This is a genomic window from Polyangium sp. 6x1, assembly GCF_029946515.1.
Taxonomy (GTDB): Bacteria; Myxococcota_A; Polyangia; order Polyangiales; family Polyangiaceae; genus Polyangium.
The window spans coordinates 1-55,884 of the sequence record NZ_JARZHH010000071.1 but is presented as its reverse complement, the minus strand read 5'-3'; the positions used below and the strand labels follow the sequence as shown (position 1 = coordinate 55,884).

The window sequence follows — 55,884 nt, the reverse complement described above, 5'->3', positions numbered from 1 at the left end:
GGACCCGACCAGGGGTTGTCCACCCCTGGACCCGGACCAGCGCAAGCGCTGGACTCGGGGTCGATGAACTGCGCGATGCGCAGTTCATCGAACGGGCCAGGTCAAGACCACGAGCGACCCTGCCAGCCAAGACAGCAGCGCTGCTGGTTCAGCCGGCACCGCGCTACCACCGGCCTGTGGGAAGAACTGCGCGTTGCGCAGTTCTTCCCCAAATGGTCCAGGGCTGGCCCTGGTTCGGGTCGAGGGGCGAATAGCCCCCGCGGGGCCCGGGGCAGCGCCCCGGCGCGGCGGCCCCAAAAAGAAACCCATGCTCAGGGCAGGAACATCCGCAGGATCTCGCAGAGCCCCGGGTCGAATGAGCGTCGCTCGATCACGCTCTCCAGCGACTCGGCGTTCGCGAGTTCCTCGGCGTACTGACCGAGCAACGGAAACCCCTGCGCGGCGAGCGGCGCGAGCAGCTCCTTCCGGGCAAGCACGCGTTCCATGAGCTCGATCTTGCCGCGCAGGACCCCGCCCCAGAGGTCGCGCGCGCGCGGCACCACGCCGAGACGTGTCGACTCGATGAACGTGAAGAAGCCGCGCTCGCTGCGGAACCACTCCTCGACGTGCTTGACGATGCGCGAGTCCTCGAGGAGCAATGCCTCACGCTCGGCGGCGATCGCCTCACGGGTCGGATCGTCGTCCGGCAGGACCGCGAGCCGCGCCTCGATCGCCCCGAGCTCGCCTGGAATCTGCACGAGGCGCCGCCGCCAGATCGGCATCTTCTCCACGAGCACGGGCGCTCCCACGTGCGTGAGCCAGAGGTGCGGCGGCAGCACGCACCCCATCACGTCGGCGAGCGTCAGCCGACGCTCGAACTCGGTCACGGCCTGGATGCGCGGACGGCCTGGACGCACGAAAAATGTCGTCGCGCGGATGCCCGCCATGCTCTCCAGCACGAGCGCCGTTGGCATCCCGAACTCGAGCCCGATCGGCGCGACGTACTTCTCCGCCGTGTCCTCGTGCGTGAGCGGCGCAGGCACGCCGTCCGGGCGCATGCGATCCGTGCCCCCGGAGTGGCCGTAGTCGTGCCCGAGCGCTGCGAGGAGATCCCGCGCGAGCAGCGACGCGGGCGTGCCGGCCTCGAGCATCCGCCCGAGCGCATCGCGAAGGACCGCTGCGATGGCGTCGACGTTCGGGTAGACGCGCATCGGCGCTTCCCGCACCTCGTCGGGCAGCGGCGCGGCCTCGGGCCACTCGAGCAGGAGGAGGCGCAGGAGCACCTCGTCGTTGTGCAGCGTCCGGTGGAAGGCGTTGTTGATCCCGAGCAGGCGCTCGACGCGGCACGAGCGGGCCTCGAACACGCGGATCAAGCGCTCCATGGCGTCGAGGTCCATGGTGAAGTGCCGGGCGGCTTCGAGGTCGATGCCCTCGTCGAGGATGCGGCGGCGGAGCGCGGGCGAGTGGATGGGCCACGCGTTCGGGCTGATCCGCGTCTCGATGAAGGAGCGGAGCGTGGCCTCGTCGCGGCACGCGCTCGCGCTCAGGGCTTCACCACGGCCTCCGCTCATGGGCGAGCACTGTACCTGGATTTGCGCTCCGTGGGCGAATCCTCGGCAGCGGGGTTCGGGGCGCAGGGCGCCGAAGGCGACCCGAAGCCCCGAGTGTTGAAAGGATTCGGGGCGCAGGGCGCCGAAGGCGACCCGAAGCCCCGAGTGTTGAAAGGATTCGGGGCGCAGGGCGCCGAAGGCGACCCGAAGCCCCGAGTGTTGAAAGGATTCGGGGCGCAGGGCGCCGAAGGCGACCCGAAGCCCCGAGTGTTGAAAGGATCCGGGGCGCAGGGCGCCGAAGGCGACCCCGGGGCGCGCTCATTCATCGACGGCGTCGCGGATGTTGGCGCCCATCAGCTTCGTGCCGCTCCGCGATGCGCCGCTCAGCGTGCAACGACGGAGATCCGCGTCACGCAGGTCTGCGCCGTCGAGCTTGGCCTTCGCGAGGTTCGACCCGGCGAAGAGCGCCGCGCGGAAATTCCCGTTCGTGAGGTCGGCCGACGTGAAGTGCGAGCGCGAGAGATCGGCGCGGCCGGCGATCACGTTCTGCAGGTTCGCGCCCTCGAACCGGGCCTCGTGCATGCGGGCCTGGCGCAGGTCCGCGCCGTCGAGGTTCGCGCCGTCGAGGTTCGCGCGGTCGGCCTGGACGCGGCCGAGGTTTGCGCCCTTCAGGTTCGCCCGCGAAAACGTCGCGCCCTCGCACGTCGCGCGCGTGAGGACGGCGTTGTCGAGGCGGGCGGACTCGAACGATGAGCCGGCGAGCCCGGCGTTCTCCCAGGTGGAGCCTTTGGCGTCGATCTCGTGGAAGTTCGTGTCCGTGAGGGCGGCGCCCTCGGCGTGGGCCTGGTCGAGGCGGGCGCCGCGGAAGCTCGCGCCTTTGCCGCGGGCGTCGACGAGCTTGACCTCGGGCAGCACGGCGCGTTCGAAGACGGCGGCTTCGAGCGAGGCGCCGGTGAAATCGGCGCCGAGCGCGTCGAGGGCGCGGAAGCTCGCGCCGTCCCAGGTGCCGCGGGCGAAGACGGGTGTGCGGCCGCGACATCCGTCGAAGCTCGCGCCGCTGCCGCGGGCGGAGGTGAAGATGGCTTGCTCGATGGAGGCGCCGTCGAAGCGAGCTTTTTCGAGGTGAGCGCGGGAGAGGTCGGCGGCCTTGAGGTCGGCGTCGCGCAGGACGGCGCCTTCGAGGTCGGCGTCGACGAGGCGCGTCCCGGAGAGGCGAGCGCCTTCGAGGTTCGCGCCGGAGAGCTTGGCGCCGCCGAGGTCGTGCCCGGAGAGGTTCGCGCCTTTGAGATCGAGGTTCGAGAGGTCGGCGCCGGCGACGGTGAGGCCGTGGAGCGGATTGCGCTCGCCGGCGCGGAGGCGCGCGAGCACGGTGGCGCGGACGCCCGTCTCCTCGGGAGCCGGGGGAGCAAGGGGCGCGGAGGCGCCTTCAGGCGGCGCAGACACGACTGCAGGCGGCGCAGACACGACCGCAGGCGGCGCAGACACGACCGCAGGCGGTGCAGACACGACCGCAGGCGGCGCAGACACGACCGCAGGCGGTGCAGATACGACCGCAGGCGGTGCCGGCACAACCGCGGGCGGCGCCGACAGGACCGCAAGCGGTGCAGACACGACCGCAGGCGGCGTCGGCACGACCGCAGGCGGCGCAGACACGACCGCAGGCGGTGCCGGCACGACCGCAGGCGGCGCCGACAGGACCGCAAGCGGTGCAGACACGACCGCAGGCGGTGCCGGCACAACCGCGGGCGGCGCCGACAGGACCGCAAGCGGTGCAGACACGACCGCAGGCGGTGCCGGCACAACCGCAGGCGGCGCTGGCACGACCGCAGGCGGCGCTGGCATACCTGCCGAAGGCGTCGGCACCCGCAACGGCGGCGCTTGCACCATCGGCGGTGGCCCCGGCACGGCCGGCGGAGGCTGCAGACGCACGCTCCCCGGCGCCCGGTCCCCAGCCCCACCCTTCTCGAACGGCGTCGCCGCCGCCCGCTTCGCTTCGAGCTCCGCCAGGTCGATCGCCCGCGTCGCGTCGTCGTCGTCATCCCGACGGAACGGCCTCGGCGGCGGCGCCGGCGCCGGCGGCACGCCCAGCGCGGCGCGGGCCTGCGCAGCGGCGCCCGGCGACGCGTTCATGAAAGGCATCGCCGGACGCGAAGGCGGCTCGTCCGGATCGATGGCGTGCGTGCGCATCAGCGGATCGTCGTCGCCGAGGTCGACGCGCGGGCGCGGCGGCAGCGGCGGCGTGTTCGCCGGGAGCACCGTCGGCGCGCCGGGAGGCCGCGGCTGGAACGGAAGCACCGCCTTCGACGTCGATTTCTCCTCCCGAACCGGGAGCGTCGTGAAGATGTCCGCCGAGGGAGCCTGCGCCGGCGCGGTGACCACGACCGGCGCGGGCGCAGGCGCGCGCATCACCTCGGCCGGGTCGGGCCAGCGAATGGGGTTGCCCGGCAGCTCCACGTCCGCAAAGGCGCGGAGCTGCGGCACCGTCTCCAGCCGGTCGAACGCGAAGTTGCCCCGGAAGACGATGGACGCGACGAGCCGGTCAGCGTCGATGACCAGGAGATCGGCAGCGAGGTCGATCACGCGCCCCTGCCCCGGCCCGCCCGGCCCCACGAGGAACGTACACGCCTTGGCGCGGACGAGCGGCAGCCGCGACTGCACGCGCGGCAGGCTCGGGTGCATGCCGTCGAGGACGATCCACTCCTCCCCGCGGAGGAACTCGATCTGCTGGTCCGGCGGCGCCGGGTTGAACCAGCGGAAGTCGAAGCCGTCGGGGATGTCGGCAACGACGCCGTCGAGCCGCTTCCGGTCGACATTCCCGAGCAAACGCCTTCGATGCGGCCAGTACCGCCCGTAGGGACCAAAGCCCGCGGCGCGCGTCGGGCCCCGGGGATCCACGAGGTTCGGCAGCGCAGGCGCGCTCGGCGGCACGCCGACGGGGTTGTCGTCGGTCAGCCCGGCGCGCTCGTAGATGAGCGGCATACGGTCGAAGGGCCGAGGCACCTGAGGCGCATTCGCGGCGCGGTCCCCGAAGACATGAATGGTCTTGTCGAGCAGGCCGCGCTCCCGGAAGATCGCAAGGCGCGCGGAAAGCGCAGGGACAGGCCGCCCACCAGGGGCGTAAGCATGACCGGAGAGGAGGACCCCCGCCGACGGCAGATACGGCGCGGTCTCGGCGGCCTCGACGACGCTCGCCGCCGGGCTCTTGTCGCGGTTCTTCTCCTCGCGGACGAGATCGAGGGCCGTGGTCGGCCAGGCCGTGCGCTCATGCGTGAGCGAGACGGTAAGCTTGAGGAAGATCGTGGCGCGCAGGACACCGCCGCTCCGCCAGAGCGTCGAGCCACAAGCGACAGGCTTGAGGGCAGAAACGGGGATCGGGAAGGGGGACGTGGTGGGCACTACCCGCGTTCCTGGTAAGGCGCTCGCTCACGTCGCGCGCAGGAACGACCGTAGCCCCGGCGGGGAGCGCAAGGCAAGAGCCTTGTCCCGTCATGGCATGCGCCTCGCTGGGGCTTTGCCCCAGGCCCCACCAGGAGCTGTCCGCTCCTGGACCTGGACCAGCGCAAGCGCTGGACTCGGGGTCGATGAACTGCGCTCCGCGCAGTTCATCGAACAGGCCAGGTCAAGACCAGAGGCGACCCTGCCAACCAAGACAGCAGCGCTGACGGTTCAGGCGGCGACACGGTACCACCGGCCTGTTGGAAGAACTGCGCGCAGCGCAGTTCTTCCACGAAAGGTCCAGGGCTGGCCCTGGTCCGGGTCGAGGGGCGGATAGCCCCCGCGGGGCCCGGGGCAGCGCCCCGGCGCGGCGCATCCCGATGAGACCTAAAGCCGCCCCTTCTTCCGAGCGTCTCGCCGGAACTCGAGGCATTGCCATGATCCTGCCTGGAACTCGCGGCATGTGCTCGCGCGGCCTTCGTAAATTGAGCAGATGCTCTGGCCTTCGGGGCGCGTGAGGTAGATGCAGGCGCCCTCGTGCGTCGTGGGGAATGCCATCATGCCGAAATGGCCCTCGTCTACGCGCTCGGCGAGGTCGTGCCGGCCTGCTCGACGCCAGAGGACGAGGTCGTCCTCTGTGAGGGGGATGTTCCCTGGCCCTGCTTCGCAGCAGGCTCCGCAGCGTGTGCAATCGAGTGGCTCGCCTGTCTCGGGATCGACGGGCGCCTCCCGCTCGGTGGCGAGATCTGGATCGAGCGGGAGGTGCGTCTTTTCGTTCATGCCTTCAGGAAGGGGAGAATCTCGCTCATCACGCCGAGCTCGGCGCTCGTGTACTTGTCGTAGCCGCCGTACCAGCCCTCGGTCGACAGCTGCACGAGGCCGTAGCCGCCGTACCCGTCCGTCTCGTAGTCGGCGGGCGCGAGGCCCATCGACTGTAGCACGTTCCCGAGCCACTGGTTGTAGACCAGGCCCACGTGCGAGTCGACGAGGTTCGTCCCGTCCGCCTTGGCTGCCGGTTTTTGCAGGTTGCGATAATCGCAATAGTTGCCTGTCGAGAGGAACCCGTCGGCGGCGCCGGCCGTGACCACGCACATCTCGATGGGATCGTGCGTGACGCAGCCCGACTCCTGCGTCCATTGCACGAGCGAATGGTCGAGCACCGAGCCGCCGCTCGCGTCTTGCAAGGCGTCGAGCTTCGAGACGAGATCGAGGTAGACGTCCTCGAAGAAACGCCGGTGCCCGTCGAAGTTATACTCGTGCCGCTCGGCGCTCACGTTTGCCTGGTGTGCCACGTCCTGGTGCCAGTCGCCGACGTAATTCGAGAAATGGTCGCCCACGTTCATCGTCACGAGGCGGCACGTGTCGCAGGCGAATGCGGCCACGATGACGTCGTTCATGAGCTGCCAGAATCGCTTCTGCGCCTCGGGGTCGACCGAGAACGAGGAGGAGGCCCACTCGTCGATCGACGAGCTCGGGGGCACCTGGATGTCGCCGCATGACGCGCTCACGTTGAGCTTGCGCTCGAGCTCGTTCACGCGATCCATGTGGTCGTCGAGCCTTTGTTTGTCCTTCGAGGACAGGCGGCGGCTGCCGTCCCGCAGGCGCTTGTAGTCTGCGAGCACGCGGTCCACGATCGGCGGGCGCGTCTGGCCGGGATCCTGCGGGGGCACGAAGATCTTGTTGAAAAGCGCGAGCGAGTCGTTCTCCGGCGTGATCGTCTGGATGTCGCCGGTCTGGTTGCCGGGGTTCGACCATCCGTGCGACATCCCGCCGCTGCCGATCACGATCGATCGCTCGCGGATCGAGCCGAGATCCGGGTAGAACTTGCTCGACCAGGCGAGGACCTGATCGATCGTCTGCCGCTTCTTCTCCTGGACTGTCTGTCCGTCGGCGCCGTTGCCGTCGTTGTCCGCGTAATTGCCGAGGTGGCCGCCGCGGTGGTGCGCCAGGTAAAACGTGACGTCGAGCCCGCGCAGCACGTTCATCTTTTGCACGAGCGCGCTCGTGAGCTTCGCGGAATCCCCCGAGAGGACCGGGGAGAGCGAGGCCACGCCATTGCCGGCTTCGAGCGCGAGTGCGCCGCGCCGGACGTCGTGCCCTGCGTACATCGTCGATTGCGTGAGCGTCGCGTCGTTCGGGTACATTCGCGGCTGCCAGACGCCGCCGTGTTGCGTCGCGAGCGCGACGAAGCGCTTCGGTCCGCCGGCGGCGAGCGCCTCGTCCTTGCCGAACAGGGAGGGGAGGAACGGGATCGCCAGCGTGAACCCCGCCGCGCCTCGGAGCCACATGCGTCGGTTGAGCTTCTTCATGTCATTCTCCAGTTACCGGGCCGTTGTTCCCGCACCATCAATCGACGAACGAGCGCATGCGGAACGCCTGGCTCCGCGCGATGGATCGGAGGACGTCCGCCATGGGCTTGCCCTCGTCGAGGGCGAGCTTCACGTCGGACAGCGCGCAGGCGTCGCGATCGAGGTCCTCCAGCCGGCCGAAGGTGAACCGGAAGTATTGCCGGGCGAAACATGCATAGGGCTTGGGGCTCGCGGCGATGAGGTTCGTGAGCTCCTCGGCGTTCTTCGCGACCGTCTCGTCGCCGCTCTCCACGCGCGGCACGACCTCCGTGTCCACGCTGGCCGTCCCCACGACTTCGCCCGTGGCGGGATCGAAGAGCGCCTGCGCGGCGCGGACGCGGCCGAGCGAATCGAAATTCTCGGTGGCGAAGCCGAGCGGATTGATGACGACCTTGTGGCAACCGGCGCACGCGCCTTGCCCCGTCAGCTCCTCGACGACCTGTCGCGTGGACAGGCTCTCGCTGAGCTGCGGCGGGTTCGCTGCGGCGTTCGGCGGCGGCGGCGGGATCTCGTCGCAGAGCAGCGCTTTGCGAAGGAATACGCCCTTCATGATGGGGCGCGTGTTCGCCGAGCCCGTCGCCAGGAAGGCCGCGCGGGTCAAGAGCCCGGCGCGCTCCGGCTCGGTGAACTCCGGCGGCTCGCCGCTGCCCGACCATACCGGCACGTGATACAGGCTTGCGAGGTCCTCGGTGCGGGCGAACGATTTGCGGCTCGTGAGCAGATCGCGGAACGTGCCCGGCTCCTCGAACGTGTAATGCAGCGCCGCGTCCGTGACCTCGGCGAGCATGTGCTCGCGGAGGTCGGGCCCCGGCGTATACCCGGCCGTGAACGCGTCGAAGAGCGGCGTGCCCACGCGGGCGTCGAGCTCCTCCAGCGTGGTGTTGTCGAGCCATTGCCCGAAGAGCTCGCCCATGGCCACGCGCGTGCGCGGATCGCTCCAGATCCGCTCGACCTCGGCCTCGTAGCCCGCCTCGGTGAGCAGCGCGCCGCTCCGCGCCGCCGCGAAGAGCGGCTCGTCGGGCAGCGTCTGCCAGAAATGGTACGACAGCCGCGAGGCGAGCTCGTAGGCCTCGAGCGGCGCCGTGGACTCGCTGCCCTCCTTTCCGTGCTCGACGAAATACATCATGTGCGGCGCATTCAGGAGCAGCGCGACGACGTCGGCGTAGTCGGCCGCGTCGAACGGCGAAGCGCCTGCCGGGCCTCGATAAAACGCGACGTCTTCGTCCGTCACGGGCCTGCGCAGGGCGCGCTCGCCGAAGCGGCGGATCATGTCGTCGAGACAGGCGTCGTCATTCGCCGCGTCGGCGTCCGTGGCGCAGGCGCCCGCGAGCTCCGCGAGCCGCGACGGTGAGGCCGTGAGCGCCTTGCCGATCTCGCCGGCGACGCGGTAGGCGCCGTCCACGTGCTGCTGCTGCAGGGCTTGATCGAGGCGCGTGAAGCCCGCGTAATGTTTGTCCGGGCCGACGCGCTGATCGTCCGGCAGCTGGGCGAAGAGCGGCGCGGCCCCGCCGAGGATCTCCTCGGCTGCGGCGGGCACGGCGAAGCGCACCAGATCCGACACCGTATTGCGGTATTGCAGGTGGCTCAGCCGGCGCAGCGGCAGCGCCTCGGGCACCGCGTCCGTGTCACATACGAAGGACGTCGGCGTCGAGCCGTCCTTCCCGTCGAGAGGCTCTCCAATGAGCCCCGTGCAGGCGCCGGTGAGGGCGCCGAGTCCCAAAAGCCATGGCCAGCGTCTTCGCAGCATCGAAAAGGACCTCCTGGCAAGAGCGGTCACGAGGCTTTCCCCCGCGCACGAGGGCCCCAACGTATCCGCATCGGCAAGCGCGCGCCAGAGCGTCGAACGGCCGAAAACCGCGCCGCGTCGCGCAAAGCTGGCATCGTATTCTGCCACTGGATCCAGAGGCCGTGTCACGACGCGTCGAAAGACAGGGCCCTTGACGCGCCGGCGCTGCGCGGATCTCCTTTGGCGCGGAGGATTCTCACCATGCTCGATTCGGCGGCGTTCGTGGGCAAATACGGCAAGGCGGCGCTCGCCGCGGCGGCGCTCGTGCTCGTCGCTTGTGGCGGCGATGTCGCGGGAGGCGCGGGCGGCAGCGCGGGCGAGGGCGGCGCGGGAGGACAGGGCGGACCGGGCGGCGGAGGACAGGGCGGCGGCGGTCAAGGGGGACAGGGCGGCGGCATCGCCGATCCGGATCTCGTGCCCATTTTCGTCGCGCAGGGCATGGTCGGGCGGACGGTCATCTCGTGCGACGACGGCATGACCTGGGTCGGCAACCGCTCCGACGACGACGCGTATCCCTGCTTCTCGAGCGCCGATTTCGATTGTGATCACCACGCCGGCGCGGGCCGCGGCATCACCTACGGCGGTGGTTTCTTCGTGGCGACGTTCGGCTGGGGCAAACCCGGCTCGATCCGCCGCAGCACGAACGGCGTCGACTGGGAGAACGTGCTCGAAGGCAAGACGTTCGCGGGGCTCGCGTATGGCAACGACGTCTTCCTCGCGGGCGAGCGTCCGCCGCAGGTCTCGGACGCGTTCGGCGGCGCGTGGACCCCGGGCGGCGACGTGACCTCCGAGGTGTGGAACGTGCGCCGGACCGGCTTCGCGCCGCACGACGGCGGCCGCTTCCTGCTCGCGTTCGGCAGCGGCAGCGAAAACGACATCAACGTGAGCAAGGACAACGGCGCGACCTGGGCGCGCCCGACCACGCTCCCGGCCGCGTGCGCGGGCGACATTCAATGGGCCGGCGGCTTCGCGTATGGCAATGGCACGACCGTCGTCCTCGGCGGCACGGGCGTCGCTTGCCGCTCGCTCGACGGCGGCGACACCTGGACCGAATCGAACATCGGCGGCGAGGTCGACGCGCGCCTCCTCTGGACCGGCGACGCGTTCGTCACGTGGGGTCGCGACGCGAACTACGTCTCGCAGCGGTTCACGAGCACGGACGGCGCCGCGTGGACGAAGACGCCGACCGAGGTGCGCAAGAAAAACGACGACGGCACCACGGAGACGAGCCCCGGGCCCATCGTCGGCGCCGTGGCCCGGAGCGACGGAGGCACGTACGTCGCCGTCAATGGCGGCTGGGATCAATGGTACGAAAAGCAGCGGTTTTTCCGCAGCACGGACGGCGTCACCTGGGACGAGCTCCCGGCAGGCGCGTTCACCGGCGGCCACCCGATCCAGTTCATCGCCCACGGCGTCGGCGAGCGCAGCGCGGTCTGCCCGTGAAGTCCTGCCGCCCGGTGTGAAATTCCAGGCGAGCGACATCTGCTCAATTCGAGCAACGCGCGCCCCAGCCCCTCCCCTCCCCCCGGTTTTCCCGCTTGAAAACGCGCCCTCCGCGCGCTGGCACGCCGGTTGCCAATACGAGGTCCTATCAAACGATCCCCCATCCTCGGGAGGAGAACCTCATGCGTGCACATTCGATCCTCGGCATCCTGTCTTCCCTGGCGATTCTCTCGGTGTCGGCGTGCGGCGCCGAGAATGCGCCGAGCGAACCGCCCGACCCCGCGCCCTCCTGCGCGGCGATCCTCGAAACCGACGGCACGCTGAACGGCGCTTCGGCGGAGCAGGCCTATTGCTTGGGCGGCATGTCGCGCATGCAAACGGGCGGCGCGTGGCGCATCTCGGCCGAGTATCAGGTCACGGACGACCCCGCGGACGGCGCGCTCAGCGCGCGATTCTGGGGCATCGGCGACGTGGAGGAAGATCAATCGGTGACGCCGGCCGTCGGCATCGTTTCGATATCATCCCCCGACGCGCCGAGCGAGATCCTGTGCGTCGGAACAAACAGCTCGGTGACCCGCGGATCCACGCCGGACAAAGCCGCATTCACGTTGCCCTCGCTCACGCGCCTCGGCGCTTGCCCCGGCGGCGAGGCCACGACGGACGTCGTGACGGCCTCGCTCCGAGGCGACCTGATGACGGGGCTCCATACCGAGCTCGGAGGCACGCTCGGCGGGGTGGCGCTCGGCGGCGCGGACAGCCTCTCGTGCACCGGAAAGGCGTGCGAAGTGGAATTCGAGGTCGCGGGCAAGCGAGGGCTGCTCGAAATGAAGCTGCATGCGCCCGTCGGGGAAGGCTCGTTCGAGACGACCATCGACGAGGCTCATCTCGCGTATCCGTTCGACCAGGCGCAGGTCGCGTTCTTCTGCGGGGGGCCGGCGTCGATCGTGAAGGGCACGATCGACGGCACGCGTATCGAAATCGATTTCACGCTCGCGGCCCCGGCGGCGCTCGGGAGCTGCCCGGGAGCGCCGTTCGAGGGAAACCTGTCCGCGCGCGGCGTCGCGCCCTGAAAAACCCGCGCCGGCCTCACCCGCCCCTGCGGCCGGCGCCTCTCGGCTCGGTCCCCCGCCGAGGTTTACCCTCCGGTGCCGGTCCGCTTCACGTGGTGGATGCCGAGCAGCTTGTTCCAGAGCTCGTAATCGACCTCCCTCTTCAGCACGTACCAGTGCACGTCGTCCGCGAACAGGCCGGCGCGTCCGAGGATCTCGCCGCGCTCGCGGTGCCGGATATCCATGTACGTCGCATTCTCGAGGAGCGGCGTGCCGGGCGGCAGCACGCGCAGCTCGCGCAGCTCGTCCGCCGTCAGATCCGGCAGGGCGTCGTGGGCCTCCTTGATGTCGTAGGCGCTGTGCCCCTCCTCCTTCTCCGGGTGCGGCGCGTCCTTTCCGATGTTCTGCCCGGCGAGCGCGGTCGGGTTGAGGTCGTGCAGGTATTCCTCGGGATGCTTGTCCGGCGTCGTGGCCTGCGGCGGTTTCGGCTGCTTCACGTCGTCCTCCTCCCCGCGTTCCTCTCGCGGCAAGAGCGGACGTGGTGCCGACGTTTTCCCGATACAAGCGGCGCGCCGTGGCTCGGCTCGACCGCCGTCCCGCGGTCAATCCAGGCGAACGTGGAAGGGGCGCATGACGTCGCAAACCATTCCGTGATACTTGATCAGGCCGGCGTCGAGCGTCACGAGCGCCGCGGCCCGCCGGAACGCGACCCACAGGTAGACGAGGTCCGTCGCATTCGTGAACGGGGCGCGATCCCGCAGGTGACGCGCGAGGCGCTCGAAAAACGCGTCGATCTCCTCGACGCTCGTGATCGGCACGAGCTCGACGCCGAGCGTGGCGAGGAGCTCGTCCATGCCCCGCCCGTGCGGGGCGACCACGACCCGCCGGAGCTTCTGCGCCGCGGCGCGCACCTCGATCCAGAGCTCCGGAGGCGCGAAGACCTCAGCCTGGCCGGCCGCATGGGCGGCGCGCAGACGATCGAGGAAATCGACCGCGTCCGCGTGGCCGGGATCGCCTTCTTTCATCGCGGCGATGAGCACCGAGCTATCGAGGACCAGGCGGACGCTCACGCGGGTGCCCGCGACTCTACCACCAGCGCGGCCGGCCCGTCGAGCCGCACCTCCCCCTCCGCGAGGCCCGCCCGCGCGGTCTCGCCCCCCGCGCCGCCGAAGCGGCCTTCCTCGGTCGCGAGAATGAGCTGGTAGGACAACCCCTTCGGGAGCTTCGCCTCGAGCCTCCCGCGCACGTTCACCCAGACCGATATTTCCTTCCCGCCGCCCCGCCGCGTGAGCACGAGCGCGCCCTCGCCCACCGCGCGGGCCTCGAACGTACCCCGCTCCCGCGCACGCAGGGCCGGATGGCCCGCGCGCAATTGCAGGAGCTCGCGATGAAGCTCGCGCACGCCGGCGTGCTCGGGCATGTCCCGCTCCTCGTACGAGAGCTTCGAGGCGAGGAACGTCGACTCCGCCTGCGGATCGGGGATTTCCGCGCCCTGGAACGACGCGAACGCGGAGAATTCCTTCCGCCGCCCCTCCGTCACGAGGCGACCGAGCTCCACGTGATGATCCGTGAAGTATTGAAAGCGCGTCCTCGCATTCCACTCCTGCCCCATGAAGAGCAGAGGCACGTACGGCGAGAGCAAAAGAAGCGCGCTCATCGCCCGGAACGCCGCGGGGCTCACGCTCTCGCCGAGGCGGTCCCCGAGCGCGCGATTGCCGATCTGGTCGTGATTCTGGATGCAATGGACGAGCCGCGTCGGCGCGATCGAACGCGCCGACGTCCCCCGCGGCTTGCCCGTCCGCGATGAGGTTTGTCCGTGATAAAACCAGCCCTCGTTCAGGGTACGGGCGATGTCCGCGGCGCTCCCGGAAAAATCCTGAAAATAACCGTCCTCGTCCCCGGCGAACGCGCGGCGCATCTGGTGGTGGAAATCGTCGGCCCAGACCGCGTCGAGCCCGAGCCCGCCCTCGTCCACGGGCCGGACGAGGCGCTCGTCGTTGCGCTCGTCCTCGGCGATGACCACGATTCGTTTGCCCCCACCCGCGCGGCGGGCGCGCTCGGCGATCTCGCGCAGGATGTGCGGATCGCCGTCGTCGCGGATCTCGTGGGTCGCGTCGAGCCGGAGCCCGTCGGCGTGATAGTCGCGGATCCACATCTCCGCGCTCCGCGCGAGGAACTCCCGGACGGGCCCCGACTCTCTTCCGTCGACGTCGAGCCCCTCGCCCCACGGCGTCTGGTGCCGATCCGTGAAATAACGCCGCGTGTAAGCGCGGAGGTAATTGCCGTCGGGCCCGAGGTGATTGTACACGGCGTCGATGATCACCGCGAGCCCGTGCGCGTGCGCCGCGTCGACGAGGCGCATGAGCCCGAGCGGCCCCCCGTACGAGACCTGGGGTGCGTAGAGACAAACGCCGTCGTAGCCCCAGTTCCAGCGCCCGGGGAAGCTCGCGAGCGGCATCAACTCGAGGGCCGTGATCCCGAGCGAACGAAGCTCGGAGAGGCGTGGGATCAGCGCCTCGAACGTGCCCTCGGCCGTCGCCGTGCCCACATGGATCTCCTGGATGACCAGATCGTCGAGGCTCACCCCGCCAAACCCCTGGTCGGTCCACGTGAATGACGAGCGCCTGGCCTCCGACGGCCCGTGCACGCCGAACGGCTGCGAGCGCGAATAGGGATCGGGAAACGGCCCCGCGCCGCCCACGCCGAATTTGTAGAGCACCGACGCCTCGGTTCCGGGCGCGCCCACGCGCGCCCGGAAAAACCCGCCGGGCTCGGCCTCCATGGGGAGACGCACCCGCTCGGTCACGGCATCCGCGTCGTACAGGACGGCCTCGGCGCGATCGTGATCGGGCGCCCAGACACGAAAAACGACGTCGTTTTCATCGAAACACGCGCCGAGCGGAGGGATGCTCCGGTGGTTCTTCACGACAACCCTTCGCCTCCCTCCGCCTGCCGCACGAGCAGCGCCACCGGAAAGCCGCCGAGCACGCGCGAGACGGGCAATACGAGCCCAGCGTCCGCCGGCGTTGCTTCGATCGTCTCGCCGGTGAAGAGGTTCTCGTATACGGATTTCGTGGCCTCGCCGGACGGCGGATCGATCCGGAGCATGGTCTCCCCCCAGACGGCGCCGATCGGCGGCTCGCTCCGCCCACTCGCGAGCCGCGCGGTGAGGCGCGGGGTCGCGACGAGGATCTCCTGGTCCCGGGTCCGCCGCGCGAAAGCGACCACGTGATCCTTGAGGGCCCCCGAGGTCCCGAGCGGCACGTAAACGCCCTCCGAACCGAAGAGCGATCGCGTCTTCTGCCGCGCTTCGAGGGCGATCCGGGTGACGTAAAGCTTGATGCGGCCGTCACTCGCATTCTCCACGAGCGCGCGCACGAGCGCCGCCCTGGATTCGGGCGCGCGCCGCCGCTCCTCGATCTCCGCGAGGAGCCGCTTTCGGACCTCGAAATCGACGGGCCGGCGGTTGTCCGGGTCGACGAGGCTGAAATCCCAGAGCTCGTTCCCTTGATAAATGTCGGGCACGCCGGGCGACGTGAGCTTCAGGAGGAGTTGCGCGAGCGAGCCCCACATGCCGTGGTAGGCCACGGTGCGCGCGAGCGGGAGCAGCGCCTCGCGGAAGGGCCGCGTCTCGGGCCCGTCCGCGAGCGTCTTGCGGACGAAGTGCTCGACGGCGGCGTCGTACGTGGGATCCGCATTGGTCCACGAGGTATTGACCTTCGCCTCCTTCGTGGCCTTGCGCATGTAGTCGACGATCCGCTCGACGTACGCGGCCGAGGCCGATTCGGCGCCGAAAGGCCAGGTCCCGAGCAAGGTCTGGTAATACAGGTACTCCTCGTTGCGATCGGGCGCAGAGATCCCTTCGAGCTCCTCGCGGAACGGCGCGCTCGCCTCGGCCAGGCGATACAAGGTGCCCGCCCATTCCGAGGGCACCTCGGAGAGCACGTGGATCCGGGCGCGGACGTCCTCGCTCCGTTTCGTGTCGTGGGTCGTGGTCGTCAGCATCGACGAGGGCCAGAGCCTCTGCCGCGCCTCGTTCCCGCGGTGGAGATCGTCCACGCCGATCCCGAACCGCTCCGGCTCGCCGCCGACCTCGTTCAGCGAGACGAGGCGGTTGTACACGTAAAACGCCGTATCCTCCAGCCCCTTCGCGGTCACGGGCCCCGTGAGCTGCTGGAATCGCATCACGAAATCGCGGCGGCTCGCGAGCTCCTGCTCCGAGAGGCGCGGCGGGCGTTCGAGGAGCAGGAGCCCGCCGAGGAACGTGTACACCGAGGCGTCCGTCGTGGGATTGCGCCGCCGCGCCGCCCGCAAGGCCGCACGAATGGCCGCCGCGTCGCGCGGCGCCACGTTCGTCGTGCCCTCGTGGAGGTATGTCCGGTACACCGGGAAACACGCGATGACCTCGCGCAGCGCGTCCGTGAGCGTGCCGAGCGTGAAATCGCGGGTATGGCGATCCCGCTCGGAGATACGATTGAGCTCGCTCGCGAGAACGTTGAGCTCGCTCGCGAGCGAGCTCACCAGGATGACCTTTTTCTTCTGGTACGCGAGCGTGCCGAAATCGAGGTGGAGGCCCGTGAACCCCTCGTAAATGGAGGTGATCGTCCGCTCGGCGCTCCGATCCACGAAGAGCGCGGAGGCGAGCGCGGTGAAGTCGTAGCCGCTCGTCCCCTGCACCGCCCAGTCGCGCGGCAGCTCCTCGCTGCGCGAGAGGATCTTCTCCACGGCGATGTAAAGGGGCCGCGGCGGATCCTCCGGGCGCTTCTCGGCGTCGCGATCGAAGCGGCTCAGGAGGAGCGATTGCAGCGCCGCCGCCGCGCCCTTGCCGTCCTCGGCCGCCGCGAGCTCGCGGCGCGCGCGGTGAAGGAAAAACGTGCGCTGGAGCCGGCAGAAATACGTGGAAGGCGCCCAGAGGCCGTCCGGGTGATCGATCCGGAGCCCCGTGACCTTTCCCTCGTCCATGAGCTGGAACAAGAGCCGGTGCGCCTCCTCGAAGACCGCGGGGTTTTCCATCCGGATCGCCCCGAGGTCGTTGATGTCGAAGAAGCGCCGGTAATTGACCTCCTCGGCGGCCACGCGCCAGTAGCTCAGCCGGTAGGCCTGATTTTCGAGGAGCGCGTCGAGCGCGTCGAAGCTCCGCGGATCGCCTTTTTGCCCGTTCATCACGCCGATCCGCTCCTCGATCGCCCGCGCGACCGCGGGCGACTCGGCGACGAGGTCCGCGAGCCGCCGCTTCAAGATCTCTTTCTCGCGCCGGCGCTCCATCACCTTCGATCGGTGCGTCTCGGCCTGCGGCGGCAAATGCCCGAGGCCCGTGATGATGCTCATGAGCTCGAGGACCACGTCGTCCTCCTCGCCGAGCGCGCGGGCCAGCGAGGGCATGATCGGCTCCAGGATGAGCGGGAAGGTGCGGGGCGAGAGCGGCAAGGGATTGCCATAACAGCGCACGAAAAACGCCCCGTGATCGAACGAGAGCTGAAGCTCGCCGTTCTCCAGCACCTTGCCGTAATGCTCGCCGAGCACCGGCAGGAGGACCCGCCGCTCGAGCTCGCTCTTCAGCGGGTGCCAATCGATGTCGAAGAACGGCGCGTAGAGCGAGCTCGGTCCATTTTCGAGCACGTCCATCCACCAGGCGTTCTCGGCCGTGTGGACGCCCATGTGGTTCGGTACGAAATCGAGGACGAGCCCCATCCCGCGGGCGGCGAGCCGCTCGTGTAGGGCGTCGAAATCGGCGCCCGTGCCGATCTCGGGGTTCAGGCTGTTGTGATCGACGAGGTCGTAGCCGTGCATGCTGCCCGGTCGCGCCTTGAAGAACGGCGACGCATAAAGATCCGTCACGCCGAGCAGGTCGAGGTACTCCACGATGGCCGCGGCGTCCTGGAACGTGAACGCGTGGTTCAGCTGGACACGATAGGTCGCCCCGGGCACGCGCGCGCCCGTGAGAATGGTTTCGTAGAGCCCCTCGGCGGGATCTGCTTCGGCGGCCTTCGAGCCTTGCGGGGATGCCTTGTCGGTCGAATCCATCTGCATCATGGTCATCCCTCAGAGCGCGCTCTTCGCGCCGGGCTCTTGCTTGGGGCAAAGGCGGAGCACCGCCATCGAGCGCGATTCGAGGACGTATTGCTCGCCCGCCCCGGTCGGCAGGCCGATGTCCGGCGCCTCCGCGGTGCGGGTATCGATGACGACCTCCCAGCGCTCGCCCCACTCGATGGCCGGCAGGACGAACGGCATCGGCTCGTGGTGCGCATTGCAGAGGACGAGGAGCGTATCGCCCACGATGGGCTCGCCATACGCGTCGGTCGAGGGAATGGCGTCACCGTTGAGGAACATCTGGAGGGCCCGCCCGTGCGGGTTCTGCCAGTCCTCGGCGCGCATCTCCCGGCCGTCCGGCCGGAACCAGACGATGTCCTTCATCTCGCTGCCGCGGATGTAGCCGCCCGAGAAAAACTTCTTCCGGTGCAGCACTGGCTGCTCGTGCCGGAACGCCGAGAGGCGCCGGACGAAATCCAGCATCGAACGCTGCCGCGCGTCGATCTCCCACGCATGCCAGGAGATCTCGCTGTCCTGGCAATAAGCATTGTTGTTCCCGCGCTGGGTCCGGGCGATCTCGTCGCCGCCGCAGATCATCGGCACGCCCTGCGAGATCATCAAGGTCGTGAAGAAATTCCGCATCTGTCGATCCCGCAGGGCCACGATGGCCGGATCGTCGGTCTCGCCCTCGACGCCGTGATTCCAGCTGTCGTTGCCGTCGGCCCCGTCGCGGTTCTCCTCGCCGTTCGCCTCGTTGTGCTTGTGGTCGTACGTCACGAGGTCGCGCAACGTGAAGCCGTCGTGGGCCGTGACGAAATTGATGCTCGCGGTGGGCCGCCGCCCGCCGCCCTCGTAAAGATCGCTCGACCCGGTGAGCCGATACCCGAGCTCGGCGGTGACGGCAGCGTCGCCCTTCCAGTAGCGGCGCACGGCGTCGCGATAACGACCATTCCACTCGGTCCACAGGACCGGGAAATTGCCCACCTGGTAGCCGCCCTCGCCGACGTCCCAGGGCTCGGCGATGAGCTTTACGCGCGAGAGGATCGGATCCTGGTGGATGATGTCGAAGAACGCGCTCAGCCGATCGACGTCGTGCAACTCGCGCGCGAGCGTCGAGGCGAGATCGAAGCGGAAGCCATCGACGTGCATCTCCGTCACCCAGTAGCGCAAGCTGTCCATGACGAGCTTGAGCGTCTGCGGGTGCCGCATGTTGAGCGAGTTCCCCGTGCCGGTATAATCCATGTAATACCGCGGATCCCCGGGGACGAGCCGGTAATACGTGGGGTTGTCGATGCCCTCGTAGCAGAGCATCGGCCCGAGGTGGTTGCCCTCGGCCGTGTGGTTGTAGACGACGTCGAGGATCACCTCGATCCCGGCCGCGTGGAGCGTCTTCACCATCCGCTTGAACTCGGCGACCTGCTCGCCCCGCCGGCCCATCGAGGCATACCGGCCCGCCGGCGCGAAATAGGAGAGCGTATTGTATCCCCAGTAGTTCCGCAGCCCCCGGTGGACGAGCATCTGATCGTCGACCATTTCGTGCACGGGCAAAAGCTCGACGGCGGTGACGCCGAGCTTCTTCAGGTAGGCGATCACCGCCTCGGAGGCGAGCGCCGCATACGTGCCCCGCAGCGTCGCCGGGACGTCGGGGTGCCGCACGGTGAAACCTTTGACGTGGAGCTCGTAGATCACCGTGTCGCGCCACGGGGTCCGCGGGGGTTTGTCGTTTTCCCAGTCGAAGACGTTGTCGACGACGACGGCCTTCGGCGCGCCCCAGGCATTGTCCTTTTCGCACATCGCGAGGTCCTGGTCGGGGTGGCCGAGCACGTAGGGGAACATCGGCGCCCGCCAGTCGACCTCGTTCGCGACGGCCTGGGCATACGGATCGCAAAGGAGCTTGTGTGGGTTGAACCGGAGGCCCCGCGTCGGCTCGTAGGGGCCGTGGACGCGATAACCATAGAGTTGCCCCGGGCGGAGCGCCGGGACGTACCCGTGGAAGACGTGCGCGGTCCGCTCCGGAAGGACGAGCCTGTCCCGCTCGGACCGGTCGTCGGGGCTCTCGAAGAGGCACAGCTCGACCCGCTCGGCATTCTCCGAGAAGACGGCGAAGTTCACGCCGAATCCGTCGTAAAAAGAACCCAAGGGGTACTCGCGACCGGGCCAGAAGCGTGCGGGCATGGAGTCCTGTCCATAGCATCCACGCTGGAATGCGGTATCCCGGGGACCTTCGGGGAAATCCCTCATCACCGTCCGGGCGTGCCCGCACGCGCGCGCTCTCTCGCTCGCGCCGCGCGCTGGCACGGCTCGCCCCGCGGCTCGACGACGGACGCGACGTCACGCATGTTTTCGGTTCAAAGGGAGCGAATGCGCCGTGGGATCGAGGCGCCGCCAGCACGCTGAGAACAGCAAATCGGAGGACCTGCTGCATATCGCCGGGACCACAGATGAGATGGCCCGGCGATATGTAGCCGGGGGCGCCGTGGTGCGCCCGCTCGTCATCGGGATGCTCGTGCTCGGGATCTTCCTCCTCGATCTCGTGACTCCCCTGGGGTTTGCGATTCCGTTCGTGTACGTGCTGCCCGTCTGCCTCGCGATATGGCTCCCGCTACGCGGCGCGGCGCTCCTCGTCGTCGGGGTATGTACGGGCCTCACAGCGCTCGGGTTCCTCCTCTCGCCAGGGCCCCCCCTCGTCCCGCCGTGGGTCGACGCCACGGGCCGCGTGGCCAGCCTGGTGGTCCTGTGGGCCACGGCGGCGTTCGGCGTGCAATGGCGGCGCGCGGCCGAGCGCCTGGGCGAGGCGGCGGCAGAGTACGCGCGGAAGGCCGACGAGCACAGGCGCGCGCAGGAAGCCCTGGAAGCCCAGAATACGCACCTCCGCTTGCTCGCCAAGGCCGCCGGGCGCCTCGTCCTCAGCGAAGAGCCTGTGGAATTGCTCGGACCGATCTTCGCGGAGCTCGGCGCGGAGCTCGGGGTCGAGCTCTACTTCAATTACATGACCTCGGGCAAGCCCGAGACGCTCGAGCTCGAATCGAGCGGGGGGCTCACGGAGGAGCAGCGCACGAAATACCACATGCTCAAGTTCGGCGAGTTCCTCTGCGGCGCGGTGGCCGAGACGGGCAAGCCCCTCGTCCTCGAAGACCTCCAGCATTCCCACTTCCCCGGAGCCCGGCCGCTCCAGGCGGTCGGCGCGCAGGTCTACGCAGGGTATCCCCTCATCGCCCACGGCCGCGTGCTCGGCACGCTGGCATTCGCGACGAGCCAGCGCCCCCGGTTCACCGACGAGGAGCTCCGGTTCATGCAGACGCTGAGCGATCAGGTCGCCGCCGTGATCGATCGCGGCGAGCTCGTCCGCAGGCTCAAGGACAGCGAGCGAGCCGCGCAGCGCCACCTCGCCGAGCTGCAGAGCGTGTACTCGACCTCGCCCGCGGGCCTCTGCGTCCTCGACACCGAATACCGGTACGTGAACATCAACGAGACGCTGGCCCGATACAACGGGGCCTCGGTCGCCGCCCACATCGGCCGCACGTTATGGGAGATGGTGCCTGGCGTGGCGGGGCCCGTCGAGCCCTTGCTCCGTCATGTCTTCGAGACCGGCGAGAGCTCGAAGGACCACGAATATCGACTGGAGACGCCCGAGCAGCCCGGGGTCATGCGGGACTGGATCACGAGCTTCGAGCCGATCAAGGACCAGGCCGGCGCCGTGCAGGCCATCAACGTCGTCGTGCAGGAGGTCACCCGGCTGAAGCAGACCGAGCGCGCGCTGCGCGAGGCGGGGATCGCGCTCGAGGAGGCCAGCCGGCGCAAAGACGAGTTTCTGGCCATGCTCGGGCACGAGCTCCGCAACCCCCTGGCCCCCATTCGCACGGCCGTGAAGGTCCTCGACATGCAGGCCGGCCGCTCGCCGGAGGGGCGAAAGACGCTGGCCATGATCGAGCGGCAAGTCGCGCACATGGCCCGCATGATCGACGACCTGCTCGACGTCTCGCGGATCTCCCGCGGCAAGCTGGAGCTGCGCAAGGAGCCCTGCGACGTCGTGCAGATCGTCCGCGACGTCGCCCACGATTACGCATCCATCGTGTCGGGCAACGGCCTCACGCTCTCGCTCTCCTTGCCGGAAGAACCCCGCTGGGTCGAGGGAGATCCGACGCGGCTCTCGCAGGTCGTCGGCAATTTGCTCCACAACGCGGTCAAATTCACGGACGCGGGCGGGCGGATCGACGTGAAGGTGGACGAGGCTCCGGGGACGAACCAGGTCTGCATCGCGGTCAGCGACACCGGAATCGGAATGGATGCGTCCATGCTCGGGCGGCTCTTCGAGACGTTCAGCCAGGCCGATCGTAGCCTCGACCGATCGCGGGGCGGGCTCGGGCTCGGGCTCGCCGTGGTGAAGGGGCTGGTCGAGCTGCACGGCGGCACCGTCGAGGCCCATAGCGAGGGGCCGGGGAGAGGCTCGACGCTCCGCGTGCGGCTCCCGCTCTCGACGGAGGCCGCGCTCGCCGCCCCATTGCCCTCGGCACCCGAGCCCCGACAAACCGACGGCCCCTTGCGAATCCTCGTCATCGAGGACAACCACGATACGGCCAACATCCTGCAAAACCTGCTCGTGCTCCTCGGGTATCGCACCGAGGTGGCCTACACGGGCCCCGCGGGGCTCGAGGCGGCGAAGCGGACACGCCCCGACGTGGTGCTCTGCGACCTCGGCCTGCCGGACATGGATGGGTATGCGGTGGCCCGCGCATTGCGGGGGCTCCCCACGACGGCGGGCAGTTACCTCATCGCCCAGACCGGATATGGCGGCGCCGAGGACCGGCGCCGCGCGCTCGCCGCGGGCTTCGATGCCCACATGACGAAGCCGATCGATCCCGCGGAGCTCGAGCGGGTCCTCTCCTCCGTGGCGGCAATGCGCCACGAACGCCCGTGGGCCGCTCCTCGAAAACCCGTGCGCCGTTCGGCCTGACGGGCGGACATGGCGGCATGATCGTGATCGCGCTTGACAAACGCGGCCGATTCGCTTCCCGTCTCCCCATGGTTCGTCGGTTCGCGGCAGCAATGGCTTTGACTCTGTTCGTTTCGCCGGCCGTCGCCTGGGCGGCAGGTGGTGAGCTCGCCGATCTCGCGGAGCGAACGAAGCCCTCGGTCGTGCTTCTCACGGTGGAGGACGCGACGGGCCACGAGCTCGGGACGGGGACGGGCTTTTTCGTTTCATCGGACGGGCAGATCGTCACGAACCACCACGTCGTGGACGGCGCCGCGAAGGTGACGGCGACGCTCGCGGACGGCTCGAAGCTCGCGATCCTCGGGCGCCTCGCCGACGACGAGGAGCGGGACATCGCCATTCTGAAGGCGGACGGGGCGGGGCACTCGGCGCTCTCGCTCGGCGATTCGAGCGGCGTCGCGCCGGGCGACGAGGTCGTGGTCATCGGCAGCCCGCTGGGGCTCTCGGGCACGTTGACGGTGGGGATCGTGTCGGCGAAGCGGGAGCGCGGCGTGGGCAAGGAAATCGACCGCGGCTCGGAGCTCGCGTCGTGGGGCATTCAAATCACGGCCGCGATTTCCCCCGGATCGAGCGGCTCTCCCATCATGACGAGGCGCGGCGAGGTCGTCGCCGTCGCGGTGGGCACGCTGACGCAATCGCAGAGCTTGAACTTCGGCATTCCGATCGAGGTGGTCAAGGGAATGCTCGAAAAGCTCGGCCCTGCGGCGCCGGTGATCCCGTTCGAGAGCAATCCGGAGCAGGACGTGCTCCGCAATCTGTCGATATCGGCGGCCGTGCTCGCGGGGCTCGTCGTCGTGGTCGCATCGTGGAGTTTCCTCTCCGCGCGCTTGTCACGGCGGAACGCGCGCCGAGGGAATTAGACCCGGACGAATCTCGATCAAAAACCGGCGGCCCGCTCGACTTTTCCGTGTTGTTGCTCACTACCAGTGGTAACATCGCGCGCCGGGGGGGTCATGAAAGCCGGAGACTGCATCGGGGGTGACTATCGCCTCGTCCGTCCGCTCGGCGAGGGGGCGATGGGGTCGGTATGGGAGGCCCAGAGCGAGCGCACCGCGCATCGCGTCGCCATCAAGCTGATTCTACGGCCGAGCGCGGACCTCCGCCTTCGCCTCAGCCGCGAGGCGCGGGCATTCAAGAGTTTGTCCCACCCGAATATCGTCGACGTCTACGACGCAGGCGAGACGTCCGCGGGGGATCCTTTTCTCGTGATGCAGCTCCTCTCGGGGGAGACGCTCGCGGATCTCCTGGAGCGAGAGCGCAGGCTCCCGTCCAAGCAGGCCGCGAGGATCGGTCGGGACGTCGCGCTCGCCCTCGCGGCCGCGCACGGAGCCCGCATCATTCACCGCGATCTGAAGCCGGAGAACGTGTTCCTCCACCGGGAATCGAGCGCCGACGGTTTCGTCGTGAAGGTCCTCGATTTCGGCGTGGCCAAGCAGCTCGATACGAAGGACTGCGTCCGCACCGTCACGGGCGTCATGGTCGGGACGCCGGGGTACATGAGCCCGGAGCAGGTGCTTTGCGTCGAGGATCTCGATTTCCGCACCGATGTGTGGTCGCTCGGCGTCGTCCTGTATGAGATGCTCACGGGCGTGCGGCCCTTCAAGGGCAACGTGGACGTCCTCTTCCAGCAGATCCTGACGGCCGAGATTCCGCCCGTCTCGAGCCGCGTCCGCCACGTCGAGCCGCGGCTCGGAAGCATCGTCGACCGATGCCTGCAGCGCGACCGGGACAAACGTATTCAATCGGCGCAAGAGGTCGCGGCCCTGCTCGGGCCGCTGGCGGGCGCGCGGGAGAGCATTCCCCAGGCGGATCCGGCGCTGGAGATCCCCATTCCGTCGACGCTCCCGAGGCCCGACGTCGCGCCGGAGACCCAGAAGTTCACGCTGGCCATCGACGGCACGACGCCCGAGGAGGCCAATGCGCCTACGCAGGTCGGGGGAGTCGCCTTGAATGGCACGGTCGTCCTTCCTCCCGGGACGAGCGCGAAGACCGAGGGGGCCGAGCGGCATCCCTCGTCCCCGGCCTTCGACGGGCCACGCGCGCCGTGGCGGGACGCATCGCTGAGCGCCATTCTCACAGCGACCACGACGCAGGTCTCCCCGACCGCCGAGAACCGCACCGCGCCGAGCACCACGGTGACCGTCGGAGCCATCACCGTGACGGCCGGGACCGAGCCGGTGGACGGACGATTGCAAAAGCAGCGTCGAAAACGGCAGATGATGCGCCGGGGGGCGCTCCTGCTCCTCTTGGTCGCGGCGCCATTCTTGATTTTCATCGTGGCGTCGAGGGCGACGGCGAAGAAGCCAGCGGACGCGGCCCTTCCGGAGGGGACGATCGCGCTCCCCTCGCCTCTGCCCACGCCGGACGACGTGGCGCGGGTGGCGCCGGCGCCCGCGCAGCCGCCGTCCGCGGACGCAGGGGCCGCGCCGCAGATCGAGAGCCCGGACAAACAGAATGCGTTGCCCGTCCGCGGGGGCAAGCCGCCCGTCGATCCGCTGGCGTCGCGCGCTCCGACGACGGCGAAGGCGAAATCGCCCGCCCCGAACACGAAGGCGCCCGCGAGCCCGAAGGCGTGTCCACGGTTTTTCCCGAATTGCAAGCGCTGAGCGGGGGCCTTTCCGCATTGGCGCTCGATTCATGGTCAATTCGTGTTATCCTGCCGCATGGGTGGGAGCATCGAAAGGACCACACGAGCGCGGTATCTCTTGCCGCTCGTCCTGGGGCTCGCCGTGCAGGGCGCCGCGCGGCCCGCGGCGGCCGCCGATCCTCGGTCGCCCTCGGAGGCGCCGTCCTCGCCCGCCGACCTGGCCCGGGCGCATTACGTGCGCGGTAAGGACGCGGCGAAGGCGAGGCAATGGAAGGCCGCCCTCGACGAGCTCGAAGCCGCCTGGCGTATCATGCAGCATTTCCAGATCGCGGGCACGCTCGGGTGGGTCGAGCTCGAGCTCGGCCACCACCGCGACGCGGCAGAGCACCTCTCGTATTTCCTGCGGCACGCCGAGGACGTGGCGGCGGACGAGATGAAAACCACCTCCGCGATGCTGTCCCAGGCGCGCGCCAAGGTCACGGAGCTATCGGTGCAATCCAACGTGGCGGGCGTTCATTTGCTCGTCGACGGCGAAGAAATGCGGTGGCCCGAGGCGAACGCCGGCGTGTTCGTCGAGCCAGGCCGGCGGACCATCGAGGCGCGGCTCGGCGAGCGCTCGTCGGGGCAGGTCGTGATCGAGGCCAAACCCGGGGCGTCGCAGCTCTTGCGGCTGGATCTGCCGAAAAACGATGCGCCGCGCGGGGCGCCCGCGCCCCATGAGGACGAGGACACGGACGCGCCGCCGACCGCGGCGTCGAGAACGACACGCAAGTCGCTCCTCATTGCGGGCAGCGTGCTCGCGGGGGCCGGCGTCGTGGGGGGCATCGTGTTCACGGCCCTCTCGCAGGCGCGCGCCCGCGAGGCGACGGCGAAGGCGGAGCCCCTGGCCGGCGCGAGCGACGATTACTGCACGACGAACCCCGGCACGGGCCCGTGCCCCGACCTCATCCGCCTGAAGAATGCGCAAAACCAGCTCGGCGAGGCCGCGCTCTGGAGCTTCGTCGGAGGAGGCGTCGTCGCCGTCGGGACGCTCGTGTACGGCCTCTCGGGGCCGAAGCGCGAGACGACGGGCTCGGTATACGCGCTCCCCGCGGTGTCGTCGCAGGGGGGCTCGCTCGTGGTTCTGGGGACCTTTTGAGGAAAAACGATGATGCGTGGTGTGAATGGGGGAAGTTCGCGGCCCATGCGCCGCCATTCCGTGACGTCCGCGCTGGCGGTGCTCGCCTGCGGCGCGGGCGCCGCGTTGTTCGGGGGCTGCGGGCTCGACGTGTTCGCCGATTGCAGCGTCACGAAGACCTGCGCCGGCCAGGCGAGCTCGCAGGCGGTTTGTCCCCTCGACGGGGATCCGAGCCGGCCTTCGTCCTGCGGGCTTTACGTTGCGGCCTCGGGCAACGACGACAATCCGGGGACGGCCGAGCGCCCGCTGCGGACGCTTCGCGCGGCCGTCGAGAAGGTGCAAGCCGAGGGCGCGAGGCCCATGTACGCGTGCGCCGAGACGTTCGTCGAGCGGCTCGAGCTGCGCGGCGGAGAGGTGATCCACGGCGGATACAACTGCACGGGCGGATCGCCGTGGACGACACAAATCGGCATGACGACGCTCACCACGAGCGCGAACGAGGTGCCCTTGCGGGTGGGCTCGGGAAGGCCGACGGTCGTGACGAGCTTCAAGGTCGTCGCCGCGGACGCCGTCCTGCCTGGCGTCTCCTCCATTGCGGTGATCGCGGACAGGGCCGATTTGAAGCTCGTCCGGTCCCAGGTCCAGGCCGGCAAAGGCGCGGACGGTCTTGCCCCGCCGGCCGAAGTGGACAGCGCGACCGCCGGAGCACCCGGCAAAATGGGGTTTGCCGCGTGCATGTTCTCCACGATGCAGGAAGTATCCTCGATATGTGGTGCGGTCGAATCGATCGGCGGCTCCGGGGGCTCCGGCACGTCGCCCTGGGGAAAGGCCGGCCGCAATAGCTCGCACGGCAAGGACGTGAGCGGCGGCCAGGGCGGCGAGCCCGAGGAATTCACGTTGACCGAATGCACGCCGGGCGGGGCCGGCTTGGCCGGGAGCATCGGCGCGCAAGGCGCGCACGGCGCGGAGCTCGGGACGATCTCGGCGACGGGGTATGAAGGGGCGCCGGGGACGAGCGGCGGCGACGGCGACGTGGGATTGGCCGGAGGCGGCGGCGGAGCCGCGCTGGGCGGCTCGGGCACCAACAAATGCCCGGCGGGGAGCGCGACGATCCACGGGGCCAGCGGCGGCAGCGGCGGCACGGGCGGTTGCGGCGGAAAAGGCGGCGCGGGCGGAGGCGCGGGCGGCGGGAGCTTCGGCCTCTTGAGCCTCGACGCGAGGCTCTCGTTCGAGGCCGTCACGATCATCACGGCAGGAGGCGGAAAAGGCGGCGACGGCGCCGCGGGCCAGGCCGGCGGAAAGGGCGGCGTCGGAGGAATCGGCGGCGCGCCGCCCGCGATTTCCGCCTTGAAACCCGGGTGCGCCGGCGGGAGCGGCGGCAAAGGCGGCGACGGCGGCAAAGGCGGCGGCGGTCGTGGCGGCCCTTCGGTCGGGGTTGCGTTCGTCGGCCAGGCGCCGCCGGCCAAGGGCGCCTCGTTCGAGATCGGGTTCGAGGGGCCGGGCGGAATGGGCGGCGACCCGCAGGATCCGGCTCCCGGGGGCGTCCGCGCAGACACGCAATCGTTCGATTGATTCGCTCGAAAAAACATCGCCGCGCTCCTCCCGGGGCGCGGCGATGTTCCTTGCCAAACTCCATCGAATCAGAACCTCGGCGGGCCCCCGACGACCGGCGGCGGCTTGCGGGACGCCTTCGGCGACCGGGCCTTCGCTTGCTTGTTCGAGGAGGCGCTCTCCGGCTCGGCAACGATGGCGCCGGCCTTGTCCTCTGCGCTCGGCGCCGCGGGAGGCGGGCTCGGCAAAGGCGGCGCGGCCGGGCGCGCAAGGCTCGGCGGCGCGGCCTCCGCGCCGGGGGCGAGGAGCGACGGCGACCCAGCAGCCGCGGATTCGGCGCCCGGGTTCGTCCCGCGCGAGAGATAAAGGCCAAAGCACCCCATGGCGACGACCGCGGCGAGCCCGGCCCAGGGCCATCGTTTCGTGACCGAGGGCGATGGCATCTCGATGCAGGGCTCGGCCGTCTCGGCCGGCGCAGGCTTCTCCACGACCAGGGCCTCCGTGGGCCCCCGATATTGATCGCGCCAGCCGCGCCCGCGCTCGGGTTCGTCGTGGCCGCACACGGGCTTCGCGCCGAACAGCTCCCGCGCGAGCTCGTTCTCGTCGTGCGGCACGCGCTCGAGCGGAAACACGGGCGTCCCCCGAGGCTGCGGGGCGACCTCGCTCGCGGGCAAGAATCGGATCGTGACGCCATTCGGCAGATCGGACTCCCGCCCATTCGAGAGCGCCGACCATTTGATGTTCGAGCGATACAGGACGGCCGCGATCCGCGCCGCGCACCCCGCGATCTCCTCGAACGGGGCATCGTCGTCGTGCACGATCACGATACGCCCCGGCAGCTTGACCTCCTCGGCCACCGCCCAGCGGAGCGAGCGTGCCCCCGGGCCCGCCGCGGGCAGCCCATCGAAGCTCGCTTTATACGCTTGCAGGAGGGGAAGCGCAGCGGCCGGATCTTCTCCGCAGCGGGCATACGTGTGATACCAGCCGTGGCCCTCGGCCGTCGCCGCAGTCCGTTCGAAGAGGCGCGCGCGGAATTCGAGCGCGGAGGAGAGCACGAAGGCCGCGTCGAGATCCCGCTCGATGGCCACGATGGCGTGCGAGAATGGCGGATCTCGGCGGCCTGCGTGATCGCGGGCGCCGCGGATGCGCAGCCCGAAGATGAGCGCCACGCCGCCGCGCCCGGGCTCGTGTTGCGTGTCGTCGCGGGAGAGGTTCCCGATGGCGAATGCGCAATCGCTCGTCGTCCGCGGCTCGATGTACTTGAGGAGACGCGCCAGGTGGCCGAAATGCTGCCGGGACAGCTGTCCCTGCGGCACCTCGGGGTGATAGATGAAATCGATCTGGTGCCCTGGGACGTTCCCGTGCAAGAAATGGTACCAAGCCACGTCGGCGGGCGCCGCGTACGTCGGCGCCACGTAGCCTCCCCTCCGGCCTTCGCCGCGCGCGCTCATTCAGTTCACCCGCGAAAGCTTGGTAGGCTCGGAGGTCGCGCTCACCGCGGGCAGCGGGACCGTCTTCTCCGGCTTCTCCGCCTTCGGCGCCTCCGAGAAGTCCTTCACCATGCGCTGCAAGAGCTGCGCGTCGTAGGCGTGTTTCGGGAGGATCCGCTCCACGAAATGCGAGAACAGGAGGTGGGTCGAGTGCCCGTAGTTCGCGGAGCCGACGAAGACGCGGATGTCGAGCTGCATCGAGTACTTCATCAGGTTCTCGATGAGCGGGGCATAAAGCTTCTTCGCTTGCTCCTCCACCTCGAGCGGCGTGCCGGAGAGCAGATCGCTCTTGTTGATGAAGAGCACGACCGTCTTGCACGACGCCACGGTCTTCGGGCCGAAGAAAAACTTGAGCGCCTGCGGCTGGAACTCCTGGAGCTGCTCCTGGATACGCGCGGGCTCGACCTTCTTTGCGTCCTTGCCGCCGAGGTCGACGACGATGAGCAGCCCATGAATCTCGTCCCCGATGAGCTCCTGCTGCGCGTCGACGATGTGCTCGCCGCCCCAGTCGCCGACTTCGAAGACGTGCTCCATGACCACGTCTTTCTGCGAAACATGGCTCACGGTGCGCTCATAACGATCGATCTTGGTACCCGCGAGGACGCCGAGGTCGATCAAGGGGTTCGCCCATTTGAGCGTGAGCGAGGTCTTGCCCGTGGCCTTGACGCCGAGCGTGAGGATCTTGTACGTCTTGCGCGTGATCTTGGGCCGCTTCTCGAGCTCGGCCCGGAGCCAGAGGATCTCCTGCTCCTGGTGGTCGAGCCAGCCGACCTTTTTCTTGTCTTCCTCCACCGCGACGTGCAGCTTCGCCCCGAGCGCCCTGGTCTCGTTTTCCAGGGCCTCGGCGCGCTTCCGCGCTTCGATTTCGGCCTCCGTCGTCCGCCGATATCGCGCCACCATCCATACGAGCCCGGCCAGGGCGAACGCGAGCAAGACGCACGAGGCGATGAGCATCGACATGAAAATCCCCCGGGATAGCCTCGAATCGTCGAGGACGGGGCGGCCTGCGCGCCGCGCAAGGCCGTCCGGCTCGTCCGTCGGCGAGCTCCAGTGTAGCCCAGAATTGAATCACGGAACACAGGGTATCGGCTGTTGTCGGGAATCTGTCACGTTCGGAATGCGATCTCCGTCGAGCACGTTCTCCGGCTCCATGCGCGCGCCGCTCGTCACGCTCCTTGCGTCGTTTGTCCTGATCGCCTGTGGCCAGGGTCGGAATCCGTCGCCCACGATTGCGGTCCGAGGTCCCGAGGTCGTCCTCTCGGCTGCGCCCGATGGGGGCGCGCCCGACGCATCGGCCCCGGAAACGGGCCCTGTCGTCGCCGACGAGCCGCCACCCGAGGCGCAAGGGTCGAGCGATTGTCCTGCCCTAGCCGCCGCGCCCGAGCCCTCGTGGAAAGCGATCCGGTTCGAGCTCGGGCCGCGAAAGGAGGACAGCGAGCCGTCGGAGATCCCGTGGGAGGTACGGGTCGTCGGAGACGATCAGGAGGTGTTTCCGGCCGTGAATCGCGAGGGGACGATCATGGTCGAGCGGTTCACGGATGCGGAGAGCTTCCGCGACATCACCCACGATTCGGTGGGGTTCTTCTCGGTGGTGACCGGAAAATTGCTCGGGCTTTACATGCTCTCGTCGGACATCGGGGAATCGAGCCCGAGCCCCGCGACGATCGAGAAGGAGCGCAAGCGATTGCAGCGCGACCTCGCCTCCGCCCATCGTATCCTCGACAAGAGCACGTGGAGGCGGGTGTCGTCGGATCGAAAGCCGGACGGGCCGTGCCCCGGGACGCCCTTCACGAAGCTCGACGTGGAGCGGAGCCTGCGAGACGGCTTTCGGTGGGAGCGCGTGACGCGGTTCGATCGGGAGGGGATCGATTTCGAGTATCAACCTTCCCTGGACGAGAATGGGGACCAGGTGAAGGAAAATGTCACCGTTCGAGCACAAAAGGCCGACGGGACGATCGACACGGTGGTGCTGCCGCACGAGCTCGTTCCGCCCGGATCTACCACCTGGATGGCACCTCATCACGGCCGGTGCGGATGGTCTCATGGGTTTTACGGGTTCGGCTCGCGAGAGCTCGGCGTCTTTTTCGTGTACGGCGACAAGAATTTCGGCGGAGATAGCTGCGGGGCCGAGCTCGCGGGGAAGCGCATCTCCGTGATTCGGCTTCCGCCGGAGCTCCGGACCCCACGCTGACGCGATGAAAAGGGTTGCCTCGTCGCCCTTCGTGTGGCAGAGTCGCGCCGTGGCATTCCTTCGGCTGCGCTGAGCTCGACATCCTCGTCCTCCTTGCATCCCCGGCATGGCCGGGTCGATGTCGCGAGCGCGTGGGTGTCTTTCCGTGCCCGCTTCCCCCCCGGGAAGACGGGGCGCGATGGCTCACGCTGGCAGCCTGGCAGCCCAATGAAAAGAGGCCACATCCGCCGGGTCGGTCGTGAGACGACGCGTCACGCGTCTTCCCCTTCCGTATGCGCCTTCGGGGCGCCGAAGAGGAGTTTTTCATGACTGAACGTAGCGATCTCTCGTCCGCGTCTCTCTCGTCCTTCGAGCCGATCGATTCTGCCCCCGCGCTCCTCGCGGCCGCGCGCCGCGCGGGGCTCCGCATCACGACCGAAATGGCCGATTTCGATCGGAGTGGGCTCGATTTCCTCGTGGTGCACGTTCACGACGAGGAAGGCGTGCCGTGGGTCGTGCGGACGCCGCGGCGCATGGCCGTCGTGGCATCCGCGCGCGTCGAAGTGCGCGTCCTCGACCTCGTGCGCGCGCACCTGCCCGTCGCCGTGCCGCATTGGCGCGTGTTCACCGATCAGGTGATCGCCTACCCGCGCCTTGGCGGCGTCCCCGCCGTCACCGTGGATCCCACGGCCGGCGTCGTGTGGAATCGTATCGATCCGGCCGCGCCCGCGGCCGTGTTCATCGAATCGTTCGCCGATGCCCTCGCGGCATTGCAGAAGGTGAGCACAAGCGCGATCGAGGCGGCGGGCGTACCCACGAAATCGGTCGACGAGACGCGCGCCGAGATTGCCCGCGCGATGGATGACACGCGCGGCGTGCTCGCGCCGTCCGACGTGGTCTGGGCACGGTGGCAACGCTGGCTCGCGAACGACGCGATCTGGCCGGGTCACCTCGCCCTCGTGCACGGGGATCTCCACGCGGGCCACATGCTGCTCGACGAGGAAGGTCGTTTGACGGGGATCCTCGATTGGACCGAGGCCCACCTCGGGGATCCGTCGATCGATTTCGCGCTCTTCGTCGGCACGTTCGGCAAGGCCGCGCTCGAAACGTGCATCCAGCGTTTCGAGGCGGCTGGAGGCAGGACGTGGAGCGGGCTCGCCGCCCACGCGGCCGAGCGCTGGGCGGCGTTCCCCGCGCTCGGGGCGAAGTGGGGGCTCACCACAGGGAATGATGGCGTGATCGAGTTCGCCCGGACGATGCTCGCGACGATCGAGAACGAAAGCGGATGACGCCCGCCGATCAAGAATCCTTCAATCGCCAGGGCGGAAAGCGCCTCGCCTCCCCTGCCCGATAGAGACAAACCCGATTGCCCGCCGGATCCGTGACGTACGCCTCGCGCCAGAGCCAGCGCTGATCCGTGGGGAGCACGTCGAAGGTGAGGCCGGCTTTCGCGAGGCGATCCACCGTCGCGTCGAGATCCTCCTCCTCGAAATACACGACCACGCCATCCTTGCCGGGCGGCGCGTCCTGCAGGTGCAGCGAGAACGTGGCCGGCTCGCCGCCGGCCGCGTCGGGGCATTCGAAGCGCGCGTAGTGGTCGGCGCGCACGATCAGGCGCAAGCCGAGCGCCTGGTAGAAGGCAATCGAGGCGCCGAGGTCCGTGGCCGGCACCGTGACCTGGTTCATTCGCATGCCCCAGTGTAGGGCGGCCGGCGCCGCGCGGGCAAGACGGTTCTCCGTGCCGCGGCCCGGCAGGGCGAGCGAAACCCCACCGGGCCGCGCGCGGCGCGCTCAGTCCTGAATCGCGCGGTACATCTGGATGCGCGAGGCATTGCCGCCGCTGATGGCCGGCACCTGGCACTCGAGATAAAACGAGCTGAACGTGAACGTGTCCGTGATCGACGCGACGTTCAAGGTCTGGTAGCTCGCGGAGGAGCCGGTCGAGCACGACCACGCGCCATTCGTCTTCGCGCCGCTCGGGTTCTTCGAGACCGCCCGGCAACACACGTTCGCCCCGGCGTTCTGATCGACGACGAATACGGTGCCGCTGAGGTTCGTGGTCGTGACGCCGGTGCCGATCGGGCGCTCGGTCGGGCAGATGGCCGTGACGAGCGAGCCGGACGTATTCTCGGCCTCGCCGTCGGCGCGCACCGAGAGGGCCGAGCCGCTCGTGGCGATGCAAGCCGAGCCGGGCGCGTTCTGGGTCGAGGCCGCGAGCGCGACGCCAGCGTAGAGGAGCCCTCCGACGAGGATGGGGAGACCCTTGAGGGGGGAGTGCTTCTTGTTCATCATGGCTTTCGTCCTTCGCTTTCGAATCAAATCTACGTTTTAAATCTTCGGTTTCTTTCGGGCCGCTCGGCGCTCAGCGCATCGAGAGGCGCGGCCGGTACCCCTGAATGCCCGAGAGGCCGAGCGCGGCGCTCCCCGGGACCGTGCAATTCAGGCTGAACTGGCTCCACGTGTACGGGTCGTACAGCGACGGGAGCACGAGCGTCTGGGAATCCGCGCTCGCGCCGCTCGAGCAGACCGTCGTCGTCTCGACGAGCGTCCCCGAGGGGTTCTTCGACTGGAGCTTGCAGCACACGTCCTGGCTCGCGTGGCGATCGACCACGAAGAGCCGCGGAACGTCGACCACGTTCGGATATCCGTCATCCCCGGGACGTTGCATGGGGCATACCACCTGCCCCGAGAACACGCTCGAATTGAAGGCCTCGCCGTCGCTGCCGTAATCGACCAGCGCGCTGCCCACCGGCCGGCAATACGTGCCCGCCTGGTTCACCTGCTTGACCAGGGTCGGGTTGACGACGCCGTTCACCCAGTCACGAAACGCCTCGGCGCTCGTCTGGCGGTTGTAATTCGTCGAGTTGCCCGCCTTCATCACGCCCGTCAAGCCGGAGCCGTTCCAGCAGGACGAACCCGAGTCCCCCGGCAGCTCGAGCTGACCGAGCGCATTCGGGACCTGGAACCGGTACCACATGACCGGATCGACCGGGTCCTGGATGATGCTGAACGACGCGGTCCGCAGGTTGCCGTCCGACGGCGTCATGCAGACGCCCCACTGGCAAAACTGGCCGGAGGGGCAAGGCATCGTGTCGGAGCACGCCCCGCCGGTGTCGATCGCGCCATACCCCGCGCAGAACACGGTGTCGCCGATCAGCGACGCCGTGGTGCCCGTGTAAAGCGGCAGCGACGCGACGCCCGGATCGATCGGCGTGGCGAGGCGGAGGAGCGCGACGTCCACGCCCGCGGCATATTGCGGGTGGAAGAGCAGCTCGACGCCGACGGACGTCACCGTGCTGCCGTCGTCGAGGCGCAGGCTCGCCCACAGGGTCGACGGATCGGTGCCCGGGCCATTCGGAAAGCAATGGCTGGCCGTGAGCACCCACTCGCGGTTCATCAGCGTGCCCGTGCAGCCGGGCAATCGGACGACGTTGCGCGTCCAGGTCTGCGTGCTCTGCGACCACGGATCCCAGACCGTGCCATTCTTGATGGCGTCCTCGGACTCCGCCGTCGCCTCTTCGTTCACATCGGGCAGATCGCCCTCGGCACATCCGCTGCCCAGGGCGGCGGTGAGCGCGAGCGCCATGAGCGTCGCTCCGCGCATGCCGAAGGGCGCGGGCCTCTGGCTTCGTTGGTGTGTCATGACAATTGGCTCCCTCGTCCGGACGGCGACTCGATTGTCGTCCGGTAGCGCGGGGAGCCATTGCGCGAACCGTGCCAAGCCCGGTCTCCGCGCGTGGTCCGGGGCTAACGCGCGGAGCTTCGAAGCCCGTAGCGGTCCACGAGCTTGTGAAGGAACTGTCGCGAGACGGCGATCGCCTCGGCGGTGCGCGAGATGTTGCCCCCGTGCTCGCGGAGCTTCGTCGCGAGGTACTGCCGCTCGAAGCGCTCCAGCACCATCTCGCGCGCGGCAAGCAGCGGCAGGCCGAGCAGCGCGCCGAGATCGCCTTCGTCGGCCTCCCCCGCCGGCGCCTCGTGCGTCGCGGTCGCAGGCAGAGCGGCGACGGGCTCCGGCGCGGGCTCGGGCAGCGGGGCCGCGGCCGCGGGCGGCTTCTGCGCCGAGGCGCCGAGCGCCGACACCGCGAAGTCCGGGAAGAGGCAGAGGCGCGCCACCATGTTGCGGAGCTCCCGGACGTTGCCGGGCCAGTCGTGCGCGAGGAGCAGCGACATCGCGTGCGGCGGCAGATCGGCGAGCGTGCGCTTCGGCGTCTGCGCCGCGAGGAAGCGCTCGACGAGCGCGGGGATGTCGTCCTTGCGCTCGCGCAGCGGCGGGATGTTCACCTCGACGACCGCGAGCCGGTAGTAGAGGTCCTCGCGGAACGACTTCTCGGCGACACGCGCGCGCAGATCGCGGTGCGTCGCCGCCACGACGCGCGCGTCGAAGGGCCGCCACTCGGTCGCGCCCACGCGCCGCACCTGCCGCGCCTCGAGCGCGCGGAGCAGCTTCGGCTGCAAATCCAGGGGCAGCTCGCCGAGCTCGTCGATGAAGAGCGTCCCCCGATCGGCCTGTTCGAGCAGGCCCGCGTGCGCGGAGACGGCGCCCGTGAAGGCCCCGCGCGCATGTCCGAAGAGCTCGGCCTCGATCAAGCTCGGCGCGACGGCGCTGCAGTCGAAGACCACGAACGGGCCGTCCTTGCGTGGGCTCGCCGCGTGGATCGCGCGCGCCAGGACCTCCTTGCCCGTGCCCGACTCGCCGAGCAGGAGCACCGTCTCCGGCGACGCCGCGGCGCGCTCGAGCGCGGCGAAGAGGGCGCGCATGGGCAAGCTCTCGCCGATCGCCTCGCCGAACCGCGTGGAGGGCGACAAGGGCACGATCGAAGGCGCGCCCGCGAGGTGCGTCGAGAGGCGCGACCCGGCGAGCGTGACGACAGCGCCGAGCGGGAGCAGGACCTCCATCACCGCGAGATCACCGATGAGCGTGCCGTTCTTGCTGCCGAGGTCGCGCAGCACGACGCCCTTCCGCGTGAGGCGAAGCTCGCAGTGCCGGCGCGAGACGCGCGGATCCGACACCACGAGCTCACACTCGGGGCTCGTGCCGACGACGAGCGTCTCCATCCCGAGCGGGGCCTCGTGCAGCGTGCCGTCGGGCGCGGTCACGCGGACCCGGAGCGCCGGCAAAAGCACGGCGTTGTCCGCGACATCGGACAACGTGCACCCAGGCTCCTCCGCCCGCGTCATCCCGCGCATCGTCGCAGATCCCGAAAGCTCGTCAAGACGACCCCAGCGCGCCCGCGACGCCGCGCTATCATCCCCGCGCCGCATGCCTCCGAGCTCGTCCAGCGCTCTGCGTCTTCCGCCCGGAGCGACGTCGCAGATCGGGCCGTACCTTCTCGTGCAGCAGCTCGGGAAGGGCGGGTTCGCCCCGGTCTTCCTCGCGGAAGAGCGGTACGACGGCAAGCTCCTGCGCCACGTGGCGATCAAGCTGTTCGCATTCGACGCGGCCGCCGCGCGGGGCCACGACGTGAGCCGGTGGCGCGACGACATCGTCGAGGAGGCGCGCGCCCTCTGTCGTGTCGAGCACCCGAACGTGGTGCGGTTCTACGCGCTGCTCTGCGACGACGCCTCGGCGCGCATCGGCCTCGTGATGGAGCACGTCGCAGGCGCGAGCCTCGACGCGCTCGCCGGCGCGCAGGGGCGGCTCGACGAGCGCAGCGTGCTGGAAGCCGCGCGGGCCGTGTCCTGGGCGCTCGCGGCCGTGCACGCGGCGGGGCTCGTGCACCGCGACGTGAAGCCCGGGAACATCGTGCGCGGGCCCTCCGGCTACAAGCTCATCGACTTCGGGATCGCGGTGGATCCAGAGCTCGCGTCCGCCGTGCCCGCGACCGCGGCGGAGATGGCCGCGGCGGATACGAGCCGCGCCGAGCCGCCGCACGCGCCCGCCGCGCAAGGCCCGGGCACGCACACGCAGACCCTGACCGTGACGGCCTCGCCGATCGTGGCGGCAGGGCCGGCCCTCGGAGGCCGCCCGGGCCTTCGCGTCGCGGGCACGCTCGGCTACCTCGCGCCCGAGTGCCTCTCGCAGCTCCCGACGCCCGCAAGTGATCTCTACTCGCTCGGCGTGACCATGTTCCAGCTCGTCACGGGCCGCCTCCCGCACGAGACGCCCATGCCCGAGGGGCCCGCGCCTTCCCTTGCGACGTGCGTCCCTTCGCGGAGCGTGGTGACGGCCGATCTCACGCTCCTCGTCGATCGCCTGCTCGCGCTCGATCCGCTGCTCCGACCTCGCCACGCCGAGTGGGTGGCGCGCGAGATCGAGCGCCTCCTCGCGCGGCTCGATCCCGCCCTGCCGCCCGCGTCGGTCTCGCCGCTGTCCCTTCGCAGGCCCGCGCCGGTCTCCGCGCCCGATCGCAAGGCCGCGCCCGTGCCCGAGACGCGCCCTCCGCTCGTCGGTCGGGACGACGCGCTCCAGGCGCTCGCTCGCGCCGCCGACGCGGCGAAACAAGGCCGCTGCCAGGTCGTCGTGTTCGCGGGGCCGCAGGGCATCGGGCGCAGCCGGCTCCTCGACGCCGCGGCCGAGCGCTGGACCTTCGCGGACGCGCGCATCCTACGGATCCATTGCCCGCCCGAGCAGCGCAGCCCCCTCTATCCGTTCCGCCGCGCCGTCGAGGATCTCCCGCCCGAGATCGCGCCGTCGTTCGAGCCGCTCGCGCGCGCCCTCGCGCAGGCCTTCTCGCCGGGGCTCGTTCCGGGCCCGGACGAGCTCTCGCAGGCCGTCGAGGCGATCGAGGACGCCCTCGTGCGGGTGAGCGCCTCGGCGCCGCTCCTCGTGCTCGTGGACGACCTCCAGTGGAGCGACACGCCGACGCGCGAGGTCGTCCGCCTGCTCGTGCATCGCGCGGCGGCGGGCGCGCCGGGGCGGCTGCTCGTGGCCGTCGCCGCGCGCCCGGATCCCGTCGCGGGCGCGCCTTTGCGCAAGCTCCTCGGCGAGGCGCGGGCGCGGACGAGCCCCGGGCTCACGTACGTCTCGCTCGCTCCGCTCGACCCCGCGGCCGCGGCGCGCCTCGCGCAGGGCGTTTGTCCCATCGCGAAGGAGGTCGAGCGGGCCGTGGTCGCGGGGGCCGCGGGCGTGCCGTTTTACCTCGTGCACGCGCTCGTCGCGTGGCGCGAGGGCGGCGCCATGGTCTGGCAGGACGGCGTCTACCGCGCGGCGGGCGAGCAGATCCTGCGAGGCGACGTGCCGGGCGTGGCCGATCTCCTGGAGGCGCGCCTCGCCGCGTGTCTCCCGCCCGGCAGCGACGCCGAGCGTACGCTCTTGCGCGTGCTCGCGGCGGTTGCGCTCGCCGGCGGCGGGCTCGGCGTGGATCTCGCGCTCCGGGTGGCCGGCGACGCGGATCGCGCGGAGGAAGCGCTCGAGGCGCTCGTCGGCGCGGGGATCCTGACGGCGCGCGGCGAGCGGCAGGAGTACGTCTTCGCGCAGGAGATGGTGCGCCAGGCGGCGCTCAACCTGCTGCGGCCGCGCCCGTGGTTTCACCGGCTCCACCGGGCGCTGCTCGACGGCATGGCCGAGGGCGCGCCGGCGCAGGCCGACGCGGCGTTCCTGGCGACGGGGTACGAGCGCCTCGGCGCGCTCGCGGAGGCGCGCGTCTGGCTCGGCCGCGCCATGGACAAGGCGGGCGCGGCGGGGCTTTTCGAAGAGGCCGCGGCGTTCGGCGACAGGCTCGCGGCCATCACGGACGACGCGGAGACGCAGGCGCGGCTCGCGTTCGAAGCGATCCGGATGCTCATCCGCGGCCGCAAGTTCGAGGAGGCGAAGCAGCGGCTCGCTCGGCTGCCGATCCTCGCGGCGGACACCGCGGAGGCGCGCCGGTTCGACCTGGGGCGACGCATCTCGCGGCTCGAAGTGGCGCGCGGGCTCCGGGAGAGCGGCGTGGAGGACGCGACGCTCGTCGCGGACGCGGACGCGTTCGGGGATCTGCGGCTCCGCTGCGAGGCGCGCCTCGCGGTGGCGGGGGTGCTCCTGCCGGAGCACGCGATGGCGGTCGTGACCGAGGCGGTGGAGCTCGCCGCGGGCGCGGGGCCGGCGGTGGAGCTCGCGGCGCGGGTGCGTCGATTCGAGCTGTGTTACGCGCTCGCGCCGCGGGATCTGGTCCTCGGCGAGCAGGATCTGCGGCGCGCGGTGGCGATCGCCGCGTCGACGGAATCGGCGTGGCACGAGGTGCACATCGGGGGGGATCTGGCGGTGCTCGAAGCCGAGACGGGGCGCATCGACGCCGCGATCGAGCGGCTCCGTCAGCTCCTCTCGCGCGCGGACGAGCGAGGCATGCGGGGCCAGGTGCGGCTCTTCCTGCAGAACCTTTCGGTGATGCTGCTGCGCGAGGGCCGGGCCCGGGAGGCGGCCGAGACGGCGGCGCGCACGGCGGATCTCGCACGGGAAGCGGAAGATCCCGTGCTGCGTGCGACGGCGTTGTCGCTCCGCGCGGCGGCGCTGATGGAGGTCGGCGAGCTCGTGGCGGCGCTGGAGAACGCGAACGAGGCGGACGCGCTCCAGCGCGAACGAGGGACCCGCAGCCGTGCGCTGACGCTGCTGCGACGCGCGGAGATCCTGAGGGCGATGGGCCGGATGTCCGACGCGCTGGAGGACGCGCGGACGGCGCGCGTGGTGGCCGAGAAGCACCACGATCGGAGCCTCACGCACTGCGCGAAGCTCTGGGAGGTGTTGCGGCGCGCGCAACGAGGCGAGCTTGGGCGGGCGGAGCTCGCGAAGGTGGTGGAGGAGGGGCGCGCGGCGGAGCTGCCGCTCGGCTCTTTGCCGCGAAAGCTTTTGCGGGAGGCCGAGGCGTGGCTCGGGCTGGCGGGCGACGGGGGCGGGACGCTGTCGTAATCGCTTGGTGTCGTGCTGTCGTCACCCGTGGACAGCGCCTGGATGAGCTGTCGCCGGTTGATGACAGTGTCCCCGGGTGGTGACGTCTCCGCCTCCGCGTCTGTCTCTGCTGGACATCGACGCTTCGTCCGTCCAGGCGGAGGGGGCGTCCGTCAAGAAGGCAGCTCACGCAAGAACGACAGGACCACCTCTCCCAGGCGCTCGGGTTGTTCGAACGGAAGGCCGTGGCCGGCGTCCTTTACCTGTTCGATTCGTACGCGTGGGTTGAGACGCCGCAGCTCGGCTCCCATCTCGAGCGTGACGACGGGGCTCTTGTCACCCAGGACGAGCAAGCTCGGGACCTCAATCGCGCGCACCACGTCGCGATAGTCGGGGTTGGGCGGCGTGAGAACGTCGAACGCGCCCATGTGGGTCTTCAATCTCGCCTCGGCTTGAAGCTCGATGAGCTCGGGCGAGCGACGCGGGTGTCGGGCTCGGGCCTGCGCAACGAGGTCCGACTTCTGGAAGCCGAGGGCCTGGCGGTGTTGATCGGCGACGTCGCTCTCGTGCACCTCGCGTTGGCGCTCGGGGCTCAAGAACGTCGGGTCGACCAGGATGAGGCCGCGGAGGAGCCCCGCCCCTCGACGCGCCACCACCGCGGCGGTCATTCCGCCCATCGAATGGCCAAGCAGAACCGGACGAGAGAGCGAAAGGCCGCGAAGCAGGCCTACGACGTCGCTCGCGTGATCGTCGTACCGGTATCCGTGGTGCGGCGCGCTCGAATCGCCGTGCCCTCTGGCGTCGGGCATGATGACGTCGAATTCACCTTCGAGCGCCCGCGCCAGGGGCGTCCAGCAGGCGCCGCTCCCCATCAATCCATGAAGCAAAACGACGGGATCCTTGGCGCCTCCTGTTCGGAGGTAGTGGATGTGGATGCCGTTCGTTTCGCAGATTTCACGGGTCCAGGTCGCCATGGGACTGTCTCTGCCTGCCGCAGTCGGCGCGTCAAGTAAAACCCTGACTCGGGGGCATGACGTGGCCACGATGCCGGTCAAGGCAAAGCGCTACGACGACACATCCCCCCCGCACTCGGTCGAGAGCGGCAGCTCGACGCAGAAGGTCGAGCCCCGGCCGACCTCGCTCGACACGCAAACGCGGCCGCCGTGCGCCTCGACGATGGTGCGGGTGATGTAGAGGCCGAGCCCGAGCCCCCCGTAATGGTTCGACGAGACGCCGCGGCGAAATCGTTGGAAGAGCTGCGCCTGCACTTCGGCCGGGATCCCGATCCCGCGGTCCGTCACCGAGAGCCGCGCGACCCCATCTTCCCGGGTGATGGCGATGTCGATCGGCTGGCGTTCCCCGAACTTGATCGCGTTGGTGAGGAGGTTGGTCACGACCTGCTCCAGACGGTGCGGATCCCATCGGCCGATGATCGGCTGCTCCGCGCGCACGGCGAGCGTGCTGCCTGACCGCGCAATCAGATCGCCGAGGTGGACGACGACCTCGTCGACGAGCGCGCGCAGCTCGACGGGCGTCGTGTGCAGCTCGAGCCTCCCCGCCTGGATCCGGGAGACGTCGAGGAGCATATCGACGAGGTCGGCGAGGCGCTTGACCTGGCGGCCCGAGAGGGCGACCGCGGATTGCACGCGCTCGACGTCCATGCCCCGCGCGAGCCTTTGCCCCAGCGATTGAATGGCGAGCTGCAGGCTGGTGAGCGGGGTGCGGAGCTCGTGCGAGGCAATCGAAAGGAACTCGTCCCGCAGCTGCACGGCCGCCTCCGCTGCCGTGCGCGCGCGCCGCTCGTCCAGGAGGAGCTGATCGCGCTGCTGCTCGGCGCGCACACGCGCGGTGATGTCGCGGAAGCTCCAGACCCGCCCGACCACGCGCCCGCCGAGGCGCTGGGGCTGCGAATAACGCTCGAAGACGCGCCCGTCCGAAAACGGGATGACATCGAAGCTCGACTCCTCGGGCGAGGCATAGAGCGCGCGGATCCTTTGCAGGAACGCATCGGGATCGAGGAGCTGGTCGCAGACGAACGTACGGAACGTGTCGTCCGACCCGGTGGAGAGGACCTCGTCCGGGATGCTCCACATCGCCGCGAACCTGTGATTCTGACGCACGACGCGCTGCTCGGCGTCGACGACGAGGATGCCGTCCGCCGTCGATTCGAGCGTGGCCTCGAGGAGCGAGTAGGAATGGCGGAGCACCTCCTCGGCGCGCCGTCGCTCCGCGTTCTCCTGCTGCAGATCCGCATAGAGGCGCGCATTCTCGATGGAGTTGGCCGCCTGGGCCGAGAGGAGCCGGATCACCTCGACGTGCTCAGGGGTGAAGGCAGAGCGGGTGAGGTCGTTTTCGAGATAGATCACGCCGGCGAGGCGGCCCTTGTAGACGAGGGGCGCGGCGAGCGAGGAGCGCGGCGCACCGCCGGCGAAGCAGGGATCACGCCCGAACGGCCCGTCGATCACGAGGTCGTCGAGCAGGACGGTCTCGCGCGTCCGCGCCACGTACGTGACGACGCTGGCCGGCAGGTCCTCGCGGCCCTCGAGGGGCGCCGCGCCGAGCACGTGGACGGCCGCCTCGCCGGTGCGGTGCTCGGCCTCGACGACGAGCCGCCCGTCACGCAGGAGCAGGAGGACGCCGCGCCGCGCGCCGGCGTTCTCGACCAGGATGCGCATGAGCGCGTCGAGCAGGCGGTCGAGGACGATCTCGCCCGAGATGGCCTGGGAAGCCTTGAGCACCGAGCCGATGTCGAGCGCGGCGGAGGCGGGCGCTGCGGCCTCCGAGCCCCTCGCGCCGCGGAGGATCTCGCTGGGGACGAGGTCGGGGTAGGAGCGCTCGAGGCGCCGCATCGCCTCCGTCGCGCCCCATCGGCGGTAGGCCCTGTGCGCCTCGGTGAGGTAGGCGCGGGCGACGGTGGTCTTGCCGAGAGCGTGGAAGGAGAGGCCGGCGAGCTCGTTGGCGAGCGCCTCGTCGTGGAGGTAGCCGCCGCGCTGCGCGAGGGCGATCGCCTCGTCGTAGCGATTCCACGCGGCGAGCGTGTCGCCGCGGACGCGCGCGAGCTCGGCGCCGAGCAGGGCGCTCCTGTGCGCCAGGTTCTCGGGGCAGAACTGCGCCCAGCACGAGAGCTTTTCCGCGAAGATCTCTGCTCGGGCGAGGAAGACCGCGCGCTCGTCCGGGGAGACCGCGTCTGCCGCCTGCGTGAGCGCGACGCCGGCATAACCATGGTACGCGGGGTTGCCGTGCCAGCTCGTGACGGCCGGAATCTCCACGTTCAGCGAGAGCGCGGTGCGCGCCGCATCCTCGAACGCGCCCTGGAAGACGTCGTGGACGACGACGTAGAAGCTGGCGAAGAAGAGCGTGCCCTGGCTATCGATCCGGCGGGCCTCCTCGATCACCTCGTCGATATCGACCCACGCGCCCTCGAGCTTGGCCGGGCGCGCTGTCTCGACCGAGAGCTGGTGCGCGATCTGTCCGACCGCGGCGATCATCCAGGTGATGGCGTTGAACCTGTCGAGCTTCCGTATCGGCTGGTAGCTCTGCGCCTCGGCGAGGAGGTCGGCGAGCGGCAGGCCGCGCAGGAGGCTGTTCGTCATGGCATTCGTCGAGCTGTAGAACGCCCAGATGTACTGGCCCGTCTCGAGCCCGACGTGCATCCCCGCGAGCAACGAATTCTTGCAGACGGCATAGCCTTCTCTCCAGTGCTGCACGAAGGCGCCCCACATGTCGTGGAGCACTGCCTCGGACTTCTTGTCCGGGTAGCGCTCCGAAAGGTCGATGGCAGCGCGGCCGAAGCGGTAGCCGAGCTCGATGTCGCCACGGCCGCAGAGGACCGCCCCGAATTGGATGCAGCCAAAGATCGCGTGCTTCGACAGCCCGTGGCGCAGCGTGCTCTCGACGAGCTTCGCGAGCGTGATGCCGAGGTTGTTGGGGCTCAAGAACCAGCAGGGGAGGAAGATCTCCTGGAGCACGTCCCGCATGGCGCAGAGCTCCGGGTCCTCGAGCGGCGGCAGGTCTGGCAGCGCTTCGAGCGTCTTTTCCCGCACGAGATCCATCGTCGCCCGGAACTGGGTGTCGACCATGGCGTCATCGGGGAACGTGGGCAGATCGAGCCCGAACGGGCGCAGGGCTGCGAGACCCTCCGCGAGTGCGGCGGGCAGGTCGTGCTTGAGCACCTGCACGCTCATCTTGAGCCGCAGCACCTCGGTGCGATCGAGCCGGCTCGCGGCCCGCTCCAGGCAATCGGAGAGGATGGCCAGGGCGTCATCGTGCCGGCCGCAGAGCGAGAGCATGAGGCCGATCTTCATCGCGTACCTGAGGCGGAGCGGGTACTGCGACGTCCAGGCGTCCTCCGGAAGGCGCAGGAGGCCAAGCTGCAGGTAGCGCAGGCCGGCGCCGAAGGCGGCTGCGTCCTCGGCGCGGCAGGCGGCATCGAGGCTCATGCGGGCGAGGGAAAGCCGCTCCGCGGGGTCCGACACGAGGTCGCCCGCGCTGTTCAGGTGGCCGACGACGTCGAAGAGGTTCTGGCTCTCGGAGAGGTCCAGCTTGTCCGCGAGCAGCCGACCGATCCGGAGGTGAAAGGCGGGCCGGTCCGCCTCCGGGATCATCGCATAGGCGCCCTCCTGGACCTTGTCATGGGCGAAGCGGTAGCGGCCGCGCCCGGCGATCACGAGCCCCTCGCTCACGGCGGGATCGAGGCGGGCGTACGCGTCTTCCGGCGAGCACGCGTTCACCGCGGCGAGCACGTCGAGGTCGAACCGGTTGCCGATCGCCGCGGCGAGGTTGAGCGCCTTCACCGTCGCCGGCGGCAGGCGCGCGATGGTGCGCACCATGAGGTCGACGACGTTGTCCGTGTACCCGAGCGCGTCGATCGCGGCGAGGTCCCAGCGCCAGCCTGATCCGGCTGCGTACGCGAGGACGCCGTGGTCGTGCAGCGACCGGACGAATTCCTTGACGAAGAACGGGTTGCCGCCGGTCTTCTTCAGCACCGCATCGGCGAGCGGCCCGCAATCGTCGCGCTTGAGGCTATCCGAAAGCATCTCGATCAGGTGCGGGCGCGCGAGCGGGGCGAGGACGATGTTGCGCACGACGAGCCCGGCTTGCTGGAGCTCCTCGATCGCCAGGACGAACGGGTGCCCGGGCGATACCTCGTTGTCACGGTAGGCACCGCAAAAGAAGAGCGCATCGAGCGAGTCGTCGGCGAGGAGCACGCGGAGCAGCACGAGGCTCGCGGGGTCGATCCACTGCAGATCGTCGAGGAACAGGACGAGCGGGTGCGTGGGCCGCGCGAACACCGAGACGAACAGCAAGAAGCACCGGTTCAGGCGGTTCTGCGCCTCGATCGGGCCGAGCGCCGGGACGGGCGGCTGCGGGCCGAGCACATGGGAGAGCGACGGGATGACGTCGCAGACGACCTGCGCATTCGGCCCGAGCGCCTCGAGGAGCGCGCTCCGAAAGCGGAGGATGCGCGCCTCGCTCTCGGTGAGAATCTGCCGCACGAGGCCGTCGAACGCCTGGATCACCGCGCTGTAGGGCGCGTCGCGGTTGTATTGGTCGTATTTGCCGCTCGTGAAATAACCCTTCTGCCGCGCGAGTGGCTTCAAGATCTCGTGCACGAGCGAGGACTTCCCGATCCCCGAGTAGCCGGAGACGAGGACGATCTCGCGGCTGCCATCGAGCGCGCGCTCGAATGCGGCGGTGAGCGCCTCGATGTCATGCGCGCGGCCGTAGAGCTTCTGGTGGATCCGGAAGAGGTCCTGACGATCGCGCTGGCCCGCGACGAAGGGCTCGATCGTCCCCGTGCCGCGCAGGGCCTCGCGGCAGCGCTCGAGGTCGGCGAGCAGGCCCTCGGCGCTCTGGTAACGGTCCTCGGCGTTCTTCGCGAGCAGCTTGAGCACGACGTCGGACACGGCCTCGGGGATGGTCGGATCGACGCGGGACGGGGGCGCGGGCGCGAGGGCGAGGTGCGCGTGAATGAGCTCCATCGGGTCCAGGGCCTCGAAGGGGCGTTGACCCGTGAGCATCTGGTAGAGGATGACGCCGAGCGCGTAGAGGTCGGTCCGGTAGTCGACGCCGCGGTTCATGCGGCCTGTCTGCTCGGGGGAGACGTAGGGCAGCACGTCGGCGATGACCGCCGGCGCATAGAGCCGTTCGTGCGCGTGGGTGATCTCGGCATCGACGCCGAAGCCATTGATCTTGACCCCGCCGTGCGCGCCGACGAGCACGTTCTGCGGGCGCAGATCGCGGTGGACGAGCCCGGCCGCGTGCACCACGGCGAGACCTTCGGCGAGCGCGGCCGCGAGATCGAGCGCCTCATCGACCGGCATCCTGCGTGACGGGCGCGCGGCGAGAAGCCGCGCGAGATCGCTGCCCGGGAAGTCCTCGAGGACGACGATCAAGGAGCCGGCGAGCGCCTCGACGCCGCGCAGCGCGACGAGGCGAGGCGAGGCGAGGCGCGCGATGCGCTCGTACTGGTGCTTGAAGCGCGCGACCTCGGCGCCGGTCGATCTTTCCGCGCGCAAGATTTTCAGCAAGACCGGGACGCCGTCGCCCTCGCGGCACGCGCGGTACAGGGTGAAATCGGCGGTTTCCTCGATCTTTTCGCGGAGCGCGTAGCCTCTCCCGACGATCATCGAAAACCTTGCTCGCTCGCCCGACAAGGCGACGCACACGACCAACTCCTTTTATATCCCAGAGGGGGTGACTTGGCACCGGCGGAGTTTGGCCCGTGCAGAGCTCGTGCGACGCTTGGGTGTGCAGGCGCGTGAGGTCGTCATGAAACTCCGAATGCCGCCCTGGGGTCCGGACGCTCGGCGCACCCGTGGGCGGCCAGGGGTCTCATCGAGGAATCGCCGGAGGGCGTCGAGCGGCTCTGACTCGGGCATCGATTGCGGACGCGAGGACGCCGCCTTCTCGGCGCCGAGGCACGCCGAGCGGACATGGGCTCGGTTCCCCAGCTTCCCTTGTCTCTACGCTCGGGCGGGTGGCTCACCCGTCGGTTCAGGGCACGAGGGTGACATGGACCTGCCAGAGCGTGGCTCCCTCGATCCCAGGTTCGAACGGCCTGAGATAGAGCAGCCGGAGCCACTCGGCCGCTTGGCTGGTGGTCACGTTCATCGCGGGAGCGAAGCGAAATTCCTCCACGCCTCCGCAGCCCACCGCGCCGTGGGGGCAAGGCCCCGCGCTATACCGATGTCCGGACGCCTTGACGATGGAACCGGGCGCAAGGACCGTGTACCACGAAGTCCCCGTGCTGGGATTCGATTGCACGCGCACGACCAGCGTATCTCCCCTCCGCAGGGTCACCTCGTGGCCACGATCGGCGTCGGTCACGACGACCTCGCGTGCCTGCGCTCTCGTCGGCCAAAGGCTGACAAGGGCTGAGACAAGAGCAACGACGATGGGAAACGAGCCTATCTTTTTCATGGAACTCCCCCTTCGCTGTCGCAGCGAGCTGCCTCCGGAAAGGCCTGCTCTTTTCATCTAAGGCGGAGCTCGACCGCTGAAAAGCGCTCGCCGAGGGGGCGATGGGAACGCGTGCCCAGAGCAGCAAACATCCCCATCGCCCCTTCCGCGGATCGTTTTTCAGCTACGTGCAGCGGGGGACACGGCAGCCCATCAGAGCCCGTTGGGGATCACGGTGAGCGTGGCGGAGCCCTTGTTCGTCAGGATGAGATCGTCGTACCCATCGCCATCCAGGTCCGAGACGGCAATGGCATTGAGGCCGGGCGAGGCGCCGGTCGAGACGACGGCGCCTGCGGTGAAGGAACCGCTTCCATTGCCTGTCATCGGGCGGACGCCGCCCGAGGCGGCGGTGACCAGGATGTAGGCGTCGAGCTTGCCGTCGCCGTTGAAGTCGCTGGCCACGACGCCCAGCGCCGAGTTGGCGACCGCGCTGGCCCCCGTGCCGGACTGCACGCCGCTCGCGACGGTGCCGTCGCCGTTCCCCTTGAAGAAGTAGAGGTACGCGCCGGCCGCGCCGTTCGCGAGGATGTCGAGCTTGCCATCGCCGTCGGCGTCGCCGAAGGCAATGCCCGCCGTCTGGCCGTTCAGCGCGTTCGTGTAGGAGACCGGGGCCGCGAACGAGCCGTCGCCCTGGTTGACGAGGATCGACAGGCGCGCGCTGCTCGGGCTCGTCACCACGATTTCCGGGCGGTTGTCGCCGGTCAGGTCACGGCAGGCGATGGTCGACTGCACGCCGCCGGTGGCGGGGATGCTGATGAGCACGGGCGCGTCGAAGCTGCCCGTGCCGGTGCCGAACATCACGCTCACCTGGTTCGAGGTCACGCTGGTGGTCGCGACGTCGACGTGCCCATCGCCGTCGAAGTCCCCGGCGCAGAGGTGCAAGGAGCCCGGGGCGCCGGTGGTGAAGCTCGTCAGCGTGCCGAACGTCCCGGGCGCGCTCGCGCCCAGGTTGCGGTAGACGCTGATGTTCCCGTTGGTCGCGGACAGGTTGGTCTGGCCGTCGACGGTGACGGCGTCGAGCCACCCGTCGCCGTCCACGTCGACCGCCACGACCGCGTTGCTGGAGAGCGACGCGCCTGCGTAATTGACCTCGGCCTGGACGGTTCCGTCGCCGTTCCCGATGAAAACGGAGACCGAGCCGGAGGGGCTCGCCGTCGAGCCGGATTCGCCGTTCGCCACCAGGATGTCGAGCTTGCCGTCGCCGTTCACGTCGGCGACCGCCGGAGCCAGCGGGGTGTGCATCGCCGGGACGTCGATCGGCGTGCCGGGCACCTGGCCGGAGGGCGGCGTCTGGCAGGCGCCATTCGAGCAGATGTCGCCCGTCGTGCACGCGAGGTTGCACGCGTTGCAGTGGTCGGCGTCGCTCTGGAGGTTCACCTCGCAGCCGTCGGCCGAAAGCCCGTTGCAGTCCGCGAGGCTACCGGCGCAGGACTCGCAGTTCGTCCCCTCGTAGGTGGGCGCGCACTGGCACGTGTAGCTGTTGATGCCGTCGGTGCACGTCCCGCCGTTCTGGCACGGGTTCGGGGCGCACTCGTCGATGTTGATGTCGCAATTCGTCCCGGTGAAGCCGGGCGCGCACTGGCACGTGTAGCTGTTGATGCCGTCCGTGCACGTCCCGCCGTTCTGGCACGGGCTCGGGGCGCACTCGTCGATGTTGATGTCGCAATTCGTCCCGGTGAAGCCGGGCGCGCACTGGCACGTGTAGCTGTTGACGCCGTCGGTGCACGTCCCGCCGTTCAGGCACGGGTCGGAGGCGCACTCGTCGATGTTGATATCGCACATCGTCCCGGTGAAGCCGGGCGCGCACTGGCACGTGTAGCCGCCGACGCCGTCGGCGCAGGTGCCGCCGTTCAGGCACGGGTTGGGGTTGCACTCGTCGACGTTCGTCTCGCAGTTCGTCCCGGTGAAGCCCGACGCGCACTGGCACGTGTAGCTGTTGACGCCGTCGGCGCAGGTGCCGCCGTTCTGGCACGGGTTCGGGGTGCAGTCGTCGACGTTCGTCTCGCAGTTCGTCCCCGTGAAGCCGGGCGCGCACTGGCACGTGTAGCCGTCGACCTCGTCGGTGCAGCTGCCGCCGTTCAGGCACGGGTTGGGTGCGCAGTCGTCGACGGCCGTCTCGCAGTTCGTCCCGGTGAAGCCGGGCGCGCACTGGCACGTGTAGCTGTCCACGCCGTCGGTGCAGGTGCCGCCGTTCTGGCACGGGTTCGGGGTGCAGTCGTCGACGTTCGTCTCGCAGCTCGCCCCGGTGAAGCCGGGCGCGCACGCGCACGTGTAGCTGTCGACGCCGTCGGTGCAGGTGCCGCCGTTCTGGCACGGGTTCGGGGTGCAGTCGTCGACGTTCGTCTCGCAGCTCGCCCCGGTGAAGCCGGGCGCGCACGCGCACGTGTAACCGTCGACGCCGTCGGTGCAAGTGCCGCCGTTCTGGCACGGGTTCGGGGTGCAGTCGTCGACGTTCGTCTCGCAGTTCGCCCCGGTGAAGCCCGGCGCGCACGCGCACGTGTAGCCGTCGACGCCGTCGGTGCAGGTGCCGCCGTTCTCGCACGGGTTGGGGGTGCAGTCGTCGGCGTTCGTGCACGTGCTGGGCTGCCCGGAGCAGGTCCAGCCGCTCTCGACCTTGCAGTCGCTGGAGCAGCCATCTTCGCTCGCCTCGTTGCCGTCGTCGCAGGCCTCCGGCCCGGCGAGGGCGCCGTCGCCGCACACCGCGCTCGGGCCGCTGCTCCCTTGGTCGATCTCGCTGCGATCGACGCGGGCGATGATCTCGCACCCCATCGACCCGAGCATCACCCCGAAGCCGAGGGCCCAGCAGCCGAGCCGCCCAAGCACCTTCAACGTCGATGCGTTCATGGAAGAGTATGTCATTGGCGGACGCATCCTAGCCGAAGCGTAGGAGCGCTTGCCAGAGCCGTCGCCATGGGGAGAGCCGGATCCTGCGCTGCCACGTGTTTTTTTTGCGTTTTTTGATCAGCTTTGCGTTTTTCGATCCGCCGCGCCCAACCTCGTGGAATGGGGCGGCGAGGACCCGAAGCCAGGTCCGAGCAGGCGGGATCGGTCATGGGGAGGCCCCAAAGCCAGGTCCGAGCAGGCGGGATCGGTCATGGGGAGGCCCCAAAGCCAGGTCCCGCCGGTCGGAGTGCTCTTTGGGGACGCCCCAAAGACAGGTCCCGCCGGTCGGAGGGCTCTTTGGGGACGCCCCAAAGACAGGTCCCGCCGGTCGGAGGGCTCTTTGGGGACGCCCCAAAGACAGGTCCCGCCGGTCGGAGGGCTCTTTGGGGACGCCCCAAAGACAGGTCCCGCCGGTCGGAGGGCTCTTTGGGGACGCCCCAAAGCCGCCCCCCCGGTGTGCGACCGGCGATCGGGGCGCGCGGCTCAGCTCTCGGGCGGCGGCGGAGGCGGCGGCGGCTTCGGCCTCGCGTCCTCCATGATGACGCCGCGCTTCGGCTGGCACTTCTTGTTCTCCGCGCTCCACTCGCACTGCTCGGGGTTCGGGCACGCGGGCGGCGTGTTCGGATCCGTGACCTCGGGCGTCGTGCACGTGACCTCGGCGGACGCCGCCTCGGCGCCGGGCTCCGCGGGGGGCTGCTGCGCGCCACCACACGCCACGAGGAGCGCGGCGGCGAGGCCCAGAACGAGCGGACGGATAGCGGCCAATCCAGGATGATGCATGACAATCTCCAATCTCGAGCGACCCTCGAACGGTGTTGCCTCGGGAGCGAGTCGCGATCTGCCCCGAGGCCCTTTCAATGAACGTGCCATGCGCGGCGCCTCCGCCGCCCCGCGAGGGCCAGGGCGCCCGCGGCGAGCGCGACGAGGCTCGTCCCCCCTTCGGAGGGCGCCCCGGCGGCCCCGCAAGCGCACCCACGCGGCCCGCGCGCGATCTCGAAGTGAGGCGGCGCCCTGCGACCGTCGAGCGCGGCGCCATTGCCGGAGACGATGAAGCTCGCCCAGTAATAAGGGTGCGAATGTTTTTCGCGCACGGCGAGCTGCGCCGCGCGCAAGGCTTCGCTCCGCCCTCCGCCGGCGGCGAGGCCCGCATAATAGGCCGTCATGAGCTCGCTCGTGGCCTCGTCGTCGACCTGCCACAGGCTCATCACCTGGGTCTCGGCGCCCGCCATGGCGAGCGCCCGGCGCAACCCGAAGACCCCCTCGCCGCGCAAGGCCTCGCCCACGCCCGTTTCACACGCCGAGAGCACGACGAGGCGCGTGCCGCGGAGATCGAGGCCCGAGATTTCGAGCGCCGTGAGCACGCCGTCGGCGGCGTCCGTGACGCTGCGCCTGCCATTCGCGCCGAACAGCGCGAGCCCGGCCCGCAAAAGTGGGTTTTCGGAGGCGAACGCCGCGCGCTCCCCTCCCCGCTGGCCCTCGTCCCGCTCCCCCGCGGCGTGCTGATCCGGAAGGAAAAACCCGTGCGTCGCGACATGCAACACGAGCGGCCCCCGCGCGGCCAGGAGCGCCTCCTCCGTCGCCGCGGTCCCCTCGAGCAGCCTCGCGCCGGGCAGCATTCGTTTCACCGCAGCCCCCTCGCTCCGCGTCGCCGGCAAAGGCGAAAACCGCATCCGCGTCATGTCCGCGGACCGCGCGCCCCGCCCCGCCCCGCTCGCCGCGCCCTCGCCGCGGGCCCCGAACGCCGGATCGACGACGACGAGCGGCGCCTCGCGGGCCTCGCTCGGAGGTTTGGCCAGGCGTATCAGCTCGCGACCACTCGTCAGGTACGTGAACGACGTATGGCGGACGAGCGACGTGCCCTGCGCGTCGACGAGCGCGGCGAAGGGCACGAGGTTCAAGGCGCCGTCGGGGCTGAGCAGGATCCAGTGGGTATCGCCGAGCAGGCCGCGGAGCGGCTCCGTCACCAGGGAATCGAGGTACCGCGCGGCGGGGCGTGGATCCCGACGGGGGGTCGCGAGATCCCGCAAGAGCCCCGCGGCGACCTCCTCGATGCCCTCGGCATTGCCGAGATCGACCGACGCGATTTCGCCCTCGCGGCGCAGCACGTACGCGGCGAGGCGCGGCGCGCCCCACGTGGGGCGAACGGGCGGACCGGAAGGATCGTACGGGCGATAGACGACGAGCTCGACGAGCGCGGCGCCCGCGGGAATGGCTCGTTGCACGTCCTCCAGCGAAAGGAGCGCGTCCGCGCCGGCGTCGGGCGCGGCGCGCGGCAGGGCCGAAAGGCGCGCGTCGAGGTCGCGGCGGCGTCGCTCCAGGGCTTCGAGCTCGGCGAGGTGCTCCGCGGGCGGGACGTCGATCGGCCCCCGGGAGACGGCGGCGGACAGGCGCGCGTCGACCTGGGCGCGCTCGTCGAAGAGCGCGCGCCCTGCGGGATCGAGCGATTGCCGCAAGGCAGAGAGGCTGCCGGCCACCGCGTCGAGGACGATTCCCTTGCGCCGGAGGATCCCGGTGAGCGCGAGGCGCGCGGCCGCGCGATTCTTCGGAGCGACCTGGACATGCAGCGAGACGAGCGCGTCGGTATCCTCCTGGAGCAGCGCGGCATGGGCGCGTTTCTGTTCCTCGGAGCCACGAGCGAGGTGCACGCGCGCGGCGTGGTCCGCGAGGTCGGCCGCGCGCGCCCGCACGCGCACGGCGTCCTCGATGCGGCCCTCGGCGACGTACATATCGCCGAGGTCGCGCAAGGTGCGCGCGATATCGGGGTGGTCCGGGAGCAGGACGGCTTCCCGCAAAACGAGCGCGCGTCCGAGCTCGGCCTCCGCGGCCGCGAAATCCCCGCGTCGGCCGAGGAGGAGCCCCCTCGCGTGGAGATACGGCGCGCGCTGGATGTGGTTTTCCTCCAGGGATTCTTCCGCCCCCGCGAGCGCCGCTTTCAAGAGCGGCTCGGCGACCTCCGGCTCCCCCCGATCGAGCGCGAGCTCGCCCCGCCGGAGCGCGGGCAAGCCGAGGACATCCCGCGAAATGCTCGACGCGACGCGGACGCGTGATTCGAGGTCGCGCAAAAGCTCCTCGGCGCGCCTTCGCTCGCCCCGACGGCGATGCAGCGCCGCGAGCGCTTCGACGGCGCCGATGGCATACGGCGACTCCCTGCTGAAGCGCTCCTCCGCAATCGCGAGGGCGCGCTGGAGGAGCGGCGCGGCGCCCTCCACATCGCCGAGCGCGAGGCGAATGCGCCCGAGCGATTCGTACACCGCGGGATTCGGCTCGCGAGGATCCTGCGCGCCGAGGAGGCGCACGAAGATCGGCTCGGCCCGCGCGTAATCACCGTACAGCGTGAACGTGGTGCCAATCAAAAAGGGCAAATGGCCGTTGTCGTCCGGGGCATCTTCGAGAAGCTTCGCCGCGCGCTCGGCCAGGCGCGCGGCCTCGGGATACCGGCCCGCCTCGAGGAGCTGCAAGAGCTGCCTGTAAAGAGACGCCCCGCCCTCGTCCTCCGGGGCGGGCTCGTCGGCGCGCGCAGCCGGGCTCATCGGGACGACGAAGGCCCCTGCGAGGGCTGCGAGGAGCCCGATGCGCACGAGGTGCCGGCGGAGCCTGGGTCGGGGAGCGCGCATCGGGATCAGCCGAAGAAAAAACGAACGCTGTATACGGGAGCGATCGGCCTTCTGTCAACTGCGGGCCCAGCGCCCCCGCATCACGGCCCGAGCGCCGATCCCCGTGGATCCCAGCAGCGCCGCGTGTATCGTTCGCCCATGGCAGCCCCTCCCGGAGCGCCCGCCGATCGCCCCCTCTCCGCCGATCTGCGCGCCCTCGTCTCCTCCCCGCGCGAGCTCTGGACCGTGTACGCGATGAAGCTCCTCGAGTCCGTCGCGTATTTCGCCATCTGGTCCCTGCTCGTGATTTTCTTGTCGGACGACCACGGCTTCTCCGATACCGCCGCCGGCTCCGTCGCAGGCACCTGGCTCACGGTCATCAGCCTCGTCGTGTTCCTCGCAGGCTTCATCGCCGACGGGCTCGGGATCCGGCGGGCGCTCCTGATCGCAGCGCTCTCGACCGCCATCGGCCGGGGCATGCTCGCATTCGCAGGCGACAAGATGACGATTTACGCGGCACTCGCCGCGTCCGTCTGGGGCATCGCCTGCATGAAGCCCACGATGAACGCAGCCGTGCGCAGCTACACGACCCCCGCGACGGTCTCGTTCGCATTCTCCTTTTATTACGTGCTCATGAACGTCGGCTCCCTCGCCCAGGGGCCGCTCATCACCGAATTCCGCAAGTGGTTCAAGGGCGGCGCGACGATCGCCGGGTTCACGTTCTCGTCGAGCCAGATGGTCTTCCTCGTCGGATTCGTCGCCTCCTGCATCAACGTCATCCTCGCGCTCACCATGCGCGAGGCCAAGCCCGCCTCGTCCTCGGACAAGCCCACGAAGAACCCGCTCGCAATCGCCCGCGACGTGCTGCGCGAGCCAGCCTTCTGGGTCTTCCTCGGCTTCATCGCGCTCCTGACGTTCGTCCGCCTCGTCCTCCAGCACGCGCATCTGACCTGGCCGAAGTACGCGCTCCGCGAGTTCGGCCAGGATTTCCCGTTCGCATATTACTGGTCGATCAACCCCGCGATGATCATCGTCCTCACGCCGGTGGCGACAGCGCTCACGCGCAAATACCCGCCCTATCCCGTGATCACGATCGGCGCGACGATCACAGCCTTCTCGGTGCTCGCGATGGCCATCTCGACGACCATAGCCGCAAGCGTGGTCTTCATCGTCCTGCTCTCGATCGGCGAAGCACTCTGGTCCCCGCGGCTCTACGAGTACACAGCAACGATCGCGCCACCCGGGCGCGAAGCGAGCTACATGGGCCTCTCGGAGATCCCCCTGTTCCTCGCCAAACCTTTCGTAGGTTTCCTCAGCGGATACCTGCTCAGCGTCTATTGCCCGCCGAGCGGCCCGCGAAGCTCGCAGCCCATGTGGCTCGTCATCGGCCTCATGACGATCGCAGCCCCCGTCTGCATGCTCGTCTTCCGCCGGAACATCGAACGCCACGCACCCGACGAGGCCGAGCCAAAGCCCCGGGTCGCCTGAGGGGCGCCGCGCCGGGGCTCTGCCCCGGGCCCCGCGGGGGCTATCCGCCCCTCGACCCGGACCAGGGCCAGCCCTGGACCTCTGGGCATCGACTGCGCGAAGCGCAGTCGATGCGGGGAAAGTTTTTCAAG

The 55,884-nt window shown here is 69.6% G+C and carries 33 protein-coding genes; 11 read left to right on the top strand and 22 right to left on the bottom strand.

The genetic code is table 11. The features are described 5' to 3' along the window. Window positions 1-311 precede the first annotated feature (311 nt). The 5 genes from QHF85_RS40900 to QHF85_RS40880 form a co-directional block, all read right to left on the bottom strand. A complete protein-coding gene (locus QHF85_RS40900; protein ID WP_281332867.1) occupies window positions 312-1,550 on the bottom strand; it encodes a hypothetical protein in 1,239 nt (412 codons plus the stop codon). A 297-nt stretch (window positions 1,551-1,847) separates the two neighbouring features. Beyond that, entirely contained in the window at window positions 1,848-4,925 is a 3,078-nt protein-coding gene (locus QHF85_RS40895; protein ID WP_281332866.1) for a pentapeptide repeat-containing protein, read from the bottom strand. Between the two features lie 426 nt (window positions 4,926-5,351). Then, window positions 5,352-5,744, bottom strand: a complete 393-nt coding sequence (locus QHF85_RS40890; protein ID WP_281332865.1) for a YkgJ family cysteine cluster protein — start codon at window positions 5,742-5,744, stop codon at window positions 5,352-5,354. Beyond that, complete coding sequence (locus QHF85_RS40885; RefSeq protein ID WP_281332864.1) at window positions 5,741-7,273, bottom strand: DUF1552 domain-containing protein; 1,533 nt, start codon at window positions 7,271-7,273, stop codon at window positions 5,741-5,743. Before QHF85_RS40885 ends, QHF85_RS40890 begins: the two co-directional genes overlap by 4 nt. A 37-nt stretch (window positions 7,274-7,310) precedes the next feature. Next, window positions 7,311-9,059 carry a DUF1588 domain-containing protein gene (locus QHF85_RS40880; protein ID WP_281332863.1) on the bottom strand — a complete coding sequence of 583 codons (1,749 nt, stop codon included), beginning with the start codon at window positions 9,057-9,059 and terminating at the stop codon, window positions 7,311-7,313. 240 nt (window positions 9,060-9,299) lie between these two features. Between QHF85_RS40880 and QHF85_RS40875 the strand changes: the two genes are divergently transcribed. Together QHF85_RS40875 and QHF85_RS40870 are read left to right on the top strand one after the other, a co-directional pair. Further along, the gene (locus tag QHF85_RS40875; protein ID WP_281332862.1) at window positions 9,300-10,541 is read left to right on the top strand and encodes a hypothetical protein; all 1,242 of its coding nucleotides are present in this window, start codon (window positions 9,300-9,302) and stop codon (window positions 10,539-10,541) included. 182 nt (window positions 10,542-10,723) lie between these two features. Further along, the gene (locus QHF85_RS40870) at window positions 10,724-11,611 is read left to right on the top strand and encodes a hypothetical protein (protein WP_281332861.1); all 888 of its coding nucleotides are present in this window, start codon (window positions 10,724-10,726) and stop codon (window positions 11,609-11,611) included. 65 nt (window positions 11,612-11,676) lie between these two features. On the opposite strand, the gene QHF85_RS40865 is transcribed toward QHF85_RS40870, so the two are convergent. The 5 genes from QHF85_RS40865 to glgX form a co-directional block, all read right to left on the bottom strand. Beyond that, entirely contained in the window at window positions 11,677-12,087 is a 411-nt protein-coding gene (locus tag QHF85_RS40865) for a hypothetical protein (protein ID WP_281332860.1), read from the bottom strand. A 105-nt stretch (window positions 12,088-12,192) separates the two neighbouring features. Further along, window positions 12,193-12,660 carry a type II toxin-antitoxin system VapC family toxin gene (locus QHF85_RS40860; RefSeq protein WP_281332859.1) on the bottom strand — a complete coding sequence of 156 codons (468 nt, stop codon included), beginning with the start codon at window positions 12,658-12,660 and terminating at the stop codon, window positions 12,193-12,195. Further along, the gene (treZ, locus tag QHF85_RS40855) at window positions 12,657-14,516 is read right to left on the bottom strand and encodes a malto-oligosyltrehalose trehalohydrolase (RefSeq protein WP_281332858.1); all 1,860 of its coding nucleotides are present in this window, start codon (window positions 14,514-14,516) and stop codon (window positions 12,657-12,659) included. The genes QHF85_RS40860 and treZ overlap by 4 nt, the downstream gene beginning before the upstream one ends. Continuing rightward, entirely contained in the window at window positions 14,513-17,623 is a 3,111-nt protein-coding gene (gene treY, locus QHF85_RS40850) for a malto-oligosyltrehalose synthase (RefSeq protein ID WP_281332857.1), read from the bottom strand. Before treY ends, treZ begins: the two co-directional genes overlap by 4 nt. Before the next feature lie 9 nt (window positions 17,624-17,632). Beyond that, a complete protein-coding gene (gene glgX / locus QHF85_RS40845; protein WP_281332856.1) occupies window positions 17,633-19,795 on the bottom strand; it encodes a glycogen debranching protein GlgX in 2,163 nt (720 codons plus the stop codon). A 301-nt stretch (window positions 19,796-20,096) separates the two neighbouring features. On the opposite strand from glgX, the gene QHF85_RS40840 reads away from it, so the two are divergent. The 5 genes from QHF85_RS40840 (at window position 20,097) to QHF85_RS40820 (ending at window position 27,889) form a co-directional block, all read left to right on the top strand. Continuing rightward, window positions 20,097-22,574, top strand: a complete 2,478-nt coding sequence (locus QHF85_RS40840) for an ATP-binding protein (protein WP_281332855.1) — start codon at window positions 20,097-20,099, stop codon at window positions 22,572-22,574. A gap of 92 nt (window positions 22,575-22,666) precedes the next feature. After that, a complete protein-coding gene (locus QHF85_RS40835) occupies window positions 22,667-23,473 on the top strand; it encodes a trypsin-like peptidase domain-containing protein (protein WP_281332854.1) in 807 nt (268 codons plus the stop codon). 93 nt (window positions 23,474-23,566) lie between these two features. Continuing rightward, window positions 23,567-25,219 (top strand): serine/threonine-protein kinase, encoded by a 1,653-nt coding sequence (locus QHF85_RS40830; RefSeq protein WP_281332853.1) that lies wholly within the window; start codon window positions 23,567-23,569, stop codon window positions 25,217-25,219. Between the two features lie 57 nt (window positions 25,220-25,276). Continuing rightward, window positions 25,277-26,338 carry a hypothetical protein gene (locus QHF85_RS40825; protein WP_281332852.1) on the top strand — a complete coding sequence of 354 codons (1,062 nt, stop codon included), beginning with the start codon at window positions 25,277-25,279 and terminating at the stop codon, window positions 26,336-26,338. Between the two features lie 45 nt (window positions 26,339-26,383). Further along, window positions 26,384-27,889 carry a hypothetical protein gene (locus tag QHF85_RS40820; protein ID WP_281332851.1) on the top strand — a complete coding sequence of 502 codons (1,506 nt, stop codon included), beginning with the start codon at window positions 26,384-26,386 and terminating at the stop codon, window positions 27,887-27,889. 68 nt (window positions 27,890-27,957) lie between these two features. Here the strand turns inward: QHF85_RS40820 and QHF85_RS40815 are convergent, their stop codons facing one another. Together QHF85_RS40815 and QHF85_RS40810 are read right to left on the bottom strand one after the other, a co-directional pair. Then, on the bottom strand, window positions 27,958-29,283 hold the full coding sequence (locus tag QHF85_RS40815) for a hypothetical protein (RefSeq protein ID WP_281332850.1): 1,326 nt from the start codon (window positions 29,281-29,283) through the stop codon (window positions 27,958-27,960). Between the two features lie 36 nt (window positions 29,284-29,319). Then, complete coding sequence (locus QHF85_RS40810; protein WP_281332849.1) at window positions 29,320-30,318, bottom strand: hypothetical protein; 999 nt, start codon at window positions 30,316-30,318, stop codon at window positions 29,320-29,322. 157 nt (window positions 30,319-30,475) lie between these two features. Between QHF85_RS40810 and QHF85_RS40805 the strand changes: the two genes are divergently transcribed. Continuing rightward, the gene (locus QHF85_RS40805) at window positions 30,476-31,549 is read left to right on the top strand and encodes a hypothetical protein (RefSeq protein ID WP_281332848.1); all 1,074 of its coding nucleotides are present in this window, start codon (window positions 30,476-30,478) and stop codon (window positions 31,547-31,549) included. Window positions 31,550-31,854: 305 nt separating this feature from the next. Beyond that, window positions 31,855-32,817 carry a macrolide 2'-phosphotransferase gene (locus QHF85_RS40800; RefSeq protein WP_281332847.1) on the top strand — a complete coding sequence of 321 codons (963 nt, stop codon included), beginning with the start codon at window positions 31,855-31,857 and terminating at the stop codon, window positions 32,815-32,817. A gap of 10 nt (window positions 32,818-32,827) precedes the next feature. Here QHF85_RS40800 and QHF85_RS40795 read toward each other — a convergent pair whose 3' ends face one another. The 4 genes from QHF85_RS40795 to QHF85_RS40780 all read right to left on the bottom strand — a co-directional run bounded on the left by QHF85_RS40795 (window position 32,828) and on the right by QHF85_RS40780 (window position 36,706). Beyond that, window positions 32,828-33,220 carry a VOC family protein gene (locus QHF85_RS40795; RefSeq protein WP_281332846.1) on the bottom strand — a complete coding sequence of 131 codons (393 nt, stop codon included), beginning with the start codon at window positions 33,218-33,220 and terminating at the stop codon, window positions 32,828-32,830. A gap of 99 nt (window positions 33,221-33,319) precedes the next feature. Then, window positions 33,320-33,820, bottom strand: coding sequence for a hypothetical protein (locus QHF85_RS40790; RefSeq protein WP_281332845.1), 501 nt, complete (start codon window positions 33,818-33,820; stop codon window positions 33,320-33,322). A gap of 70 nt (window positions 33,821-33,890) precedes the next feature. Then, window positions 33,891-35,171, bottom strand: a complete 1,281-nt coding sequence (locus QHF85_RS40785; RefSeq protein WP_281332844.1) for a trypsin-like serine protease — start codon at window positions 35,169-35,171, stop codon at window positions 33,891-33,893. Window positions 35,172-35,275: 104 nt separating this feature from the next. After that, window positions 35,276-36,706, bottom strand: a complete 1,431-nt coding sequence (locus tag QHF85_RS40780) for a sigma 54-interacting transcriptional regulator (protein WP_281332843.1) — start codon at window positions 36,704-36,706, stop codon at window positions 35,276-35,278. Window positions 36,707-36,788: 82 nt separating this feature from the next. Here QHF85_RS40780 and QHF85_RS40775 point away from each other — a divergent pair, with 82 nt between their 5' ends. Next, window positions 36,789-40,349, top strand: coding sequence for a serine/threonine-protein kinase (locus QHF85_RS40775; protein ID WP_281332842.1), 3,561 nt, complete (start codon window positions 36,789-36,791; stop codon window positions 40,347-40,349). A gap of 152 nt (window positions 40,350-40,501) precedes the next feature. Here the strand turns inward: QHF85_RS40775 and QHF85_RS40770 are convergent, their stop codons facing one another. The 6 genes from QHF85_RS40770 to QHF85_RS40745 form a co-directional block, all read right to left on the bottom strand. Further along, window positions 40,502-41,302 carry an alpha/beta hydrolase gene (locus tag QHF85_RS40770; protein ID WP_281332841.1) on the bottom strand — a complete coding sequence of 267 codons (801 nt, stop codon included), beginning with the start codon at window positions 41,300-41,302 and terminating at the stop codon, window positions 40,502-40,504. Between the two features lie 90 nt (window positions 41,303-41,392). Next, entirely contained in the window at window positions 41,393-46,957 is a 5,565-nt protein-coding gene (locus tag QHF85_RS40765; protein ID WP_281332840.1) for an AAA family ATPase, read from the bottom strand. 367 nt (window positions 46,958-47,324) lie between these two features. Continuing rightward, window positions 47,325-47,657, bottom strand: a complete 333-nt coding sequence (locus QHF85_RS40760) for a protease inhibitor I42 family protein (protein ID WP_281332839.1) — start codon at window positions 47,655-47,657, stop codon at window positions 47,325-47,327. Between the two features lie 285 nt (window positions 47,658-47,942). Next, on the bottom strand, window positions 47,943-50,648 hold the full coding sequence (locus tag QHF85_RS40755; RefSeq protein WP_281332838.1) for an FG-GAP-like repeat-containing protein: 2,706 nt from the start codon (window positions 50,646-50,648) through the stop codon (window positions 47,943-47,945). A 507-nt stretch (window positions 50,649-51,155) separates the two neighbouring features. Beyond that, complete coding sequence (locus tag QHF85_RS40750) at window positions 51,156-51,452, bottom strand: hypothetical protein (RefSeq protein WP_281332837.1); 297 nt, start codon at window positions 51,450-51,452, stop codon at window positions 51,156-51,158. A gap of 74 nt (window positions 51,453-51,526) precedes the next feature. After that, window positions 51,527-54,286 carry a CHAT domain-containing protein gene (locus tag QHF85_RS40745; protein WP_281332836.1) on the bottom strand — a complete coding sequence of 920 codons (2,760 nt, stop codon included), beginning with the start codon at window positions 54,284-54,286 and terminating at the stop codon, window positions 51,527-51,529. 138 nt (window positions 54,287-54,424) lie between these two features. Here QHF85_RS40745 and QHF85_RS40740 point away from each other — a divergent pair, with 138 nt between their 5' ends. Then, window positions 54,425-55,753 carry an MFS transporter gene (locus QHF85_RS40740; protein ID WP_281332835.1) on the top strand — a complete coding sequence of 443 codons (1,329 nt, stop codon included), beginning with the start codon at window positions 54,425-54,427 and terminating at the stop codon, window positions 55,751-55,753. The last annotated feature ends 131 nt before the right edge of the window (window positions 55,754-55,884 follow it).

What these genes read in the sequence shown, in the direction of transcription:
- QHF85_RS40755 (WP_281332838.1), bottom strand. Translation starts at nt 50,648, where the DNA reads ATGACATACTCTTCCATGAACGCATCGACGTTGAAGGTGCTTGGGCGG.
- QHF85_RS40800 (WP_281332847.1), top strand. Translation starts at nt 31,855, where the DNA reads ATGACTGAACGTAGCGATCTCTCGTCCGCGTCTCTCTCGTCCTTCGAG.
- QHF85_RS40740 (WP_281332835.1), top strand. Translation starts at nt 54,425, where the DNA reads ATGGCAGCCCCTCCCGGAGCGCCCGCCGATCGCCCCCTCTCCGCCGAT.
- QHF85_RS40780 (WP_281332843.1), bottom strand. Translation starts at nt 36,706, where the DNA reads ATGACGCGGGCGGAGGAGCCTGGGTGCACGTTGTCCGATGTCGCGGAC.
- QHF85_RS40885 (WP_281332864.1), bottom strand. Translation starts at nt 7,273, where the DNA reads ATGAAGAAGCTCAACCGACGCATGTGGCTCCGAGGCGCGGCGGGGTTC.
- QHF85_RS40900 (WP_281332867.1), bottom strand. Translation starts at nt 1,550, where the DNA reads ATGAGCGGAGGCCGTGGTGAAGCCCTGAGCGCGAGCGCGTGCCGCGAC.
- QHF85_RS40805 (WP_281332848.1), top strand. Translation starts at nt 30,476, where the DNA reads ATGCGATCTCCGTCGAGCACGTTCTCCGGCTCCATGCGCGCGCCGCTC.
- QHF85_RS40765 (WP_281332840.1), bottom strand. Translation starts at nt 46,957, where the DNA reads ATGATCGTCGGGAGAGGCTACGCGCTCCGCGAAAAGATCGAGGAAACC.
- QHF85_RS40820 (WP_281332851.1), top strand. Translation starts at nt 26,384, where the DNA reads ATGCGCCGCCATTCCGTGACGTCCGCGCTGGCGGTGCTCGCCTGCGGC.
- treY (WP_281332857.1), bottom strand. Translation starts at nt 17,623, where the DNA reads ATGATGCAGATGGATTCGACCGACAAGGCATCCCCGCAAGGCTCGAAG.
- QHF85_RS40875 (WP_281332862.1), top strand. Translation starts at nt 9,300, where the DNA reads ATGCTCGATTCGGCGGCGTTCGTGGGCAAATACGGCAAGGCGGCGCTC.
- QHF85_RS40810 (WP_281332849.1), bottom strand. Translation starts at nt 30,318, where the DNA reads ATGTCGATGCTCATCGCCTCGTGCGTCTTGCTCGCGTTCGCCCTGGCC.
- QHF85_RS40825 (WP_281332852.1), top strand. Translation starts at nt 25,277, where the DNA reads ATGGGTGGGAGCATCGAAAGGACCACACGAGCGCGGTATCTCTTGCCG.
- QHF85_RS40835 (WP_281332854.1), top strand. Translation starts at nt 22,667, where the DNA reads ATGGCTTTGACTCTGTTCGTTTCGCCGGCCGTCGCCTGGGCGGCAGGT.
- QHF85_RS40785 (WP_281332844.1), bottom strand. Translation starts at nt 35,171, where the DNA reads ATGACACACCAACGAAGCCAGAGGCCCGCGCCCTTCGGCATGCGCGGA.
- QHF85_RS40745 (WP_281332836.1), bottom strand. Translation starts at nt 54,286, where the DNA reads ATGCGCGCTCCCCGACCCAGGCTCCGCCGGCACCTCGTGCGCATCGGG.
- QHF85_RS40890 (WP_281332865.1), bottom strand. Translation starts at nt 5,744, where the DNA reads ATGAACGAAAAGACGCACCTCCCGCTCGATCCAGATCTCGCCACCGAG.
- QHF85_RS40830 (WP_281332853.1), top strand. Translation starts at nt 23,567, where the DNA reads ATGAAAGCCGGAGACTGCATCGGGGGTGACTATCGCCTCGTCCGTCCG.
- QHF85_RS40770 (WP_281332841.1), bottom strand. Translation starts at nt 41,302, where the DNA reads ATGGCGACCTGGACCCGTGAAATCTGCGAAACGAACGGCATCCACATC.
- QHF85_RS40775 (WP_281332842.1), top strand. Translation starts at nt 36,789, where the DNA reads ATGCCTCCGAGCTCGTCCAGCGCTCTGCGTCTTCCGCCCGGAGCGACG.
- glgX (WP_281332856.1), bottom strand. Translation starts at nt 19,795, where the DNA reads ATGCCCGCACGCTTCTGGCCCGGTCGCGAGTACCCCTTGGGTTCTTTT.
- QHF85_RS40870 (WP_281332861.1), top strand. Translation starts at nt 10,724, where the DNA reads ATGCGTGCACATTCGATCCTCGGCATCCTGTCTTCCCTGGCGATTCTC.
- QHF85_RS40880 (WP_281332863.1), bottom strand. Translation starts at nt 9,059, where the DNA reads ATGCTGCGAAGACGCTGGCCATGGCTTTTGGGACTCGGCGCCCTCACC.
- QHF85_RS40790 (WP_281332845.1), bottom strand. Translation starts at nt 33,820, where the DNA reads ATGATGAACAAGAAGCACTCCCCCCTCAAGGGTCTCCCCATCCTCGTC.
- QHF85_RS40795 (WP_281332846.1), bottom strand. Translation starts at nt 33,220, where the DNA reads ATGCGAATGAACCAGGTCACGGTGCCGGCCACGGACCTCGGCGCCTCG.
- QHF85_RS40750 (WP_281332837.1), bottom strand. Translation starts at nt 51,452, where the DNA reads ATGCATCATCCTGGATTGGCCGCTATCCGTCCGCTCGTTCTGGGCCTC.